This is a genomic window from Xanthobacter sp. ZOL 2024 (genome assembly GCF_052932325.1).
Window position 1 is genome coordinate 1120825 of record NZ_CM128808.1, and the last position, 57671, is coordinate 1178495.

At 69.7% G+C, this 57671-nt stretch carries 44 protein-coding genes (2 of these 44 only partly in view); 27 read left to right on the top strand and 17 right to left on the bottom strand.

The features are described 5' to 3' along the window. The 9 genes from ACU4E7_RS05455 to ACU4E7_RS05495 form a co-directional block, all read left to right on the top strand. Positions 1–104, top strand: the 3' portion of a protein-coding gene (locus ACU4E7_RS05455; RefSeq protein ID WP_238123862.1) for a flagellar basal body-associated FliL family protein. The gene continues 406 nt to the left of window position 1, outside the view; only the last 104 of its 510 coding nucleotides appear in the window; its start codon lies beyond the left edge, outside the window; the stop codon is at positions 102–104. Between the two features lie 56 nt (positions 105–160). Further along, entirely contained in the window at positions 161–949 is a 789-nt protein-coding gene (gene fliP / locus ACU4E7_RS05460) for a flagellar type III secretion system pore protein FliP (RefSeq protein WP_447021587.1), read from the top strand. Positions 950–1210: 261 nt separating this feature from the next. Beyond that, the gene (locus tag ACU4E7_RS05465; protein WP_238123861.1) at positions 1211–2254 is read left to right on the top strand and encodes a flagellin N-terminal helical domain-containing protein; all 1044 of its coding nucleotides are present in this window, start codon (positions 1211–1213) and stop codon (positions 2252–2254) included. Positions 2255–2562: 308 nt separating this feature from the next. Further along, entirely contained in the window at positions 2563–4242 is a 1680-nt protein-coding gene (gene fliF, locus ACU4E7_RS05470; RefSeq protein ID WP_447020904.1) for a flagellar basal-body MS-ring/collar protein FliF, read from the top strand. Beyond that, positions 4239–4970, top strand: a complete 732-nt coding sequence (locus ACU4E7_RS05475) for a hypothetical protein (protein ID WP_447020905.1) — start codon at positions 4239–4241, stop codon at positions 4968–4970. Before fliF ends, ACU4E7_RS05475 begins: the two co-directional genes overlap by 4 nt. Next, positions 4954–6117, top strand: a complete 1164-nt coding sequence (locus tag ACU4E7_RS05480; RefSeq protein WP_447020906.1) for a flagellar motor protein MotB — start codon at positions 4954–4956, stop codon at positions 6115–6117. Before ACU4E7_RS05475 ends, ACU4E7_RS05480 begins: the two co-directional genes overlap by 17 nt. Then, a complete protein-coding gene (locus ACU4E7_RS05485; RefSeq protein WP_447020907.1) occupies positions 6114–8168 on the top strand; it encodes a hypothetical protein in 2055 nt (684 codons plus the stop codon). The genes ACU4E7_RS05480 and ACU4E7_RS05485 overlap by 4 nt, the downstream gene beginning before the upstream one ends. Positions 8169–8908: 740 nt before the next feature. After that, the gene (locus ACU4E7_RS05490; protein WP_238123701.1) at positions 8909–9754 is read left to right on the top strand and encodes a flagellar hook-length control protein FliK; all 846 of its coding nucleotides are present in this window, start codon (positions 8909–8911) and stop codon (positions 9752–9754) included. Next, positions 9729–10313 carry a lytic transglycosylase domain-containing protein gene (locus tag ACU4E7_RS05495; RefSeq protein ID WP_443267577.1) on the top strand — a complete coding sequence of 195 codons (585 nt, stop codon included), beginning with the start codon at positions 9729–9731 and terminating at the stop codon, positions 10311–10313. The genes ACU4E7_RS05490 and ACU4E7_RS05495 overlap by 26 nt, the downstream gene beginning before the upstream one ends. Before the next feature lie 79 nt (positions 10314–10392). On the opposite strand, the gene ACU4E7_RS05500 is transcribed toward ACU4E7_RS05495, so the two are convergent. Then, positions 10393–11748, bottom strand: a complete 1356-nt coding sequence (locus tag ACU4E7_RS05500) for an MFS transporter (protein ID WP_447020908.1) — start codon at positions 11746–11748, stop codon at positions 10393–10395. Positions 11749–12319: 571 nt separating this feature from the next. On the opposite strand from ACU4E7_RS05500, the gene ACU4E7_RS05505 reads away from it, so the two are divergent. Further along, positions 12320–13738, top strand: a complete 1419-nt coding sequence (locus ACU4E7_RS05505) for a mannose-1-phosphate guanylyltransferase/mannose-6-phosphate isomerase (protein ID WP_447020909.1) — start codon at positions 12320–12322, stop codon at positions 13736–13738. Between the two features lie 107 nt (positions 13739–13845). Here the strand turns inward: ACU4E7_RS05505 and ACU4E7_RS05510 are convergent, their stop codons facing one another. Continuing rightward, a complete protein-coding gene (locus ACU4E7_RS05510; RefSeq protein WP_447020910.1) occupies positions 13846–15471 on the bottom strand; it encodes a rhodanese-like domain-containing protein in 1626 nt (541 codons plus the stop codon). Between the two features lie 13 nt (positions 15472–15484). Then, the gene (locus tag ACU4E7_RS05515) at positions 15485–16072 is read right to left on the bottom strand and encodes a hypothetical protein (RefSeq protein WP_447020911.1); all 588 of its coding nucleotides are present in this window, start codon (positions 16070–16072) and stop codon (positions 15485–15487) included. Positions 16073–16610: 538 nt separating this feature from the next. Between ACU4E7_RS05515 and ACU4E7_RS05520 the strand changes: the two genes are divergently transcribed. The 7 genes from ACU4E7_RS05520 to ACU4E7_RS05550 all read left to right on the top strand — a co-directional run bounded on the left by ACU4E7_RS05520 (position 16611) and on the right by ACU4E7_RS05550 (position 23576). Further along, positions 16611–18239, top strand: a complete 1629-nt coding sequence (locus ACU4E7_RS05520; protein WP_447020912.1) for an ABC transporter substrate-binding protein — start codon at positions 16611–16613, stop codon at positions 18237–18239. A gap of 65 nt (positions 18240–18304) precedes the next feature. Then, a complete protein-coding gene (locus ACU4E7_RS05525) occupies positions 18305–19291 on the top strand; it encodes an ABC transporter permease (RefSeq protein ID WP_447020913.1) in 987 nt (328 codons plus the stop codon). Next, positions 19291–20196, top strand: a complete 906-nt coding sequence (locus ACU4E7_RS05530) for an ABC transporter permease (RefSeq protein ID WP_447021588.1) — start codon at positions 19291–19293, stop codon at positions 20194–20196. Before ACU4E7_RS05525 ends, ACU4E7_RS05530 begins: the two co-directional genes overlap by 1 nt. Then, positions 20193–21233, top strand: coding sequence for an ABC transporter ATP-binding protein (locus tag ACU4E7_RS05535; RefSeq protein WP_238123708.1), 1041 nt, complete (start codon positions 20193–20195; stop codon positions 21231–21233). The genes ACU4E7_RS05530 and ACU4E7_RS05535 overlap by 4 nt, the downstream gene beginning before the upstream one ends. Beyond that, positions 21214–22152: an ABC transporter ATP-binding protein gene (locus ACU4E7_RS05540; protein ID WP_447020914.1), complete on the top strand. Its 939-nt coding sequence runs from the start codon at positions 21214–21216 to the stop codon at positions 22150–22152. Before ACU4E7_RS05535 ends, ACU4E7_RS05540 begins: the two co-directional genes overlap by 20 nt. Before the next feature lie 57 nt (positions 22153–22209). Further along, entirely contained in the window at positions 22210–22845 is a 636-nt protein-coding gene (locus tag ACU4E7_RS05545; RefSeq protein WP_447020915.1) for a glutathione S-transferase family protein, read from the top strand. Positions 22846–22853: 8 nt separating this feature from the next. Continuing rightward, positions 22854–23576 (top strand): maleate cis-trans isomerase family protein, encoded by a 723-nt coding sequence (locus ACU4E7_RS05550; RefSeq protein ID WP_447020916.1) that lies wholly within the window; start codon positions 22854–22856, stop codon positions 23574–23576. A gap of 8 nt (positions 23577–23584) precedes the next feature. Here the strand turns inward: ACU4E7_RS05550 and ACU4E7_RS05555 are convergent, their stop codons facing one another. Continuing rightward, positions 23585–24436, bottom strand: coding sequence for a LysR substrate-binding domain-containing protein (locus ACU4E7_RS05555; protein WP_238123712.1), 852 nt, complete (start codon positions 24434–24436; stop codon positions 23585–23587). 313 nt (positions 24437–24749) lie between these two features. Here ACU4E7_RS05555 and metC point away from each other — a divergent pair, with 313 nt between their 5' ends. The 4 genes from metC to ACU4E7_RS05575 all read left to right on the top strand — a co-directional run bounded on the left by metC (position 24750) and on the right by ACU4E7_RS05575 (position 30703). After that, positions 24750–25931, top strand: a complete 1182-nt coding sequence (gene metC / locus ACU4E7_RS05560; RefSeq protein WP_447020917.1) for a cystathionine beta-lyase — start codon at positions 24750–24752, stop codon at positions 25929–25931. A gap of 40 nt (positions 25932–25971) precedes the next feature. Continuing rightward, the gene (locus ACU4E7_RS05565) at positions 25972–26991 is read left to right on the top strand and encodes a M14 family metallopeptidase (protein WP_447020918.1); all 1020 of its coding nucleotides are present in this window, start codon (positions 25972–25974) and stop codon (positions 26989–26991) included. Between the two features lie 4 nt (positions 26992–26995). Beyond that, positions 26996–29251, top strand: coding sequence for a molybdopterin-dependent oxidoreductase (locus ACU4E7_RS05570; RefSeq protein ID WP_447020919.1), 2256 nt, complete (start codon positions 26996–26998; stop codon positions 29249–29251). A 285-nt stretch (positions 29252–29536) separates the two neighbouring features. Beyond that, positions 29537–30703: a nucleotide sugar dehydrogenase gene (locus ACU4E7_RS05575; RefSeq protein WP_238123716.1), complete on the top strand. Its 1167-nt coding sequence runs from the start codon at positions 29537–29539 to the stop codon at positions 30701–30703. 201 nt (positions 30704–30904) lie between these two features. Here ACU4E7_RS05575 and trxA read toward each other — a convergent pair whose 3' ends face one another. The 13 genes from trxA to ACU4E7_RS05640 form a co-directional block, all read right to left on the bottom strand. Then, positions 30905–31225, bottom strand: coding sequence for a thioredoxin (gene trxA / locus ACU4E7_RS05580; RefSeq protein ID WP_238123717.1), 321 nt, complete (start codon positions 31223–31225; stop codon positions 30905–30907). An 85-nt stretch (positions 31226–31310) separates the two neighbouring features. Further along, entirely contained in the window at positions 31311–34793 is a 3483-nt protein-coding gene (gene addA / locus ACU4E7_RS05585; RefSeq protein ID WP_447020920.1) for a double-strand break repair helicase AddA, read from the bottom strand. Next, a complete protein-coding gene (addB, locus tag ACU4E7_RS05590) occupies positions 34790–37840 on the bottom strand; it encodes a double-strand break repair protein AddB (RefSeq protein ID WP_447020921.1) in 3051 nt (1016 codons plus the stop codon). Before addB ends, addA begins: the two co-directional genes overlap by 4 nt. A gap of 41 nt (positions 37841–37881) precedes the next feature. Then, complete coding sequence (locus tag ACU4E7_RS05595; RefSeq protein WP_447021589.1) at positions 37882–38583, bottom strand: nucleotidyltransferase family protein; 702 nt, start codon at positions 38581–38583, stop codon at positions 37882–37884. A 17-nt stretch (positions 38584–38600) separates the two neighbouring features. Beyond that, on the bottom strand, positions 38601–40157 hold the full coding sequence (gene tsaE / locus ACU4E7_RS05600) for a tRNA (adenosine(37)-N6)-threonylcarbamoyltransferase complex ATPase subunit type 1 TsaE (RefSeq protein ID WP_447020922.1): 1557 nt from the start codon (positions 40155–40157) through the stop codon (positions 38601–38603). Further along, the gene (locus tag ACU4E7_RS05605; RefSeq protein ID WP_447020923.1) at positions 40157–42580 is read right to left on the bottom strand and encodes a PAS-domain containing protein; all 2424 of its coding nucleotides are present in this window, start codon (positions 42578–42580) and stop codon (positions 40157–40159) included. The genes tsaE and ACU4E7_RS05605 overlap by 1 nt, the downstream gene beginning before the upstream one ends. A gap of 470 nt (positions 42581–43050) precedes the next feature. After that, complete coding sequence (locus tag ACU4E7_RS05610) at positions 43051–44379, bottom strand: bifunctional folylpolyglutamate synthase/dihydrofolate synthase (RefSeq protein WP_447020924.1); 1329 nt, start codon at positions 44377–44379, stop codon at positions 43051–43053. 23 nt (positions 44380–44402) lie between these two features. Beyond that, positions 44403–45305, bottom strand: coding sequence for an acetyl-CoA carboxylase, carboxyltransferase subunit beta (accD, locus tag ACU4E7_RS05615; protein WP_238123722.1), 903 nt, complete (start codon positions 45303–45305; stop codon positions 44403–44405). A 159-nt stretch (positions 45306–45464) separates the two neighbouring features. Next, on the bottom strand, positions 45465–46292 hold the full coding sequence (trpA, locus tag ACU4E7_RS05620) for a tryptophan synthase subunit alpha (RefSeq protein ID WP_447021590.1): 828 nt from the start codon (positions 46290–46292) through the stop codon (positions 45465–45467). A gap of 46 nt (positions 46293–46338) precedes the next feature. After that, a complete protein-coding gene (locus ACU4E7_RS05625) occupies positions 46339–46653 on the bottom strand; it encodes a hypothetical protein (protein WP_447020925.1) in 315 nt (104 codons plus the stop codon). A gap of 56 nt (positions 46654–46709) precedes the next feature. Beyond that, on the bottom strand, positions 46710–47921 hold the full coding sequence (trpB, locus tag ACU4E7_RS05630; protein WP_447020926.1) for a tryptophan synthase subunit beta: 1212 nt from the start codon (positions 47919–47921) through the stop codon (positions 46710–46712). Next, positions 47918–48610 carry a phosphoribosylanthranilate isomerase gene (locus ACU4E7_RS05635; protein WP_447020927.1) on the bottom strand — a complete coding sequence of 231 codons (693 nt, stop codon included), beginning with the start codon at positions 48608–48610 and terminating at the stop codon, positions 47918–47920. The genes trpB and ACU4E7_RS05635 overlap by 4 nt, the downstream gene beginning before the upstream one ends. 55 nt (positions 48611–48665) lie before the next feature. After that, positions 48666–49664 carry a complex I NDUFA9 subunit family protein gene (locus ACU4E7_RS05640; RefSeq protein ID WP_447020928.1) on the bottom strand — a complete coding sequence of 333 codons (999 nt, stop codon included), beginning with the start codon at positions 49662–49664 and terminating at the stop codon, positions 48666–48668. Positions 49665–49968: 304 nt separating this feature from the next. On the opposite strand from ACU4E7_RS05640, the gene rpsT reads away from it, so the two are divergent. The 6 genes from rpsT to mdlC form a co-directional block, all read left to right on the top strand. Continuing rightward, positions 49969–50235: a 30S ribosomal protein S20 gene (gene rpsT, locus ACU4E7_RS05645; RefSeq protein WP_238123727.1), complete on the top strand. Its 267-nt coding sequence runs from the start codon at positions 49969–49971 to the stop codon at positions 50233–50235. 1127 nt (positions 50236–51362) lie between these two features. Next, positions 51363–52796 (top strand): chromosomal replication initiator protein DnaA, encoded by a 1434-nt coding sequence (dnaA, locus tag ACU4E7_RS05650; RefSeq protein ID WP_447020929.1) that lies wholly within the window; start codon positions 51363–51365, stop codon positions 52794–52796. A 252-nt stretch (positions 52797–53048) separates the two neighbouring features. Beyond that, positions 53049–54173 carry a DNA polymerase III subunit beta gene (gene dnaN / locus ACU4E7_RS05655; RefSeq protein WP_447020930.1) on the top strand — a complete coding sequence of 375 codons (1125 nt, stop codon included), beginning with the start codon at positions 53049–53051 and terminating at the stop codon, positions 54171–54173. A 103-nt stretch (positions 54174–54276) separates the two neighbouring features. Then, positions 54277–55413, top strand: a complete 1137-nt coding sequence (gene recF, locus ACU4E7_RS05660) for a DNA replication/repair protein RecF (protein ID WP_238123730.1) — start codon at positions 54277–54279, stop codon at positions 55411–55413. Between the two features lie 266 nt (positions 55414–55679). After that, on the top strand, positions 55680–56339 hold the full coding sequence (locus tag ACU4E7_RS05665; RefSeq protein ID WP_238123731.1) for a L,D-transpeptidase: 660 nt from the start codon (positions 55680–55682) through the stop codon (positions 56337–56339). Between the two features lie 161 nt (positions 56340–56500). Further along, positions 56501–57671 carry the 5' portion of a benzoylformate decarboxylase gene (gene mdlC, locus ACU4E7_RS05670; RefSeq protein ID WP_447020931.1) on the top strand. The gene runs 476 nt beyond the window's last position, so only the first 1171 of its 1647 coding nucleotides appear in the window; the start codon lies at positions 56501–56503; the stop codon falls past the right edge of the window.

A 57671-nucleotide genomic window follows, 5' to 3' on the forward strand; every position in this document is an offset into this window, starting at 1 on the left:
CGAGCGCGCTCCAGCACCTGCGCGAGGATCTGAATGACCGCGCCGGCGTGCGCTCCGAGGGCAAGGTGGCCGAGCTGGTGCTCGTGTCCCTGGTGGTGCAATGAGCGGCGCCCAGGCGACGCCGGTCCGCCATCCGGCCGCCCGCGCGGCGCGGCACACCATGGCGGTGCTGCTGGCTGCGGCGGCGCTGCTGGCCGCCTCGAGCGCCCCGGGGCTCGCCGAGACCGCGCCTCAGCTGCCCTCGCTGGATCAGTTGCTGCCCGAAGGCAATGGCAGCGCCGCCGGCCGCGTCATCCAGATGGTGGCCCTGCTCACCGTGCTGTCGGTGGCGCCGGGGCTGCTGATCATGGTGACGAGCTTCACCCGCTTCGTCATCGCCTTCTCGTTCCTGCGCTCGGGGCTCGGCCTGCAGTCCACCCCGGCCAATCTGGTGCTGATCTCCCTGTCGCTGTTCATGACCTTCTATGTCATGGGCCCCACCTTCGAACGCGCCTGGCAGGACGGCGTGGCGCCGCTGACCGAGAACCGCATCAGCGAACAGGAGGCGGTGGAGAAGATCGCTGACCCGTTCCGCGACTTCATGCTGAACCAGGTGCGCGCCAAGGATCTGCAATTGTTCAGCGATCTCGCCGCCCGCCAGGCCGGCGGCGGCAAGGACAAGCCCGCCCCCGCCACCCCGGCGACGCCGGCCAAGGCGGAGGAGAAGATCTCCATGCGGGTGCTCATTCCCGCCTTCATGATCTCCGAGCTGCGGCGCGGCTTCGAGATCGGCTTTCTCATCGTGCTGCCGTTCCTGGTGATCGACATGATCGTCGCCACTTTGGTGATGTCCATGGGCATGATGATGATGCCGCCGGCGGTGATTTCCCTGCCGTTCAAGGTGCTGTTCTTCATCCTCATCGATGGCTGGAATCTTCTGGTCAGCGGGCTGATCCGCTCGTTCTTTTGAAACCGCCAGAAGCCCGCAGCAAAACCCGCGCTCCGGCGCGGGTTTTTGTTTTCGCCCCCCCGGACGACAAGGACGCAAGCCCCGCGCAAGCTCGGCGCGCTAGGGTGTGTCCCATGGCAGGTTGAACGGCTCTCGCGAGCCGGTGCCGGACCCCCGAGCGGGCCGGCCGATCAAAGGCATGATGCCGCCCTGCCATGCCGGTGAAAGCCCGGCATGTCCCCCTGACACTCAGACCTTGCAACCCAAGAGGGACATTTCGTCATGACCAGCCTGATCACCAACAACTCCGCGATGGTGGCCCTGCAGACCCTGCGGACCATCAACGCCAACCTCGACACCACCAACACCCACGTCTCCACCGGCAAGCGGATCAACTCCGCGGCTGACGGTGCGGCCTACTGGTCCATCGCCACCACCCTCACCTCCGACAACGGGGCCCTGGGCGCGGTGAAGGATGCCATGAGCCTCGACAAGAACTCGGTGGATGCGGCGTCGACCGGCGTCAACGCGGTGGTTTCCTCGCTGTCCAAGATCAAGAACAACCTCACCGCCGCGCTCTCGCCCAACGTCGACCGCAACAAGCTGCAGACCGAGATCGCGTCCTACGTCAGCGAGATCAAGACAACCTCCGACAACACGGTGATGAACGGCTCCAACTGGCTCTCGGTGGACTCCAGCGCGTCTGGCTTCAACGGCACCAAGAACCTCCTGTCGTCGTTCTCGCGCACCGGCTCCACGGTGACGGTGGGCTCCACCGCCATCGATACCGGTTCGTTCACCGTCTATGATGCCTCCACCGGCAACACCGCCACCGGCTCCTCCTCCACCATCGACAAGGGGGTGACGGCGGTGGCCACGGCGGCCAACGTGACCGGCGGCGCCACTGTCGCCGTGGATACCACGGCCGGGAGCCTGAAGGGCTTCATGGACACCAAGTACGTCATCGGCGGCACCGCCACGGCCGGCACCGAGTCCATCTCCGACTTCGACGTGTCGACCCTCGGCAACACCGATGCGGACCTGGCCAAGATCCAGGCCTATGTGAAGATCGTGGATGCCACCATGCAGCAGCTGCAGCAGGGCGCCACCACGCTCGGCACCACCTCGACCCGGCTGGGGTCTCAGCAGACCTTCGCCCAGAGCCTGATCGACCTCAACACCTCCTCCATCGGCTCGCTGGTCGACGCCAACATGGAAGAGGAATCGACCAAGCTGAAGGCCCTGCAGACCCAGCAGCAGCTGGCGGTGCAGTCTCTGTCCATCGCCAACAGCTCGTCGCAGAACGTCATGAGCCTGTTCCGCTGAGCTGGGCATACGCCCTCCACCCGCGCCGGTCGCCGGCGCGGGCGTCTTTCCCCCGGGCGGCCTGCAGGGTTTCCCTGCAGCGCTCCTTGCCAGCCGGCGGCGCGCGCCGGCCCCCTGGCCACGCCTCCCCCCGGAGCGTGGCCTTTTTTCTGGCCGCGGCGGCTGCAACGCCCAGGCAAGTTTGAACGTCGAGATTGCTCCAAGGCACATGAGCGGGGCCGCAACGCCCCGTGTGCCCGATCCTCACTTCGACAGCTCCGGCGGCGCACTGCGCCACGGGGCGAGGCGCAATCGGACGAGATCAGCCGATGATCGGCAAGGACCAGCTCGAACTCCTGTGGAAGAACCTGCGCGATCTCGGCACCCGCCGGCTGATCGCGCTCGGTCTCATCGCCCTGGTGGTGGTGGGCGCCATCGCCCTTGGCGCCTATTACCTCGGCCAGCCGGAGCGCGAGCCGCTCTATTCCAACCTCACCCGCGAGGATGTGAACCGCATCGGCGGCGCCCTCAAGGATGCCGGCATCCCATTCGACGTGGCCGCCGACGGCACCAGCGTGCTGGTGGCCCATTCCGACACCGCCAAGGCCCGCATGCTGCTGGCGGTGAAGGGGCTGCCGCAGAGCGCCAACACCGGCTACGAGCTGTTCAACGACGTGCGCGCCTTCGGCCTCACCTCCTTCATGCAGGAGGTGACGCGGGTGCGGGCGCTGGAGGGCGAGCTCGCCCGCACCATCCAGACCATGAAGGGCGTCAAGGCCGCGCGGGTGCACATCGTGCTGCCCGATCGCGCCTCGTTCCGCCGCGACCAGCAGCAGGCCTCCGCCTCGGTGGTGATCCGCACCGAGAATGCCGAGGATGCCTCCACCGCCCAGGCCATCCGCCACCTGGTGGCGGCCGCGGTGCCCGGCCTCAAGCTCGACGATGTCACGGTGCTCAACACCGAAGGGGCGGTGCTCTCCGCCAGCGACGACGGCGCCAATGCCGCCACCGGCAAGAAGGCGGCGCTGCAGCAGCAGGTCAATCGGGAGACCGAGGAGAAGATCCGCCGCACCCTCACCCCCTATCTCGGCATGGGCAATTTCGAGGTCTCGGTCACCTCCCGGCTCGACACCGACAAGGTGACCAGCCAGGAAACCACGTTCGACCCCGCCTCCAAGGTGGAACGCTCGGTGCGGGTCGTGAAGGAGCTGGGCCAGACCCAGAACCGCACCAAGCAACCCTCCACCTCGGTGCAGCAGAACATTCCCGCCCAGCAGAGCAGCTCCGACAACGGCACCGATTCCAGCGAGAACAATTCGCGCCGTGAGGAACTGACCAATTTCGAGGTCTCCACCCGCACCGTGCAGACCGTGCGCGACGCCTATCTGGTGCGCGGCCTCTCCATTGCCGTGCTGGTCAACAAGGAGCGCCTCGCCGCGCCCTCAGGCCCCGGTGGCGAGGTGATCCCGGTGGAGCAGCAGATCTATGAGGTGGAGCAGCTGGTGGGCTCGGCCGCCGGCTTCGACAAGGAGCGCGGCGACAAGCTGAAGGTGGTGGCGGTGCCGTTCGCCGATGGTGGCCACGCGCTGGAGCCGGTGCCTCCGCTGCCGTGGACCGAGCTGCTGCTGCGCCAGGCCGGCACCATGATCAACGCCCTGACCATCCTGGTGGTGGCGGGCCTGCTGATCTGGTTCGGGCTGAAGCCGGCGGTGCGCGCCATTCTCGCCCGTCCGGAGCCGGAAGCCATCGAGGCCGATGTGGCGCGCCTCGAGGCCGCCATGCTGGCGGCGCCGCAGATCCCGGCGGTGGGCGGCCCGGGTGAGCCGGCCGGCGCGCCCGCCGCCGCGCCGGCGGCGGAGGGCGACGAAGACACCCTCAACCTCATCGAGGATCTCACCAGCCGCAAGAACCGCTCGCCGCAGAAGCGGCTGGAGCAGATCGTCGAGTTCGATGAAGAGCAGGCGGCAGCCATCCTGCGGCAATGGCTGCACCAGGAGGCCCGGGCATGACCATGCACACGCTGCTGCGCCATCTTCCCCATTTCGGCCCGTCCGGGGTCGCCCTGCCCGCCGACGGCGAGGCGCGTGACATCGCCGCCCCGCCCCGTCGCGAGGGACCGGCGGCGGAAGCGCCCCGCGCGCCCCTGCCCAGCTTCAGCGGCGACGACCTGCGCCAGGCGGTGGCGCGCGCCCGCCACGAGGCGCGAAACGAGGCCCGCAGCGAGGCCGAGGCCGAGGCCCGCGCCGCCCTGGCCGCCAGCGAGGCAGCGCGCAGCGCAGACGCCGAGCGGCTGCAGGCGGCCTTCGACCAGCAATTGGCGGAGGCCCGCGCCGCCTGGTGCCAGGGCGAGGCGGAGCGCCTGGCGGCGGCCGTCGCCGACGCCTTCGCCGACCTGGAAACGCGGCTCGGCAATGCGCTGGGCAAGGCGCTGACGCCATTCGTGACCGCCGCCGTGCGGGCCCGTGCCCTGGAGGAGATGAAAGGGCACATCGCCATGCTGCGCGCCGGCCACGCCGCGCCGCTGCTCACCGTCAGCGGGCCGCAGGACCTGGTGACCGCCCTCGCCCACAGCCTCGGCGACCCGGCGGGGGTGCGCTTCTGCGCCACCGGTGCGGCGGACCTGACGGTCACCTGCGACGACACCATCATCGAGACCCGGCTGGCCGCCTGGGTGGAACGGCTCGGCGGCAATGCGCGGCCCCAGAACCAGGGAGGCGCCGGTGTCGGGGAAGGATGAACACGGCGAACTGATCATCGTCAAACGCCATGACGACGAGGAGCACGACCACCATTCCAGCGCCTGGAAGGTGGCCCATGCGGACTTCATGACGGCGATGATGGCCTTCTTCCTCATCATGTGGCTCATCAACGTCACCGACAAGGACACCCGCAAGGCCATCGCCAACTACTTCAATCCGGTGGACCTCGCCTCCTCCATCACCGACGTGCGCGGCCTCAACGACCCCGAGGATACCCAGGCCAAGGGCACCTCCAGCGACGGCGAGAAGATGTCGTCGCTGAAGAACACCACCGGCCGCAAATCCGGCGCCGGCGACGATCGCCAGCAGGGCGACAAGGAGCGCGCCGCCTTCCAGGACCCCTATGCGGTGCTCAACAAGCTGGCCGGGGATGCCGACCCGCGGCCGGGCGGCACCCCCGACGCCACCGCCGGCGACCTCGGCTCGCCCGGCACCGGCAATGGCGACGTCAACCGCGATCCGTTCGACCCCACCTATTGGCAGATGTCGGCGGCGCTGCAGGCCCGGGTGGCGCGGCCAAGCCCTTCGAAGATCGCCCCGCCCGCCGCCGGGCGGCCCGACGCCGGCGGCCCCCCGGCCCCGCAGAAGGCGAGCGACAGCGCAGCCGCCGGCGCCGCCAAGATGAATGGCGCGACCGGCGCGACCCCCGCCACCGGCGATCCGGCCGCCCAGGCGCTGGCGAAGGAATTGAAGAGCGCCCTCGCCAGCAGCTTCCCCGGCGGCCGTGCGCCCCAGGTGGAGGTGCGCGCCGGCCAGGACGGGCTCATCATCGACCTCACCGACAATATCGACTTCGCCATGTTCCCGGTGGGTTCGGCGATCCCCGACGGCCGGCTGGTGCGCGCCATGGAGCAGATCGCCCGCACCCTCGCCCAGCGCCCCGGCGAGGTGACCATCCGTGGCCATACGGACGCCCGTCCGTTCCGGTCCGACACCTATGACAACTGGCGGCTGTCCAGCGCCCGCGCCCACATGGCCCTGTACATGCTGGTGCGCGGCGGGCTCGACGAGCAGCGGGTGGTGAAGATCGAGGGCGTGGCGGCCCGCGATCCCAAGAAGGCCGACGATCCCAATGCCCCGGAAAACCGGCGCATCGAGATCCTGCTGCGGGCGCCCGCCCCATGACCGGCGACACCATGACCGGCGACACCATGACCGGCGACACTATGACCGCCTTCCGCTGCCGCACTGCCGGCACGAGCGCGGCTCGCAAGCGGTCCACCGCCGGCGTCGCGCTGGTGTTGGCCGGCCTCACCCTGCCGCTCGGCGCCCACGCCCAGTCGGTCGATCCCTGGGCCGGCCTGCGCCCCGTGGCCGAGGCCGCGGAGAGCACGCCCGCGGCCTCGGCCACGACAGCCCCCGCGCCCCAGGCCCGCCCCGCGCCCCAGGCCCGCCCCGCGCCCCAGGCCCGGCCGGCGCCGCCGCGCCTGCCGGCTGCCGTGCCGCTGCCGCCACGGCGGCCCGCCATTCCGCCGCAGACCACCGCTCGGGCCACCGAACCGGCGCCCCCGGCCACAGCCCGAGACGACACCCCGACGCCGGCGCGCGCGGCCCTCGGCCCCACCGCGCCGCTGCCGCCCCCACGCCCTCCCGGCCCGTCGCGCCCCACCAGCGCGACCGCTGCGGAGCCGCCGCGCCTGGCCTCCCCACCGGCCGCCTCTCCGGCGCCCCCTGCCAACACCGCGCCAGTGGCCAGCACCAGCATCACCACGCCGGTCGTGGCGCCGGTGCCGGCAGCTGTGGCCGCCGGACCGGAAGCCCATGCCGATACGCCGACCGACACTCTGGTCGACACCCGGGCCGACACCCGGGCCGACAACCCGGCAGTCACCCAGACGGACACCCTGCCCTCGGACCCGGGTGGACCGCGGACCGAGGCTGTCGCCGAGCCGCAGGCCGCCCCGGGCACACCCCCAACCGCCACGGCCGAGGCGCCCCCATCGTCCGCGCCGGCGGCCGAGGCCCATGATCATGCACCCGCCGCTGCGCCAGAAGCGCACCCGCATCCGGCAACAGCCGTCCCTTCGGGCGCCGGGGCGGTGGCGCCGATGGAGCTGGTGCGCCGGCTGCAGCGGCTGCAGGACCGCATCGCCGGCGGCGACGTGGATGGCATCGTCACCCAGCGCACCTTGATCCGCGACATCGACCGCGCCTTCGCCAGCGCCGATGCCGGCGTGTGGCAGGACCCTGCCAATGCGCGCGCCCTGGTGATCTACGCGCTGAGCGGCGGCACCCCGGCGGTGCTGCGGGACATCGTCACCCGCGAGCCAAAGCCGGCCATCGACGAAAAGCTGCTGCTGGGCGCCCTGCTCTATGTGGAGGGGCGCGAGGAACCGGCCCTCGGCCAGCTGGGAGAGGTGGACGCCCGCAAGCTGCCCAATCCGCTCGGCGGCCAGATCGCCCTGGCGCAGGCGGCGCTGGTGGTGCGCAAGGATCCCCAGCGCGCGGCCCAGCTGCTGAATCTTTCGCGGCTGCTGCTGCCCGGCACCCTGGTGGAGGAGGCGGCGTTGCGCCGGCAGATCCTGGTGGCGGCCCAGGCCAACGACACCGAGCGCTTCACCCGCCTGTCGGACCAGTATCTGTTCCGCTTCCGGCACTCCGCTTATGCCGGAAACTTCCGGCAGCGCTTCGCCAGCGCCCTGACCCGCATGGCCTTCCTCGCCGCGCCCGATGGCCTGGAGCGGCTCGACCAGTTGCTGGCCGCCATGGAGGAGGACGGCCGGCGCGATGTCTACCTGTTGGTGGCGCGCGCCGCCCTGGTGGAGGGCAAGACCCGGCTGGCGGCGGGCAGCGCCCGACGGGCGCTGACGCTCGCCCCACCGGCCAGCCGCGACGCCGAGCGGGCGCAGCTCTATCTCGGCGCGGCCGAGGCGGTGACGGTGGATCAGTTCCAGGCCGCCACCCAGGCCCTGCGCACCGTGGATCGCGATCGCCTCGACCCGTCCGACGTGGCGCTGATGGATGCCGCCCTCTCCGCCGCCGACCTGGTGCGGCAGGCCGATCAACCTCCGGTGCCGGCCGCGCGGGCCAGCATCGCCGCGGCGCCGCGACCGGAACCCGCCGCCGGCCCCCCGCCCGGTGATGCCGGTACCGAGGCCAAACCCTCGGCGGTGGTGCTGAAGGCTCAGGACACCCTGAGCAAGATCGATACTTTGCTAAAGGATGCCCCGCGATGAAAACCCCGGATTGCCCGCACGCCCCCCCGCGTGCCGATGCCGGGGGACCGGCGCGCACCATCGACCCGCAGGCCCACGACACCGCCTTCGCCGCCCTGATGTCGGACCTCGACCGGACCCCCGCCACGGCGCCACCGCAGCAGCCCGCCCCCGTGACACCGCCCGCCGACGGGACCGCGCCCCGCAGCACGGAAACTGCCCTTGGAGAGTTGCTCTCGCGCTGGCGCAGCGCCAGCGGCGACGACGATCCCCAGTGCCCTCTCCCCCCCGCATCCGGGACACCGGGAGAGGTGAGCGGAGCCCCGGCGGGGGATGGACCGGAGGCCGCAGAGCGCGCGCCAAAAACGCAGGACGCGCGCGTGCCGACGCCGCATGGACAGGCGCCGGATGGACAGGCGGCGGCTGAACCAGAGGCACCCGTGCGGAACGCGGGCCCGAAGGACGCCATGCCTCGGCCGACACGGACGCAGCAGGCGGCAGCCCCCGCGCAGGCCTCCCCGTCGCCGGCCCCCGCGCAAATCCTTGGATCGCAGGGGGCTCCCGCGCCGTCCGCCTCCTGCGCCGGCCGCGCCCAGCGGCCGCATCGTGCGCCAGACCCTCAACCGTCCGAGGAGCCGGCATCCGCCACCGCCGTGCCCGGCGCGGCGCCGCCAGCGCTGACTGTGCCCCTGGCGGCGTCCCTGGCGGTGCCCCTGGCCGGCATGCGCCCCGCTGCGGCCCGGACAGAGCCGGCGCTCGCCGTGCCGGATCTGCCACATTCCCCCTCCGCCGAAGCTCGGCCGGGGGAGGCACCGACGGGCCACTCCGGCACCGCAGTCCGGGCCACCGTTCTCCATCGCGAGACCCATTTCGCACCGGTGACGCCGGGCCGCCCCGCCGGCGTGTCCATCCCGGAGCCGGCGACCAGCGACAGACCGGACACCTCCGACATCGCCATCGACGCCCCCGAACCGCGCCACCCGACGCCAGCCCCCCGCGCCGACGTCGAGCCGCCGTCCACCTCAACCGCCGCGTCACCCGCCCCGATGGGGGCATGGCTGGGGGCGACCCCGGCGCCCGCTCTGCCTCAGGTCAGCCTCGCTCAGGTGGGCGCGGCGATCACCCAGGAAGCGCGACGCCTGCAGGCCGGCCGGCCGGCGGATGCCAACGATGGCGCTCAGATGCGCGGACCGGTGCGGGTGCTGGAGATGGCGCTGTCGCCGGAAAGCCTCGGCCGCGTGGTGATCCGCCTGCGGCTCACCGCCGGCGGGCTCGACGTGCGCATCCGCGCCAGCCTGCCGGAAACCGCCCGGATGCTGGAGCAGGACCGGGGTCACCTCGCCCGCCTGATGGCCGACCAGGGCCTGGAGCTCAACGACCTGCAACTGGAGACCGGCCCCAGCCTCGGCCGCTTTGGCACGGCCGGCTTCGTCCCGGAGCCACCGCGCTTCGAGCCGCCTGGCTTCGAGCCACCGCGCGCGAACGACCAGAGTGCCGCCGACCAGAGCCCGGACGACAACGGACGTCGGCGTGACCCCCGCGATCCGCCGCCTCAGGACCAACCCCATCAGGATCCTGCCGATGAAGACCCTGCGCGCCGTCCTTAGCCTGCCCATGCTGGTCATGATGGCGGCGCCGCTCGCCGCCGCCCCGGCCGGCGGCCCCACGGACATCTGCGAGCGCGAGCTGGCGCGCGCAGCGAAGAAATACGACATCCCCCTGCCGATCCTCTATGCGGTCGGCCTCACGGAGAGCGGCTACAAGGGCTCGCTGCAGCCCTATACCCTCTATATCGAGGGCAAGGACTACATCTCCTCCAACCTTCCGGACGCGCTGAAACTCTTCCGCGAGGCCCATGGGCGGGGCGTCAACCTCATCGATATCGGCTGCATGCAGGTGAATTATTACTGGCACAAGGAAGAGTTCAACACGCTGGAGGAGATGTTCGACCCCCGCCTCAACGTGGAGCAGGCGGCGCGCTTCCTGCAGCAGCTGCGCAAGCGCGAGGGCAGCTGGACCATGGCGGTGGCCCGCTACAATGCCGGCCCCAAGAACACCGTCGGCCAGCACCGCTATGTGTGCCGGGTGATGAAGAATCTGGTGGCGGCCGGCGTCGGCCAATGGACCCCCACCGCCAAAGCCTTCTGCGACGCGCCGGCGGAGTAACGGCTCCCAACGAGCGAAAGGCCGGCGCGGTTCCCCGCGCCGGCCTTTCGCTCGCTTTGGACGTTTCCCTGATCTTGCGTCAGGCGGTGATGTCCACGTCGCGGGTTTCCTTGCCCAGCAACAGGGCGATGAGGGTGAGCACCGCCATGGCGGTCAGGTAGATGCCGACCCAGAACGGGCTGCCCGCGCCATAGGCCCACAGCGCCACCGCGATGAACGGAGCCACCGCCGCGCCCAGGATGGAGGAGACGTTGTAGGCGATGCCCGAGCCGGTATAGCGCACGTTGGCGGGGAACAGCTCGGGCAGCAGCGCCCCCATGGGGCCGAAGGTCATGCCCATCAGGGTGAAGCCGATGATCAGCCAGGCCATCACCCCCACATTGCCGGCGGCCAGCAGGGGCACCCAGGTGAGGCCAAAGAGGGCGATGGCGAGGGTGATCCAGATGAGGGTGCGCCGGCGCCCCCAGCGATCGGCCCAGGGACCCGAGGCGAGCGTGAAGATGCCGAAGAACACCACGCCCGCCATCATCATCAACACGAAGGTGCGGTAGTCATAGCCGAGCCCGGGCAGCGCGGCGGTGGTGGCGGCGCGGCCATAGCTCAGGGAATAGGTGGTCATCAGGTAGAACAGCACATAGGTGGCGAGCATGTAGAAAGTGCCGAGGATCAGCTCGCGCCAATAAGTCTGCACCGCCGCCACCAGCGGCAGCTTGTGGACCCGGCCGTCCTCCACGGTCTTGGAGAAGGCGGCGCTCTCCACCAGGTTCATGCGCACCCACAGGCCGACGATCACCATCACCGCCGAGAACAGGAACGGCACCCGCCAGCCCCAGGCCAGGAACGCATCGGATGGGCGCGAGGGATCGCTCGAGGGCATCAGCGCCGCGATGACGAGGAACAGGCCGTTGGCGATGATGAAGCCGATGGGCGCGCCCAGCTGCGGAAAGGTGCCGTAGATGGCGCGCTTGCCCTCGGGCGCGTTCTCGGTGGCCACCAGCGCCGCCCCGCTCCACTCGCCGCCGAGGGCGAAACCCTGGGCGAGGCGCAGGACGACCAGAAGCCCCGGCGCCAGCCAGCCCACGGTTTCATAGGTGGGCAGGAAGCCGATGAGGAAGGTGGCGATGCCCATGGTGAGCAGGGCGCCCACCAGGGTGATCTTGCGGCCGCGCTTGTCGCCCAGGTGGCCGAAGAACACCGCGCCCAGCGGCCGCGCCACCATGGCCGCGCCGAACACCGCGAACGATGCCAGCAGCGCCGTGGTCTCGTTGCCGGACGGGAAGAAGAGATGCGGGAACACCAGCACCGCCGCCGTGGCATAGACGTAGAAGTCGTAGAACTCGATGGTGGTGCCGATCAGGCTGGCGAGGATGACCCGGGCGGGGGAATTGACCGCCGGCGCCACGGCCGCGGTCTCAAAGGTGGCTGTCGAGGACATGATGTGGGTTCCAGGACTCAAAAGATCCGTGCACGGCGGGCGTCGGCCGGCGGAGCGCCATCCGATCCGAAGATACGGCAATTTTCGGTCGCTCTGGTGGGGGCAGACACGCCACATGGCGCAGGTTGATTGGCCATTCAGATAGATTATTGCGCCCGCGTTGAACAGGCCGACACAAGCGATGCGGAGCCGCTCTGCTTCCATCGCATGGCAGCCCTTCACCCCTGCGCCGGGGGCACAGCTGCCACCCCACACGCCCCTCGCGATCGCGACGACGCGACACAACCGCGCGTGGGAGCCGGCCGGCGCTCCGATGGGTGCCAGTCGCGGCGTCCCGTGACGGGCGGCGCCACTCTCTCAGGCGACCTGACGCAGCGCCGCGGAGCGGTTGACCCTGCCGGCAAAAGCGACCAAACAACAGGGATCGCGGGGTGAAACACTCCTGCCCGCGCCCGTGCGGCGAGTCCGCCCGCACCGCTGGGGCAGCGGCGATGGGACGGCGGCGATGGGACGGCGGCACCGGTGGCCGGAGGATGTGGACGCAACATGAAAAGGTCCGGGCAGAAGTCACATGGCCAGAAGTGAGATCGTGCCCATCATCATGGCCGGGGGCTCGGGAACGCGCCTGTGGCCCATGTCGCGCGAAACCATGCCGAAGCAGTTCATCGAGATCCTCGATGACGGCCTCTCCACCTTCCAGGCCACCCTGCTGCGGATCCGCGACCCGCGGTTCGGTGCGCCCATCGTCGTCACCAACCATGAGTTCCGCTTCGTCGTCGCCGAGCAGATGCAGGCCATCGGCATCGCTGGCGACATCGTGCTGGAGCCCGAGCGACGCGATTCCGCCGCCGCCGTGGCCGTCGGCGCCCTGCTCGCCCAGCGCCGCGATGCCGATGCGGTGTGCGTGAGCCTGGCCGCCGACCACGCGGTGCAGAATACCGATGCCTTTCGCGAGGATTGCGCCGCTGCCGCACGCATCGCCGCCGAGGGCCTCATCATGACCCTGGGCATCGCCCCCACCCACCCTTCCACCGCCTATGGCTATATCGCCCCCGGCGCGGCGCTGGCGGCGCCCGGCGCCTATCGTCTCCAGCGGTTCGTGGAGAAGCCCGACGCCGAGACGGCCGCCGCCTACTGCGCCCAGGGCTTCCTGTGGAACAGCGGCAACTTCGTGTTCGCCGCCGGCGCCATGATCGAGGAGCTCGCCACGCTGGCACCGGCGGTGCTGGCGGGCGCCCGCGCCGCCCTGGACGGAGCCCGCGAGGACCTCGACTTCCTGCGCCTCGATGGCGATGGTTTCAGCCAGATCCCGCGCATCTCTATCGACTATGCGGTGATGGAGCACACCACCCATGCCGGCGTGCTCACCGCCCGCTTCGACTGGTCGGACGTGGGCGCCTGGGACGCCATCCACGCCCTCAAGGCGAAGGATGACGACGGCAACGTGCTCGAAGGCAATGTGGTCACCCTCGACAGCCGCGGCTCCCTGGTGCGCAGCGAGGACATTCTCACCACCGTGATCGGCCTCGACGACGTGGTGGTGGTGACCACCCTCGACGCGGTGCTGGTGGCCAGCAAGGCGGCGGCAGGCCAGGTGAAAGGGCTGGTGGAAAGCCTGAAACAGGCGGAGCGGCGCGAGGCCCGCGAGCACCTGCGCGTGTACCGGCCCTGGGGCTGGTATCAGCGCATCGACATGGGCCCGCGCTTTCAGGTGAAGCGCATCAACGTCAAGCCCGGCGGCCTGCTCAGCCTGCAGCGCCACTTCCACCGCGCCGAGCATTGGGTGGTGGTGTCAGGCACCGCCGAGGCCAGCGTGGATGGGCAGGTGACCTTCCTGCACGAAAACGAATCCATCTACCTGCCCATCGGCTGCACCCATCGGCTGCGCAATCCGGGCAAGATCGATCTGGAGCTGATCGAGGTGCAGGTGGGCAGCTACACCGGCGAGGACGACATCGTCCGCATCGAGGACGCCTACGCCCGGGACTAAGCCCCCAGCTGACACATGCCCCTTGAAAACGCGACCGCCCGGCGCGCGATCCGCGCACCGGGCGTTTCAGCCTCAGGGCCAGGCCCCATTGTGAGATAGGGCCGCCGTCAGATGCGGTAGCTGGCCCGCTCGTCACCGTCGATCTGCGCCAGGAGATTGGTCTCCCAGGCGAGATACTGGCGGGCCGCGGCCTTGTTGCCGCTGTGGCGATCGTGCACGAAGAACAGGAAGTCGATGCACGCCTCGTCCGCCGGCAGGTCGGGGGTCGCCACCACCTCCAGCCCGGCCTCGCGCCAGGCGGCCGGCGTGCCCAGGTGAACGCGCACATCGCTGAAGCCCCGCTCCAGCAGCTCGCGGGCGGCCAGCTGCGCCAGCTCGGTGCGCTCGGCGATCAGCACCACCGGCGCCCCGCTCGACAGCGGCAGGGTGGCCAGCAGCGGGCGAAGGCTCCACACCGCTCCGGTGAGGTGGCCGGCGCGATAGGCCATGCTGCCACGGATGTCCACCAGCTGCGCACCGGGCGGCAGGGCGGCCAGGGCCTCTACCGAAACCGCTTCCAGCGGCGGCAGGGCCAGCGCCGGCGCCACGTCTCGGGCGCTGTCCGCACCGGGCGCGAGGGGCGCGGCGACGCCCTCTTCCAATACCTGGGCATCCCAGCCCATCTGCCGCATGCGGGCGGCAATCACCGGCGCGCGCACGCCCTCGCCGTCGAACAGCACCATGCGGGCGCCGCGGGTGGCGGCATATTGATCGGTCGCCTGCACCAGTTGGCCACCCGGCGCGTTGACCGCGCCCGGCAGGCTGCCGGCGGCGTACTCCTCGGGGGTGCGCACGTCGAACAGATAAGTGGTCCGGTCGTGGTCCTCGCGGAACCGCTCCAGCTCCGCCGCACAGACGAACGGCACGGCCCAGCGGTCGGCAAAGGCCCGCGCGCGGGCCCGCAGGGCCGGCAGCGCGGCCTCAGGCGGCGGCGGGGGATAGAGCCGATCGGCGCCATGGTCGAGGGTCAGGTCGTCGAGATACCAGCCCTGGGTGCCGTTCTCGAGGGCGAACACCGGATTGGCGATGCCCATGTCGATGAGGTTCTGCGCACCGATGATGGAACGGGTGCGCCCGGCGCAATTGATGACGATGGTGGTGGCGGGATCAGGCGCCAGCAGTTCCGCCCGCAGCGCCAGCTCCCCATTGGGGCAGCAGGTGGCGGTGGGAATGCTCATCTTGCGATATTCTTCCACCGGCCGGCCATCCAGCACCACCAGGTCGGCCTGCGCCTCCAGCTTGGCCGCGAGATCGCGGGCCGAGAGACGGGGCGTGTGGAAGCTCAGTTCCGCCAGCTCGCCGAAGGTCTTGCTCGGCACGTTCACACCGGCGAACAGGCCGAAGCCGGCGTCCGCCCATCCGGCGGCGCCACCGTCGAGAACGAAGACCGCGCCATAGCCCATGTCGCGCAGCCGGCGGGCGGCGCGCTCGGCCACCGCCGGCTGGCCGCCGACGGCGCCGCCCTCGTCATAGACCACCACCCGGGTCGACAGGCGCGGCACCAGACGGCGCGCATCCAGCTCCAGGCGGCTATAGGGCGCCGTCACACCGAAGAACAGGTGCGCCTCGCCGTAACGGCCATGCTCGCGCACGTCGAGCACGGCGATCTCGCCGCCATCGCGCAGCCAGCTCTTCAGTTCCTGGGCGCCGACGCGCAGTTCCGGGGCCCATGTGGCCATAGACGTGTCACTCATGATGAAGACCCCCTCAACGCCGGGTCTGAACGCCGATGGGCATGGGCCGGCAGGTCTTCGCCTCGAGGTCGAAGGTGAGCCGCTCGGTGAGCGTCTCCAGGGCGCGCCCGTACATGTGCAGATGCCGGATCGGCGTCTCGCCGCGGATCTCCACCGAGTGGATGTCGTCGGGCAGCAGGCCGATGCCAGAATCGGGGCCGACCACCACCAGATCCGACAATTCCAGCTCCGCGTGACCTTGCACCGAGCCGTCGTCGAGGCGGCGATAGACGAAGTTGTGCTCCTCGCCCTCGATCCCCGCCACGCAGGCCCAGGTGGTGTGGTTGTGGGGCGGAATGCGCCGGCCCGGCAGCATCACGTTGAGATAGAGCACCAGGGTCTTGCCCGGATCCTCATGGATCAGATAGCGGGCCTGCCGGGCCTCTTCATCCGGCAACGGAAAGCTCTCGTTGCCCCAGAGCTCGCGCTGATCGGCCAGGCCGCGGACTTCCTTCAGAATGTCGGCGACGATGGCGCGGTCGAGCGGCCCCTTCGCAACAGCAGTCCTAATGCGTTCGATGGCACCGGAAACGACCTCGGCGCGCGTCTCAGCGAGGCTCATGAGACCCCCTCCCTGATAAAGAAGTTGAAATCAAACTCTTCACGACGCTTACGCCACGCCGATTTCGGCAACAATTTAATTGTCCCCACCCGGAACATTAGGGCCCCTAATGCATTTGGCGTCCGTGGCGGCGCCGGGCGCGTTTCCGCCTGAAAAATCAGGGGCCGACGGGGGAGAGGCGACGCCACTCCCGTCAATTCATTAGATCGTCTTCATAATTGAGCACGGACTTTTAAATTGTGCCGCTGCCATGCGGGCGCTTAAGTGAGGATCGGAAGGGCTGCGTTTCAGCACTTTCGCGCGACCCGGCGGCGTGTTCATCGTCGCCCGCGACATCCGAAACCTGGGATTGCGAGAGACCAACCATAAGCAAATCCGAAAGGTCTTCGGCGCGCAGCAGTCGCAACCCGAGGCGAGACCGCGGCGGACCAAGTCGAGACCGCGACGGAACCAGCACCACGAGACCGGACGCAGCGAGCAAGAGACCTGAAGGCGACGCCGCGTCCACCAGCTTCCAGAATTGAAGGGGTCCACGACGATGACGATTGAGGTTCGAGCGCAGGCGCGCCAGCCCGGCCGCAGCCGGACACAGACGGGACTGAAGACAACCCTGGCGGCGCTGGCCCTGTGCGCCACTGCCCTGTCTACCACCGCCTTCTCCGGCACGGCCCGCGCCGAGACCGCCACCATGGTCATGGCCACCGAGCCGCCCACCCTGGTCTCCCTCACCAATGTGGCCACCACCGCCCTCGGCGTCAGCGCCAAGGTCACCGAGGGGCTGCTGGAATATGACGAGAACCTCAATCCCAAGCCCCAGCTGGCCATCGCCTGGGAGGTGAGCCCCGACGGCCTCACCTATACCTTCAAGCTGCGCGACGGCGTGCGCTGGCACGACGGCAAGCCGTTCACCGCCGAGGATGTCGCCTATTCTCTGAACCTGTTGAAGAAGGTGCACCCGCGCGGCCGCACCACCTTCGCCAACGTCACCTCCATCGACACCCCCGATCCGCAGACGGTGGTGCTGCACCTGTCGAAGCCGGCGCCTTACCTTCTGAAGGCCTTCGCCGCCGCCGAGACGCCGATCATCGCCAAGCACATCTACGAGAATACCGATCCGGCCTCGAACCCCAACGGCAATGCCCCCATCGGCACCGGCCCGTTCAAGTTCAAGGAATGGTCGCGCGGCAACTACATCGCCTATGAGCGCAACGACGATTACTGGGGCAAGCCCGATCCCAAGATCGACCAGTTGGTGGTGAAGTTCATCCCCGATGCCGCCGCCCGCTCCATCGCCTTCGAATCCGGTGGCGTGGATTTCGGCTATCGCACGCCGGTCGCCCTGTCCGACCTGGAGCGCCTCAAGAAGCTGCCGAACCTCAAGTTCGAGACCAAGGGCGCAGCCTATTCCTCCAACGTCACCCGGCTCGAGTTCAACCTCGACAACCCCTATTTCAAGGACCACAAGGTCCGCGAGGCGGTGGCCCGGGCGCTCGATCGCAAGGTGATCGTCAACACCATCCATTATGGCGCGGCGATCCCCACCTCCTCGCCCATCGCCCCGGGGCTGAAGGAATTCCACGATCCGGCCCCGAGCCCCTACACCTATGACATCAAGGCGGCCAACAAGCTGCTGGACGAAGCCGGCTATGCCCCCAAGGAGGGCAAGACGCGCTTCCATGTCACCCTTGACTACAACCCCATCACCACCGAAGGCCGCCGGCTCGCCGAATACATCCGCGCCAGCCTGTCGCGCATCGGCATCGCCGTGGACCTGCGGGCCCAGGACATCTCCGCCTTCGTCAAGCGCATCTATACCGATCGCGACTTCGACTTCACGGTGAACGGCGCCTCCAACCTGTTCGATCCCACCGTGGGCGTGCAGCGGCTCTACTGGTCGAAGAGCTTCGTGAAGGGCGTGCCCTTCTCCAACTCCACCCATTATTCCAACCCGGAAGTGGACCAGCTGCTGGAGCAGGCCGCGGTGGAGAATGATCCGGTGAAGCGCAAGGAACAGTTCCGCAAGTTCCAGGAGATCGTCGGCCGCGACATTCCCGACCTCAACTTGGTGCAGCCGGTGTTCCTGACCGTGCACAACACCAAGGTCCACGACCTGGTCACCACCGCCGATGGCGTCGAGGGCAACCTCGCGCACGTCGAGATCAAGTAACCCGGCGCCGGCACCCGTGCGATCCCCCCATCGCACGGGTGCCGCAGCCCATCGGACCCCGCCCCATGAGACTGCTCTCCCGCACCGGCAGAAGCCTCAGACGCACGCTGATCCAGGCGGTGCCCACCGTGATCGGCATCGTCATCCTCAATTTCCTGCTGCTGCAGCTGGTCCCCGGCGACGCCGCCGACGTGATCGCCGGTGAATCCGGCTCCGCGACCGTGGAAAGCATGGCGGCGCTGCGCAAGCAGTTCGGCCTCGACCAGCCCGTGCTGGTTCAGCTCCTGAGCTATCTCAATCACTTGTCGCATTTTAGCCTGGGCTTCTCGCCGCGCTACAACATGCCGGTGGGCGAGCTCATCATGGCCCGGCTGCCCTATACGCTGATGCTGATGGCCTGTGCCTTCACCCTCTCGCTGGTGGTGGGCATCGCCTGCGGCGCGCTGATGGCCGCCTTCGCCCGCCGCTGGCCGGACCGGGCCATGTCGCTGGTGGTGCTGGTGCTCTATTCGGCCCCCGGCTTCTGGGTGGGCCTGATGATGATCGTGCTGTTCTCCGTGCACCTGGGCTGGCTGCCCTCGGGCGGCGCCATCACCATCGGCGCCAACCTCGGCTTCTGGGATGCGGTGGGCGACCAGCTGGCCCATCTGGTGCTGCCGAGCTTCTCGCTCGCCTGCTTCTTCATCGCCGTCTATGCCCGCCTCACCCGCTCGGCCATGCTGGAGGTGGAGCGGCAGGACTTCGTGCGCACCGCCCAGGCCAAGGGCCTGACCCCATTCACCATCCAGATCCGCCACGTGCTGCGCAACGCGCTGATCCCGGTCACCACCGTGGCCGGGCTGCACCTCGGCAACATGCTGGGCGGCGCCATCGTGGTGGAAACCGTGTTCGGCTGGCCCGGCATGGGCCGGCTCGCCCTCGATGCCGTCATGGCCCGCGATTTCTCGGTGCTGCTCGGCGTGCTGCTCCTGTCTTCCTTCGTGGTGATCTTCGCCAACGTGCTCATCGACCTGCTGCACGCCTGGCTCGACCCCCGCATCGAGGCCGAATGATGTCCGGCGAAACCTCCTCCTCCCTGGCCTCACCCGCCGCCGTGGCGGTCCCCTTCAAGCCGCCGGTGGTGCGGCGCGGGCTGAGCGCCATCGTCATCAACCATCCCACCTTCGTGGTCGGCCTCGCCATCCTGACGGTGGTGTTCGTCCTCGCCGTCACCGCCGACATCCTCTATCCCGGCGATCCCATGGACATGGTGGGCCCGCCGCTGCTGTGGCCGTTCCAGGACATGGAATATCCGCTGGGCACCGATTCCCTCGGCCGCGACGTGGCGGCAGGGCTGGTCTATGGCGCCCGGGTGTCGCTCATCATCGGCTTCTCGGCGGCCGCCATCGGCCTTCTCATCGGCACCCTGGTGGGCGCCATCGGCGGCTTCTTCGGCGGCCTCATCGACAATGCCCTGGCCCGGCTCACCGAGCTGTTCCAGACGGTGCCCACCTTCCTCCTGGTGATCGTCATCGTCGCCATCGGCGAGCCCTCGCTGCCGGTGATGGCGCTGGCCATCGGCATCGCCTCCTGGCCCACCATCGCCCGGCTGGTGCGGGCCCAGTTCCGCAGCCTGCGCCAGCAGGATTTCGTGATGGCGGCGCGCAGCCTCGGCTATTCCAACACCCGCATCATCTTCATGGAAATCCTGCCGAACGCGCTGCCGCCGGTGGTGGTGACCGCCTCGGTGATGGTGGCCGGCGCCATCCTCACGGAAACCGGCCTCTCCTTCCTCAACATGGGCGATCCCAACCTCGTCTCCTGGGGCTCCATGATCGGCGGCGGCCGCGAGATGCTGCGCACCGCGTGGTACCTCACCGCTCTGCCCGGCATCGCCACCGCCCTCACCGTGCTCGCCCTGAACCTGATCGGCGACGGGCTCAACGAGATCTTCAACCCGAGGATGCGCCAGCGATGACCGCGCCCGCTTCATCCGCGCCCGCCCGTTCCGAGCCCCACGCCGGCAACCGCCTGCTCGATGTGCGCGACCTGTGCGTGGCCTTTCCCGGCCATCTGGCGGTGCGCGGCATCTCCTTCCACATCGACCGGGGCGAAACCCTTGCCCTGGTGGGGGAATCCGGCTGCGGCAAGTCCGCCACCTCGCTCGCGGTGATGCGCCTTTTGCCGCCGGGCGCCCGCATCGCCGGCGCGGTCACCTTCGACGGCATCGACCTGGTGCAGGCGAACGAGCGCACCCTGCGCGATCTGCGCGGCAAGCGCATGGGCCTCATCCTGCAGGAGCCCATGACCTCGCTGAATCCGGTGCTCACCATCGGCGATCAGATCGCCGAGAACCTGATGCGCCACGAGAAGCTCACCCGCGCCCAGGCCCGCGCCCGCACGGTGGAACTGCTCGACCTGGTGCGCATTCCCGATCCCGCCCGGCGCTATGACGATTATCCCCACAACATGTCCGGCGGCATGCGCCAGCGGGTGATGATCGCCATGGCGGTGGCCTGCAATCCGCAGCTGCTGATCGCCGACGAGCCCACCACCGCCCTCGATGTGACGCTGCAGTCGGAAGTGCTGGAGCTGCTCGACAGCCTGCGCCGGCAGCTGGACATGGCGCTGCTGCTCATCACCCACGATCTCGGCGTGGTGGCCCAGTGGGCCGACCGGGTGGCGGTGATGTATGCCGGCAACATCGTCGAGAAGGCCGGCGCCCACGCCTTGTTCGAGAACCCGGCCCACCCCTATTCCCGCGGCCTCATGGGTTCCACCCTGCGCCTGGAAGGGGGCGGCCACTACACCAGCCAGCGGCTCACCGAAATTCCCGGCACGGTGGCCTCGGCGCTGCACGAGCCCGGCTGCAATTTCGCCCCGCGCTGCGCCCTCGCCACCGCCGATTGCCGCATCGCGCCGCCGCCGCTGCGCCCGTTCGAGGGCCGGCAGGTGGCCTGCCCGGTGGTCACCCAGCCATCCAAGGAGGCCGACCGTGTCGCTGCTGGCCGTTGAGAATCTCGAAACCAGCTACACCTCCCATGGCCGCCGGCTGAAGGCGGTGGATGGCGTCTCCTTCACCGTGGCCAAGGGCGAGACCGTGGGCCTGGTGGGGGAATCCGGCTGTGGCAAATCTTCCCTCGGCAAGACGGTGCTGCGGCTGGTGCCGTCCTCGGGCGGGGCCATCCGCTTGGGCGACACCGACATCGCGCCGCTGGACGGGCGGGCGCTGATCCCGTTCCGCCGGCGCATGCAGATGATCTTCCAGGATCCGTTCGCCTCGCTCAATCCGCGGCAGACGGTGCGAACCCTGCTGGACACCCCGCTGAAGGTGCACGGCATCACCGACGCGGTGGAGCGCGAGAGCCGCATCAACACCATCATGGACAGGGTGGGCCTGCCCCGCACGGCGCTGGCCCGCTATCCGCACGAATTCTCCGGCGGCCAGCGCCAGCGCATCGGCATCGCCCGGGCGCTGATCCTGGCGCCGGAGCTGATCGTCTGCGACGAGCCGGTGTCGGCCCTCGACGTGTCGATCCAGGCGCAGATCCTCAACCTGCTGGTGGATCTCAAGCGCGATCTCGGCCTCTCCTACCTGTTCATCTCCCACGACATGTCGGTGGTGCGCTATTTCACCGACCGGGTGCTGGTGATGTATCTCGGGCGGATCGTGGAGAGCGGCAGCTACGACACCTTGTGGTCGAACCCGCTGCATCCCTACACCAAGGCGCTGATCGCGGCGGTGCCCTCCTATGACATCGACAAGAAGCGGACCGCCGTGGCACTGAAAGGGGAGCTGCCGAGCGCAGCGCAAATCCCCTCCGGCTGCCGGTTCCGGCTGCGCTGCCCCATCGCCCAGGACACCTGCGCCGCGCAGGAGCCGGCGCTGCGCACGCTGCCGAACGGGCAGCAGGTGGCCTGCCACTTCGCGTGAGGTTTCGGGACGCCGCTCCGGCGCCCCGCCCCACGCCATCGAGACGAGAAGAACCGCATGCTGAAGATCTGGGGCCGCAAGAATTCGGTCAATGTGGAAAAGGTGCTGTGGTGCGCCCTTGAGCTCGATCTGCCGTTCGAGCGCATCGACGCCGGCGGCACTTTCGGCGTGGTGGACACCCCCGCCTTCCGCGCCCTCAATCCACGCGGCCTCGTGCCGGTGATCGAGGATGGCGACGTGGTGCTGTGGGAATCCAACACCATCATCCGCTATCTTGCCGCCCGCTACGGCGCCGACCGGCTGATCCCCACCGATCCCGCCGCCCGCGCCCAGGTGGAGCGCTGGATGGATCTCCAGCTCGGTGCCATCGCCCCGGCCTTCTCGCCCATGTTCCTGGGCCTGGTGCGCACCGCCCCCGCCAACCGCGACATGGAGCTCATCACCCGCAGCTTCGGCACGGTGGCGGCGAACCTCACCGTGGTGGATGCCGGCCTCGTCGATGGCCGCCCCTTCCTCACCGGCCCCGCCTTCACCGTGGCCGACATCGCGCTGGGCTCCGTCGCCCATCGCTGGTTCAACCTGCCCCTGGACGGCACCGGCCTCACCCGGCCCGCCCTGCCCCACCTCGCCGCCTGGTATGAGCGGCTGAAGGCGCGGCCGGCGGCGGCCCAGTTGTTCAGCCCCCTCACCTGAAGGTCGCCATGGATCATCACGTCCGCCGCATCGGCGTGCTCGCGCCCCCCGCCAATGTGGCGGTGGAGCGCGAGTGGCCCCGCTATCTGCCCGAAGGCGTGGTGATGAACCACAATCGCCTGTCCCGGGCCTCCACCGCCGTGGCCCGCGACGACCTGCTCGCCATGAACGCCTCGGTGGAGCGGGCGGCGCGGGACCTCGCCTTTGCCCGGCCGGAGGTGATCGCCTATGCCTGCACCTCCGGCTCGTTCCTCGGCGGGCCGGGGGCGGAAGGCGCGGTGGCGGCGGACATCACCGCCCTCACCGGCATTCCCGCCCTCACCACCTCCCAGGCGGTGATCGCCGCCCTCCACGCCCTCAAGGCCCGGCGGGTGTTCATGATCACCCCCTATCCGGATGCGGTGAACGAAGACGAGGTGGGCTTTCTCGTGCACCACGGTTTCGAGGTGGTGGGCGTGGATAGCTTCCGCTGCGCCCAATCGGCGGACATCCGCGCCCTCACCTCCGGCCAGGTGGCGGATCTCGCCCGCGCCCGAAGCGCCGACATCGCCGGCGCCGACGCCCTGTTCCTGAGCTGCACCAACCTTCTCACCATGTGCGAGATCGAGGGGTTGGAACGGGAACTGGGAGTTCCGGTCATCTCCTCCAACCAGACCACCTTGTGGGCGGCCCTGCGCACCATCGGCATTGCCGCGCCGGAGGCGCCGGGCCGGCTGTTCCGCCTACCCTGAGCGCGCGCTCAGAAGGCCATGCCGCGGAAGGTCTCGAACACCCGCTTCACGGCGTCCGAAACCCCTTCGTCGCGCATGTAGAGGTGGAAGGTCACATCCGGCAGGCGCGGCAGGCCATCGGCCTCCCCCAGCACCCGCAGGTCCGGGGTGAGCATCTCGATATTGCGGGCGGTGACGCCAAGCCCCGCCCGCACGGCGGCGCGGATGGCGCCGAGGTTGAGGCTGAGATAGGCGATGCGCCAGGGCAGATGGGCCCGCTCCAGCCCCTCGATGGCCAGCGCCCGGAACAGGCTCGGCTCGTTGGAGACGATCAGCGGCAGCGGCTTGCGCCGCTCATAGGGATAGTCCGCCGCGCACAGCCACACGGTGGGCGAGGTGCGCAGCATGATGCGCGGCCGCTCCGAATCCAACCGGGTGGTGATGGCGAGATCGAGCTCGCCCTTGCGCAACTCCTCCATCAGGAACGGGCTGCGGCCGGTGCGGATCTCCAGCAGCACGTTGGGATGGGCCTTGGCGATGCGCGAGAGCATCATGGGCAGAATGTTGTCCGCCATGTCGTGGTTGGCGCCGAGCCGCACCACATCCGCCTGCCCCGGCCCCGCCGCCAGGGCGATGTTGGCCTCGTCATTGAGCGCGATGATGCGGCGGGCGTAGTCGAGCAGCTTGATGCCGTCCTCAGTGAGCCGCTTGGTGCGGCCCTGCTTCACCATCAGCGACTTGCCCACCTGCCCCTCCAGCCGCTGCATCTGCTGGCTCACCGCCGATTGGGTGCGGTGGATGCGCATGGCGGCGGCGGCGAAGGATTCCGCATCGGCAATGGCGACGAAGGTGCGCAGCAGATCGAGGTCGAGGTTCCGCATGGGGTTCCGTAGGGACGATGACGCGGGGGCGCGGCGAGCGGCTTTAAATTAGACAGTCTTATGAATGGCGTCACGACTTTTAAATTGTGGCACGTCCCCCGCGCGCGTAACCATGGCCGCGATCAACTGCGCCATGCGGTGTAATGCTGCGCGTTGCACGGATGGATCCCGACCGCGCCACGGCTGCGGCCGCGCCCTGCCCGTTCGGCTCGCACGCCCCAACCCATTAGCGCGATATGATCATTCACGCAGCGTCCGACGACGGCGCGTGGGTGGTCCTGCTGAACCGCCTGCGGGCGGAGGAGATGCGGCGGTGAAGAAAGACACCCTTCTCGTGCACGGCGGACGGGCCGCCACCGGCCCGGTCAATCCGGCCGTGTCGCGGGCCTCGACCATCCTGTTCGAGGATCTCGCCAGCTACGACGCTTTGCGCGCCGACCGCTTCGCCGGGCTGCGCTATGGCATCCACGGCACGGAGACCCTGTTCGCCCTGGAAAAGGCGCTCACTGCGCTGGAAGGCTGCCACCGCGCCATCGTCGTGCCGTCGGGCCTTGCCGCCATCACCGCCGCGCTCACCGCCGTGGTGAAGGCCGGCGACCACCTGTTGATGGTGGATACGGTCTATGGCCCCACCCGCGCCTTCTGTGACGGCCTGCTCGCCCGCAGCGGCGTGACCACCACCTATTATGACCCGCTCGTCGGCGCCGCCATCGCCGATCTCATCCAGCCCAACACCCGCGCCATCTTCTGCGAGAGCCCCGGCTCCCTCACCTTCGAGGTGCAGGACATCCCGGCCATCGTCGCCGCCGCCCACGCCCGCGACATTCCCGTGCTGCTCGACAACACCTGGGCGAGCCCGCTGTTCTTCGATGCCCTCGCCCATGGGGTCGACATCTCCATCCAGGCGGCGACCAAATATCTGTCCGGCCATTCGGACGTGATGATGGGCACCATCGCCACCACCGAGAAATGGTGGCGGCCGGTGCGCAACGTGGTGGCCGATCTCGGCTTCTCCACCAGCCCGGACGATTGCTATCTGGTGCTGCGCGGCCTGCGCACCCTGAGCGTGCGGCTGCGCCACCAGCAGCAGAGCGCGCTCACGGTCGCCGACTGGCTGGCCGGCCAGCCCGGCGTGCTCAAGGTGCTGCACCCCGCCCGCCCGGACGATCCCGGCCATGCCCTGTGGGCGCGCGATTTCACCGGCGCCTCCGGCCTGTTCGGGGTGGAGCTGGACGTGCGCAGCCCGGAGGCGCTGGCCGCCTTCGTGGACAGCCTCGAACTGTTCGGCATCGGCGCCAGCTGGGGCGGCTACGAAAGCCTCGTCATCCCCGCCCGCTTCACCCGCGTCGCCCGGCCGTTCCCGGTCACCGGAACGCTGGTGCGCCTGCACATCGGCCTGGAGGATCCCGAGGATCTCATCGCCGATCTCGCCCAGGCCCTGGCCGCCGCCGCCGCGGTGGAAAGAACGGCCGTTTCCGCGCCAGCCGCCGGCTGACCCCTTCCATCACATCCCAAGCTCGGTCCAAGGTAGGTCCATGTCCGATACCGCGACCCCGTTCGGCGAGATCCTCGCCGCCGTCACCCCCGGCACCCTCGCCACCGGCGCGCTCTATGTGGGGCGCCTCGCCTCCGGCGCCCCGGTGGAGATCCCCTATGTGATCGCCAAGGGCGCCAAGCCGGGCCCGTGCCTGTGGCTGAACGGCCAGGTCCATGGCGACGAGATCAACGGCATCGTCGCCGCCCTCGATTTCGCCCGCGGCCTCGACCGCGCCGGCCTGTCCGGCAGCGTGGTGGTGTCCTCCACCGCCAATCCTCTGGCCTTCGACGGCCGGCGCAAGAAGGCGCCGCAGGACGATATCGACCTCGACCAGTCGTTCCCCGGCTCCGCCGTGGGCTTGAGCTCCGAGCGCATGGCCAAGGTGTTCTTCGAGGCGAGCGCGGTGGCCGACGTGGTGGTGAACCTCCACACCATGGGCACCACCTTCGATGCCGACCCCTATGCGGTCTACAAGGTGCATCCCAACGGCCGCGCCAGCGAGGCGGAGCTGCTGCGGCTGGTGGCCCCGTTCGCCCCGGCGGTGGCCTGCCGCATGAGTGTCGCCGGCGGCACCGGCGAACTGCCCGGCAACCTCGCCGGGGCGCTCGATTACCAGTGCCTCGACCGCGGCCAGATCGCCTTCATGATCGAGCTAGGCGGCGGCGGTCGGCTCGTAACCGAGCATGTGGCCCAGGGCATCACCGGCTTCACCGGGCTCGCCCAGCGGCTCGGCCTGATCGCCGGTGCGGTGGACGCCCCCGCCAGCCTGCGCCAGGTCACCAAGCGCCGGCACGTCACCTGCGCCGAGGGCGGCATCTTCCGCGCCATGGCCAAGCCGCAGACCATCGTGCCCGCCGGCGCCCCCATCGGCGAGGTGATGGACCTCCACGGCGAGGTGAGCGAGCGCGTGACGCTACCATTCGATGCGCTGATGATCGGCGTGCGCCGCGATCCGGTGGTGCATTTCGGCGATCGAGTGGCGTTCGTCGCCGAGGCCTGGTCCATGGTTGAGGTCTAAGCCCATGGCTGTGGAGCGCTTCCCCCATCTCGCCCATTGGGGCGCCTTCACCGCCGTGGTGGAAGACGGCGTCCTGGTGGGGTGCGAGCCCTTCCCGGGCGATCCCAACCCCTCGCTTATGCTGGGCTCCATCGTCCCCTCGGTTTATTCCGAGCAGCGCATTCGCCGCCCCATGGTGCGCGAGGGCTGGCTGAAGCACCGGCACCGCTCCGACGGCGCCGGGCGCGGCCGGGAAAAGATGGTAGAGGTGGAGTGGGAGGAAGCCCTCGACCTCGTCGCCGGCGAGATCCGCCGGGTGGAGGCGGAGCACGGCCGCGAGGGCCTGTTCGCCGGCTCCTATGGCTGGTCGTCCGCCGGCCGCTTCCACCATGCCCGCTCGCTGATCCGCCGGTTCTATTTCTCCGGCGGCGGCGCCGTGGACCAGGTGGGCAATTACAGCTGGGGCACGGCGCAATTCCTGCTGCCCTATGTGATCGGCACCTATCAGCCGCTCACCGGCCGGGTCACCGCCTGGCCGTCCATTCTCGCCCACACCGAGATCTTCCTCGCCTTCGGCGGCCTCGCCCTCAAGAATGGCCAGGTGTCCTCCGGCGGCGCCGCCCAACACACCCAGGAAGCCTGGCTACGGCGACTGGCGGAACGTGGCATTCCGGTGGTGAACATCTCCCCCACCCGCGACGACTGCCCCGCCTTCCTCAATGCCGAATGGCTGCCCATCCGCCCCAATACGGATGCGGCGCTGATGCTGGCGCTGGCCTTTGAGATCCTGCGCCTCGACGGCGCCGACGAGGCCTTCCTCGCCAGCCACACGGTGGGGGCGGAGGCGCTCAAGGCCTATGTGCGCGGCGAGAGCGACGGCGTCGCCAAATCGCCCGAATGGGCGGAGGCCATCTGCGGCCTGCCGGCGGCGGCCATCTCCGGCCTCGCCCAGCGCCTGGTGGGCCGGCGCAGCTACATCACCTGCTCGTTCGCCGTGCAGCGGGCCCAGCATGGCGAGCAGCCCTATTGGATGGCCATCGCCCTGGCCGCGCTGCTGGGGCAGATCGGCCTGCCGGGCGGCGGCTTCGGCTTCGGCCATGGTTCCATGAACGGGGTGGGCAATCCGCGCCCGGCGACGCCCGGACCGGAGATGGCGGTGGGCCGCAATCCGCTCGGCGCCGCCATTCCCTGCGCCCGCCTCACCGACATGCTGCTCCACCCCGGCAGCGCCTATGATTTCGATGGCCGGCAGCAGACCTATCCGGATGTGCGCTTCATCCATTGGGCCGGCGGCAATCCCTTCCACCACCACCAGCAGCTCAACCGGCTGCTGGAAGCCTGGCGGCGGCCGCAGACCATCGTCGTCAACGAGATCTGGTGGACCCCCACCGCCCGCCTCGCCGACATCGTGCTGCCGGTGACCACCACCCTGGAACGCAACGACATCGGCGGCTCCTCCCGCGACCGCTATGTGGTGGCCATGCACCAGGCGGTGGCGCCCCAGCATGCCGCCCGCGCCGATTTCGACATTTTCCGCGACCTCGCCGAGCGGCTCGGCCATGCCGAAGCCTTTACGGAAGGCAAGGACGAAGCCGGCTGGCTGCGCGACATCTATGCCCGCTGCGCCGCCGGCAATGCCAAGGGCGGCATCGAGTTTCCCGATTTTGAGACGTTCTGGGAGCAGGGCTTCGTGGAACTGCCGGAGCCGGCGGAAGACTTCGTGCTGTTCGCCGATTTCCGCGCCGACCCGGGAACCCACCCTTTGAAGACGCCGAGCGGGCGGGTGGAATTGTTCAGCCAGACCATCGCCGCCATGCGCCTGCCCGATTGCCCGCCCCACCCGGCTTGGTTGCCGCCGGCGGAATGGCTCGGCGCCGAGAGCGCGGAGCGCTTTCCCCTCCATCTCATCAGCGTTCAGCCGGCGGACCGCCTGCACAGCCAGCTGGATTTCGCCCCGTTGCCCCAGTCCAACAAGGTCGCGGGCCACGAGGCACTCACCCTCCATCCGCGCGATGCCGCCGCCCGCGGCGTCAAGGCTGGGGATGTGGTGAAGGTGTTCAACGCCCGCGGCGCCCTGCTCGCCGGCCTGCGCGTCGACCCCGCGGTGCGCCAGGGGGTGGCGCTGATGGCCACCGGAGCGTGGTTCGACCCGGACCTTTCCGGCAACGGGCCGGAACGGGCCGGCACCGCCAATGTGCTCACCCGCGACATCGGCACCTCCCACCTCACCCAGGGCCCCAACGCCATGAGCTGCCTGGTGGAGGTGGGCGCGGTCGACTGAGGCCGCGCCACCCGCCGCCGGACCGGCACGACACAATCTGCGACAACGCCGGCGCCACCGGGGCTTTCGCGCGGGCCGCTCTCGGCTCTTCGCCCCCAATCCCCCTGCCTGTCTCTGCCGCCAGTGCCCTCAGCCGCGGCACACCGCATCCGAGGTTCGCCTCCCGTGTGGGTACACCTGCGCGGCGGGTTTCTGCTAAGAAGCCGTGCGGGGATTTCGGCGGCGCACAAAATTCGTGTGCGTCCCCATGCGGACATCGAGCGAAGACATCGGGAGTGCAGCAGCATGAAGGTTGCGATTGCCGGACTGGGGTACGTCGGCCTTTCCAACGCGGTCCTTTTGGCCCAGCAACATACCGTTGTCGCCCTGGATGTGGACCGCTCGCGGGTCGAGATGATCAACGCGCGCAAGTCCCCCATCGTCGATGCGGATGTGGAACACTACCTGGCCGAGAAGCCGCTCGACCTCACCGCCACCCTGAGCGCCGAGGAGGCCTTCGCCGGGGCGGATTTCATCATCGTCGCCACCCCCACCAATTACGACACCCAGACCAACCGCTTCGACACCCATTCGGTGGAGCAGGTGGTGGACGTGGCCGGCGTCATCAATCCGGAAGCCACCATCATCATCAAGTCGACCATTCCGGTGGGCTTCGTGCACCGGCTCCGCACCAAGGTGGGGCGCGACAACATCCTGTTCTCGCCGGAATTCCTGCGCGAGGGCAAGGCCCTGCACGACAACCTCCACCCCTCGCGCATCATCGTCGGCGAGCACACCCGCGAAGCCAAGACCTTCGCGAAAATGCTGCAGGACTGCGCCATCCGGAAGGATGTGCCGGTGCTGTTCACCGGCTCCAGCGAGGCGGAAGCCATCAAGCTGTTCGCCAATACCTATCTGGCCATGCGCGTGGCCTTCTTCAACGAGCTCGACAGCTACGCCATGGCCTATGGCCTCGACACCCGCGAGATCATCGGCGGCGTGAGCCTCGATCCGCGCATCGGTGGCCACTACAACAACCCCTCGTTCGGTTATGGCGGCTACTGCCTGCCCAAGGATACCAAGCAGCTGCTGGCCAATTATTCGGAAGTGCCGCAGAACCTGATCCGCGCCATCGTCGACGCCAACAGCACCCGCAAGGAATTCATCACCGAGCGCATCCTGGCCCGGGCGCCGCGCCACGTGGGCATCTTCCGCCTCACCATGAAGGCCGGTTCCGACAATTTCCGCGACAGCTCCATCCAGGGCATCATGAAGCGGATCAAGGCCAAGGGCATCCCCGTCACCGTCTACGAGCCGCAGCTGAAGGACGACAGCTTCTTCAACTCGCCGGTGGAGCGCGACCTGGAGCACTTCAAGACCAGCGTCGACCTCATCATCGCCAACCGGCAGACCGACGAGCTCGCCGACGTGGCGCACAAGGTGTTCACCCGCGACCTGTTCGGCTCCGACTGAGCCCGCCAGCCCTGGAGGCGCGCCACCAGGGCTCCTTCAGGGCGCTGGCGCCGATGTCGATCAACGGCGAGAACAGATCTTCGAGAAGGCGCCGCCGGCCGGTCGTGCTCTCCGCCCGGGCGGCATGCCGGGCCACCTTCGGAAACGAAAAGGGGACGGCCGAAGCCGTCCCCTGAACGCGGATTGAGATGGAGCGCCGGCTCAGATGGCGGCGTTGATCCACTGCACCAGCTTGGCCTTGGGGGCCGCGCCCACCTGGCGAGAGGCGATCTTGCCATCCTTGAACAGCAGCAGGGTGGGAATGGACATGATGCCGTACTTGGACGCCGTCTGCGGATTCTCGTCCACGTTCAGCTTCACGATGCGCACCTTGCCGTCCATCTCGCCGGAGACCTCGTCGAGGATCGGCGCCACCATGCGGCAGGGGCCGCACCATTCCGCCCAGAAATCGACGATCACCGGCGCGGAGGAGTTGATCACGTCCTCTTCGAAATTCTGGTCGGACACCTTCTCGACGGCCATGGCATACCTCGTGGGGGCAGATTGGAAGAACCACTGAATCTTGTCCCGGAACGTAGGGAGCCCCTCCCCGTCCCGTCAAGCCACGTCACGCCGTGGTGAGCACCGAAAGCCGATCGAGGGCGGCGGCGAGCTGTTGCGGCTCCAGGGTAAACACCCGTGGCGCCGCCGTGTAGACCAGCCGGGTTTCCACAGGCCGGCCGCCGCCGGCCCGCGCCAGCACCGCGCCATAAAGGGCCAGCTGGGCCACATGGCTCGGCGCCACGCCCGCAAGGGTTTCCGGCGGGATACGGTCGGTCTTGAAGTCGGCGATGAGGATCCGCTCCGCGCTCACCACCAGCCGGTCGATGCGCCCGTTCACCGCCGCCCGGCCGCCGCCGGCAAGGGCCAGCTCGGCCACCAGCGGCACCTCGGCCCGGCTTTTCGGGCCGAACAGATCCGCAAGCGGCGCATGACCGAGCACCCCCAGCACCTCGGTGAGAATCAGCTCGGCATCCGCCGCCGCGAGGCCATGGCCGGCATATTGAAGCAGCCGCCGCCCCGCCCGCTCCCGCTCCGCCGGGGCGATCTCCGGCAGGCCGGCGAGCAGGCGATGCACCAGGTCACCCCGCACCAGTGGCGACAGCCCCTCCTCCACACCCGCCGATCCGGCCGCGGCCGGTGCTGCGGCAGACGGCTTGAGCGAGCGCAGGGGAGCCTCATGGGCCGGCACCGATGGAAAATGCAGCAGGGCCGGCGCGACGACCGTGGGGGTGGCCGCCGCGCCGGCCGCCGGAGCGAAGGCGCCGCCGCCCCAGCGCAACACCTCGCCCTCGAAACCGAGGGCGGGCACTCGCACTGCATCGGGCTCCAGCGCCTCGCGCACCAGTTCGTACCAGCAGCCCTCCGGACGGGCATGGTCCTTGTCCTTGGCCGGCAGCGCCGTCTCGGCACCGCAGACGATGAGGGCATCCTCGGCACGTGTCAGCGCCACATAGAGCAGCCGGCGGTATTCGTCGAGGGCACGGGCCGCCGCAGCCGCCCGCACCTCGGCCACCGCCGGCGGATCCTCCGCCTTGCGCGGGGCGAGCACCGGCACCTCCTGGCCACTGCCGGCCGGCAGCCGCAGGAAGCCCCCGGCGGTGCGCGGGCGCGGCAGGTCGATGGTGTCGGCGAGGATCACCACGGGCGCCTCCAGGCCCTTGGCGCCGTGCACGGTCATCACCCGCACCTCGTCGCGGCCGCTCTCCATGTCGCGCTTGGTTTCCGCCCCGCCCCGGCGCAGGAAGGCGAGGAAGCCGGCGAGGCTCGCCGGCTCGGTGCCCTCATAGGTGCGCGCCAGGGTCATGAATTCGTCGAGCACGTCCGCCGCCTCCGGGCCGAGGCGGGCCAGCATGGCCTTGCGGCCGCCGTCGCGCCCAAGGATGCGCGCATAGATGTCGAATGGCCGCAGCGCCAGCGCCTCCGCCCGCCAGTCGGCCAGGCGGCGCGCCGCCGCAACAAGGCGCGGCGCGTCCGCCGCCGCCAGGGCGTCCGCGAGGCGACCCTTGCGGCCGGGGCACAGGGTCATCAGATCGTCGTCGGTGCAGCCGAACAGGGGGCTTTTCAGCACCGAAGCGAGGGCGAGGTCGTCGTCGGGGGAGAGCAGCGCGTCGCCCAGCGCCATCAGGTCGAGGGCAGCAATGTGCTCGGCCACCACCAGCCGGTCGGCGCCAGCCACCGCGACGCGCGGATCCTTCAGCTCCTTCAGGGCGCGGATGACCGCCTCGAACACCCGCCCGCGCCGGCGCACCAGCACCAGCACGTCGCCCGCCCGCATGGGCCGGCCGCCCCGGGCCGGCATGGCGAGGCCGGCGTGGATGCCCGCCTGCACGAACCGAGCGATGCGCTCGGCCAGCGCCGTCACCGGATCATCGGCCGGCACTGCGTCGAGGGGACGGCGCCAGTCGTCCACTTCGGGGACCGGGGTCGGCACGGTGGTGGGCCACACCTCCACCAAAGCCGGCGCATCAGCGCGGATGGCGGCGTGTACCGGCGCCGTGGCGTCGAGGGTGAGGCCGGCATGGGCGCTCGCCCCGGCGAAGATGCGGTCCACCGCCTCCAGCACCCCGGGAGCGGAGCGGAAGGAATGGGGCAGCTTCACCTCATGGAAGGCGGCGGTGCCGGCCTTCAGCGCGAATTCGTCCCGCATGCCGCCGAAGGCGCGCGGATCGGCGCCCTGGAAGGAGAAGATGGACTGTTTCTCGTCCCCCACCACGAAAATGGTTCGCTGCACCCCGGGCCGGGCGCCCTCGCCGGAGAAGAAATCCGAGGTGAGGCCGTGCACCACCTGCCATTGGGCGGGGCTGGTGTCCTGCGCCTCGTCCACCAGCACATGGTCGATGCCCTGGTCGAGCTTGTAATGGACGAAGGAGGCCGGCACCTGGTTGAGCAGGCCGGAGGCCCGGGCCACCAGGTCGTCGAAATCCAGCAGGCCGCGCTGGGCCTTCTCCGCCTCGTAGCGGCGGCAGGCCTCGGCGCCCAGCACCAGGGCCGCCTCGGTGCGCTCCAGGATGCGGGCGCCGCGCAGCGCCCCTTCCAGCTCGGAGAGCCGCGCCCGCTCGGCCTTCATGCGCTCCAGGAGGTCGGGATAGTGTTCGCCGACGAACTTGGTGGCAAGGCTCCGGTCGGCGCGGGGCTCGCGGCTGGCGGTGAGGAAGACGCTGAGATACTCTGCCCGCGCCTCGGCGGGATCGCCGGCCTCATAGGCGGCGATGAGGGCGGCGCCGCGCTCCTGGTCGGTCTTCTTGTCGGAGGTCATGAGGGCGGCACCCGCCGCCTCCCATTCGCTCCACGGCAGGTGCGGGCTCTCCAGCACCTGCGCTTCGAGCTCGGCCACCCCGGCGCTGGAGACGAGGCCCAGAGCGCGCGCCAGCGCCGTCCGCCGCTCGTGCTCCCCCAGGGCCGCGATCTGCGCCCGCTCGGCGATGGCGGCGTCCAGCAGCGCGGTGATGGAGCTGTCGGAAAGCTCGGCCATCAGCGTCATCAGAGCCTGGCCGAGGGGCTGCTCGGGCCGCCCGGTGGCCTCGACGATGAGATCCTGGCGGATGCGGGCCATCAGCTCGGCGCGGCCCACCTCGTCCAGCTCCCGGAAGCCGGCGGCCACCCCGGCCTCGAACGGGAAGCGATGCAGAAGCCCGCCGCAGAAGGCATGGATGGTCTGGATCTTCAGCCCACCCGGGGTTTCCAGCGCCGCCGCGAACAGCCGCCGCGCCCGGGCCCGCAGGGGCGCGCTCACACCCGCGCCGGTGGCGGCGGCAAGCTCGGCGTCGAGAGCGGCATCGTCGAGCCCCACCCAGCGGCCAAGAATGCCCAGCACCCGGTTGGACATGTTGGCGGCCGCCGCCTTGGTATAAGTGAGGCAGAGGATGCGGGCCGGCGCCACCCCGTTCAGCAGCAGGCGGATGACGCGGCGCGCCAGCACATGGGTCTTGCCCGAACCGGCATTGGCCGAGACCCAGGCGGAATGGGCGGGATCGGAGGCCAGCGACTGGCGCCGGGTGGCCTCCGCCTTGGGGCCACTGGCGGCGGGAGCAGGGGTGGCGCTGCTCATGCCTCGTCCTCCCCGCCCAGGGCCCATTCGCGCACCCGGGCCAGATGGTCATAATCGCCGAAGCCGCCCTGCCACTGGGGCGCCGCCAGGGAGCGATAGCCCTGCGCCTCGTCCTCGAATGCCGCCAGAAGCGACATGAGGCCGGACAAGGCGGTCTCGGCCACGTCGGCCACGGTGCGATCCTTGTAGGTGATGGGCTTTTCCTCACCACCGGTGGCGCCGCCCTTCAGTTCCACATAGGTCAGTTCGGACACCGGCAGCGCCGGCACATTCTTGAAGGCGCCACGGGTGGCCATGGCCGCCTCCAAGGCGAGCTGGGGGGAGAGTGACGCCACCTGCCGGGCCGTGGGGGCGGAGCCGGTCTTGTAATCGAGCACCGCCAAGGTGTTGTCGCGCTTCACCTCGATCCGGTCGGCGCGGCCGGCGAGGCGGAAATTGCGTTCCCCCAGAGCGAGGTCGAGCTGGCCTGGGGTTTCGGCCACCAGCGCCGCGCAATTCACCCGGCGGCGCCGCTCGAACTCCACCACGAAGGCCGCCACCCGCTCGAACCGCGCCCACCACACCGCATGCTCGGCCGGGAAGGCGGCGAGCGGCACGAAGGCCGCCCGGCCATGGGCGAGGAGCGCTTGAAGCGCATCGGGCGGCAGCGCATCCGGAAAAGCCTGGCTGAAGCTGCCCAGCGCCGCATGCAGCGCCGAGCCGCGCTCGGCGGCGCCGGGGGCGGCATCCAAAGGATCAAGCGGCACCAGCCCCAGCACGTGGCGAGCGAAGATGGAATAGGGATCGCGCAGAAAGGTCTCGATCTCGGTCACCGTCAGCCGACGCGGCCGCAGCGCCAGGGGCGGGGCCGGCGCCGGCCGGGTGGCCCGGGGCACCGGCGGGCCGGCGTCGAGCGCCAAGGCCGAGGCGGTCCACACCGTGCCGCGCGCCCGCGCGGCGGCGCTCAGCTCCGGCCCCAGCACCGTCTCCAGCCGCTTCAGGAAGCGCGAGGGCACGCTCTGGGTGCCGCCCACCTTGCCGGCATAGGAGAGCACCACCTCGGGCGCGCCGAACGCCTGCACGAAATCGTGGGATGAGAGGCCGATGCGCCGTTCCGGCAGATCGAGGCCGAGATCAAGCCGCATGGGCCGGCTGAGCCAGGGGTCGGTTTCCCCCTGCTGCGGCCACACCCCTTCCACCAGGCCCCCCAGCACCACCCGATCCACATGGACGAGGCGGGCCTCCAGCGGCCCGAGGATGCGCAGCCGGGCGTGGCTGTCGCCGGCGGGCCGCACCATGGCATCGCCGATGAGGGAAGAGACCGCATCGGCATAATCCGACACTGCCAGAGCCGGCCCATCGGCCGCCGCCTCCCCCACCGCCTGGAACGCCCGCGCCAGGGCCGCCCGGCCGGGGTCCTCATCATTGACATCGAGGGCGCCAGCCACGGCCTCGAACGCCGCCCGGTGGGCGGCCACCAAATCCGGCAGCGGCTGCGGGCCGCGCTTCTCGCCCAGCGCCATCAGCGGCGCCAGGGCGGGATCGAGCCGATCCACCAGCAGGCGCGCCCGCTCCAGAGCCCCATCGGTCAGCCGCCGGCGCGGATCGGCGCCGCGGAAGCTGTCGGGATCGCAGGCATCGAGCGCCGCGCGCAGCCCCGCCACCCCGGCCCGTGGCCGGGGGCCGCGCAGGGCTGCCAACTCCAGCGCCGCCAGCGCCTCCGCCTTCAGATCCGGATCGAGCCCGAAGCCGGCCAAAGGATGGGAGAGCAGAGCGAACAGAGGCACCGGCGCGCAGCCTTCCGCCGCCACCTGAACCATGAGCCGGGCCAGCCGGCCCACCGGCGCCTCGCCCAAGGGCGTGCCGGCGGAATCGTCGAGATTGACGCCGAAGCGGGCCATTTCCGAGACCACCCGGCGGGCGAGATCGCGATCGGGGGTGACGAGGGCGGCGGTCTCCCCCGGCCGCTCCAGCGCCTCGCGCAGCAGCAGCGCCACCGCCAGGGCCTCCTGGCGCGGGTCGTCGGCCTCGACGATGGTCAGGTGCGCGGTCGCTTCCGCCCGCGCCGCCTCCGGCAGGCGCTCCGGCAGGCGCGCCCACAGGTCGGAGGTTTCCGCCTGCCGCATGGCCTCGCTCAGCAGCAGCACACGGGGGCCACCGGGCGCCAGGGGCACCACGTCGACGCGGGTCAATTCCAAGGTCTTCAGAAGCTTGGCAAGACCGTATTGGGGGTGGTCCGGCGCGCTCTGGACAGGATCCAGCAGCAGCGCGAAGGCCTCGTCCTCCAGATCGAGATCGAGCCCGGGCAGCACCACGGCGCCCTGCGGCAGGCGGGAAATGGCCTTCAGCAGCCGCGCCGTGGCCGGCATGGAGCCGGTGGAGCCGGCGGCGATGACGGGGCCAGCCGCCGCGCCCAGGCCAGTGAGGCGGCGCGCCTCCGCATCCACCAGCGCATCGCGCCGCACGGCAGGCTCCACCTTTTCCACGGCGCCGAGATAGGCCTCGAAGCCGATGCGGGCGATGCGCACGAAATCGAGGCTGATCTCGAAATAGGGGTCCAGCTCACGCGGAGTGAGCCCATCGAGCCGCGACAAAGGCACGCCGGCGGTGGAAAGATCATCGAACAGGCGGGCCAGTTCGTCGGCCAGGGCCAAAGTGGCGGCGGGCCCGGCGGCCACCGCCGCGCGTCCCTCGCCGGCCTTCAGGGTCTCCCGCCAGCGGGACACCAGCGTCGCCAGCACCAGCCGCCGATGCACCGGGGCGATGGCATGGGGCGCGGCCAGCGCCGGCGCATCCTCGGAAAAGGCCAGGGCATCCTCGTCCACGTCGCCCAGGGGCACGATGCGGGGCAATAGCAGCGCATCGGTCCGCGCCTCCCGCAGCAGCGCATCGGTGAACAGCCGGCAGGCGCGGCGGGTGGGCAGGAACACGGTGGCCGACGCCAGCGCCAGAGGATCGCCAGCGCCCGGACGCGGCGCATAGCCCTCGATCAGCCGCCCATCCAGCAAGGCACGCGCCAGGGTTGCAAGAAAAGGCGCAGTGAAGGGGATGGAGAGCACGCGCGGCACGGAAATCTTCCCTCGGATTCGCCCTGGCGGGGCGGCCGATCCTACTCGCTGGAGAGCTGAATGGCTTCCTCGGCGAGGGCGATGGCCTCCGGCGTGCCCACATGCATCCAGATGCCATCGAGCCGCAGGCCGAACAGGCGCTCGGCCGCGCCCGCCCGATCGAACACCCGGTTGAGCGAGAACGGCCCCTCCGGTGTTCCGGCGAACAGCTCGGGTTTCAGAATGCAGGCGCCGGCATAGACGAAGGGCGCCACCAAGCGCTCGCCCCGGCGGCTGAGCCGGCCGGAGGCGTCCATCTGGAAATCCCCCTGCCCGTCATAACCGATGGAATTGGCCGCAGGCGCCAGCAGCAGCAGCGCATCCATCTCGGCCGGATCGAACGCCTCCACCAGCCGTTCCAGATTGGGCCGCGCCCCCTCGATCCAGATGGTGTCGGAATTGATGGCGAGGAACGGATCCGGCCCCAGCAGCGGCAGCGCCTTGCGCACCCCGCCGCCGGTCTCCAGCAGCACCCCGCGTTCATCGGAAATGGTGATGTCGGGCGGCCCCTTGCGGTTGGCCAGATGCGCCTCCAGCAGGTCCGCCAGATGGTGCACGTTCACCACCGCCGCGTCGATGCCCGCCTGGGCCAGAGCGTCCAGCACATGGTCCACCAGGGGCCGGCCGTAGACCGGAACGAGGGGCTTGGGGATGCGATCGGTCAAGGGCCGCATGCGGGTGCCGAGGCCGGCGGCGAGCACCATGGCCTTATGGATACGCGTCACGAATTCAGATCCTTCGATGGCAGAACGGCCTCATACCAGGTGCGGAGCGAGCCCAGCTCCTGGTGGCCCAGGCAGCGGGCCAGATAACGCCGTACGCGCGGGATGTGACGCAGATATTGCGGCTTGCGGTCGCGCTGTTCCAGCCGCGTGAAGATGCCGAGGATCTTGGTGGCCCGCTGGGCCCCCATGAGGGCGTAGGAGCGGGCGAAGGAGCGCACGTCGAAGGTGGGGTCCGCCTCGCGCCGGGCCTTCACATACTGGCCCACCAGCTGCAGCTCCAGCGCCTCCGGCACATCCACCCGCGCATCCTGGGTCAGCGAGACCACGTCATAGGCGGCCGGGCCGAGCACCGCATCCTGGAAATCGATGAGCCCCACCCGCTTCAGCCCCTCGCGGCCGGGCAGCCAGATGAGGTTGGGGGAATGATAGTCGCGCAGCACCCAGGTCGGCGGCTCCGCCAGCACCGCGCTGAGGGCGCTGCGCCAGAACAAATGGAACTCCTCGCGCACCACCCCGTCGACCTTGATGCCCCGGGCCGGCAGGTACCAGTCCAGCATCAGGTCCACCTCCGCCAGGAAGGCGGCGATGTCATAGGGCGGCAGCGGCCGCTCCACCCGCGGCGCCACATGCAGGATCTGCGGCAGGTTGCGGGTATGCAGCGCCGCCAGCACGCCGATGGCGGCCTCGTAGCGCTCCCGGATGGGGGCCGGCGGATCGGCACGCACCACCATGTCCTGGCCGAGGTCCTCCAGCACCAGCAGGCCGGCATCGATGTCGGCGGCATAGATCTGCGGCGCCGAGAAGCCCTGGCCCAGCAAGGCCCGGTCCATGGCCACGAACGGCTTCACATCCTCCGCCAGATGCACCAGCCGGCTATAGGGCACGCCGGCGCCGCGCAGCGGTGGGCCATCGGGCCGCGCCGGCGCGTTCATCAGGATGGCCGAGCGGTTGGGCAGGTCCAGGCGGGTGTAGGAGCGGCTGGAGGCATCCCCCTGCAGGAACACCCGCTCCGCCGCGCCGAAGCCGGCGGATTCGATCAGCCCCTCCGCCACATAGAGGCGGTTGAGCCGCTCCACCAGGGCGCCGTGGCCGGTCAGTTCCACAAGCCGCGCCTCCGGGCCGAGATCGGGCGCCAGCGACAGCAGGATGTCGACCCGGTTCTCGGCGATGCGGTCGCCGGCCCGGTCGGCCCATTCCACCAGCAGGAGGGCATCATCGCCCACCTCGTCCCAACCGATCTCGTCCAGCTCCTCGTCCTCGACGATGCGGTAGAGATCGGCGTGAACCACCCGGCCGCGGCTGAAATCATAGCTGATGACAATGGGAAAAGTGGGGCTCGGCACCTCGATGTCCGGGCTGCCGGCCATGGCCCGCACCACCGCGCGGGCCAGCTCCGTCTTGCCGGCCCCCAGCTCGCCGGACAAGGTGATGACGTCGTTGGCGCCGAACCAGGAGGCCAGCACCACCCCCAGCCGCTCGGTGGCCGCAAGGTTGGGCAGCACCGCCTGAAACGCGCCGGGATGGCCGGCCACACGCTGGATGAAGGCACTCATCAGGCGGCCTCTCGGTGGGAGCTGTCGGGAAGCGGAAAGACACAGGCGGCCACCGTGCCCCGCGCACCAGGCACGCGGGTGGCGGCGGACACCACGCTGACGGAGCCGCCGTGCAGCGCCATGAACGAGCGCACGATGGCGAGGCCGAGGCCGACGCCGCGGTGCTGCGGACGCGCGTTGCGGCTCTCGAACCGCTCGAACAGGGTCTCGGCCACCTCTTCGGGCACCCCCGGCCCCTCGTCGCGCACACTCAGCAGCACCTCCTGCGGCCGGCGCTCGGCGGCCAGGGTCACGGTGCCCCCCTCCGGCGAAGCGGCAATGGCATTGGCAAGGAGGTTGAACAGGATCTGCCGCACCCGCTTGGGATCGGCAATAAACGCCCCGGCATCGGCGGGAACCGCCATGGCAAGCCGCACCCCGGCTTCCTCTAATTGGTCATGGGCAGCTTCGGCGACGCTCTCCAGCATCTCCTTCACATCCACTTCCGCCAGATCCAGCTCCATGGCGCCGGCGTCGATGCTGGCGAGGTCCAGGATGTCGTCGATGAGCGACCGCAACTGGTCCGAGGACTGGCGCATATGGTCGAGATAGTCGCGCTGGCGGCTGTTGAGCGGCCCCGCCATGCCCTCTCGCAGCATGTCCGCATAACCCATCAAGGTATTGAGCGGCGTACGCAAATGGTAGGAGACATGACCGACAAAGGCGTTCTTCAGCTTGTCCGCCTGCTCCAGGGCCTCGGCCCGCTCGATCAGGGCGCGCTCCACCTTCACGCTGTCGGTCACATCGCGGAAGGTCACCAGTGTGCCGCCATCGGGCAGCGGCTGGGCGGTGCCGTCCAGCACCCGGCCGTCGGCCCGCTCCAGACGCAGGGTCTCGCTCTCGCGATGCTCCATGGCGGTGACCACCGAGCGGATGCGCGAGAAAGCAGAGCTCTCCCCATGGCGGGAGCGGCACAGGGCCGCCACCGTGTCGATATGCGGCTTGTCCCCCAGGGTCTGGGCATCGAGCGCCCAAAGCGACAGGAAGGCTTCGTTGTAAAGGTGCAGCCGCCCCTCGCTGCCGAACACCGCCACCGCCTCCGCCAGCGCGTCCAGTGTCTCGCCCTGGATACGGATCAGGGTGTTGTAGCGGCTCTCCAGCGCCATGTGCTCGGAGAGGTCGTCGAACAGATAGGTGATGCCGCCTTCTGCATTGGGGGTGATCACCACCCGCAGCATCTCGCCACCGGGCAGATGCCACCAGTCGTTCACCGGCTCCAGCGCCCGATAGGCCTCGCGCAGCTGTGCCCGCCAGGCGCGGAAGTCCGCCTGCTCCGGCACCTTGCGGCGGGTGCGCAGGTTCTCCAGGATCTGCCCGTCGGAGGGGTGCTGATCCAGAAACGCCGGCGAGAAATCGAACAGCCGCTCATAGGCGGCGTTGTAGAACACCAGGTGCTCGTCAGGCCCGAAGATGGCCACCGCCGTGGTCAGCTGATCGAGGGTATTGCGGTGCGCCGCCACCGCCCGCGCGGTCTCCGCCTTCGCCGCGTCGAGCGCGCTCACGTCCACCGCCAGGCCGGCGATGCCGAACGGACCGGCCACTTCCACCACATCAAGCTGGCGCCGCTGGCCGGCCGCCACCGCGCGCACCCGGCCCTGGAAGGCGCCCGAGCCGCGCTCCGCATTGGCCGCCGCGGTGCGCGCCTTGCTGTCGAGCAGGTCGAGCCCCTCAGCCCGGGCCTCTTCCGGCGAGCTGGCGCCCACCGCCGCCACAAAGGCCGGGTTCACATAGGCCAAAGTGCCATCCGGCGCCTTCAGCCAGGCGGGCGCCGGGGCCGCGTCCAGCATCGCCTTGAGACCGGCCGCCAGATCCTGCGCCGAAGCGCCGTCCTCCGCCGCGCGCGTGTCCGGAGCCTCGGGATGGATGAGCAGTACGCCGGCGCCGTTGAGGGTGCGCCCCGTGAGGCGGAACAGGCGACCATCCTCGGCGCGGACCGTGTGATCAAGGCCCCCATCCTGGGTCCTCAGACGCGTCAGCGCCGCTTCGACCTCGCCGGCAGCGGCCACGCCGAGCCACGCGACGCGCCGCGCCTCGGGCACGCCGAAGGTCTCCGCCTCGGCGCCCGGGCGCATCCAGACCAGCGCGCATTCGGCGCCTGAGCCCAGCAGGTACCGCAAGCTGTGGGCTTCCGCCCGCGCCCGCGCGCTCACGTGTGCCGCGGCATCGGCCCGGGCATCCGCCTCTGCGGCCGCCTGCCGGGCCGCGCGCACCGCCCGGTGACTGCCGAAAGCAACCGCGCCGCCGCCGGCCAGGGCCAGCAGCGCGAGCCAGGGCGCCAAATTGCCGAAAGAAAGCGCGGCCTGCGGGAGACCCGGCGCGGACGCGCCGACGGTCGCCCAGGCCGCTCCGGCACTGGCGCCCAATGCGGTGGAGGCCAGCAGCATGCGGGACAAGCCTCCGGTCAGCCGGCGCAGCGCACCGGCGCCAACGACCGACGGCAGTGCGACATCCAAAAGGCGCGCGCGCTCTCCGCTCCGGACGTTCTCCGCACCCTGCCCCATCGCCATGCGCCCCATCGCCACGCGCCTCACCGCCATGTCGCGCCCCTGGCCTTTCCCCATGTCCGAAACGCTCCGCTCCCCCGGGCCGGCGCGCGACCGCGCCACAGCCCCCGTCGTGGTCCTTGGAAACCCGTTCCGCCAACGGCTCGCGCGAGAGGCCGCAGGCGCCGCAGCCGCGGCGCCCCGCTCACGCGATGCCACCAGCACGCACGCCGGACGAACCCGTGCTCTCGAATCAATCACGACTTTATCAAGCAGACCTTACCGAAGGCGGGCGGGCCATTGAAGGGCCGCCCGGCCCCGCCAATCCACGGCGGGTTCGGCTCAGCGGTCCGGCCGGGGCGACCCGCGCCTCAGGCCACCGGGGTGCCGTTGGCTTCCAGCACCGCGCCCGCCAGATAGAGCGAACCGCAGATGAGGATGCGGGCCGGCGGCACCATGGGCGTGCTGCCCAGACTGTCGAGGGCCGCGGCGACGCTGCCGGCGGTGCGCGCCGTGATGCCGAGGCGGGTGGCGGCATCCGCCACCTCCTGCGGGGTCAGGGCGGCCGGATTGTCCGGCACCGGAACGGCGATGGCCTCGCGGACCAGCCCGGCGAAGGGCGAGAGGAAGCCCGCCACATCCTTGGTGCCGAGCATGCCGATGATCATCACCAGCGGCCGTGAATAGCGCTCCTCCAGGCCACACAGGGCATGGGCGAGGGCGGCGCCGCCGGCGGCATTGTGCCCGCCGTCGAGCCACACTTCCGCACCGTTGGGCGCCCGCGAAACCAGGGTGCCGCTGGCAAGCCGCTGCAGGCGTGCGGGCCATTCGGCACCGAGAATGCCGGTCTCCTGGGCGGCCGCAGGAAGCTTCAGGCTGCGCAGAGCGGCCACCGCGAGGCCGGCATTGTCGATCTGGTGCGGCCCCACCAGGCGCGACAGCGGCAGGTCCACCAGCCCATCCTCGTCGGAATAGACCAGCCGGCCGGCCTCCTCATGCACATGCCAATGTTCGTTGCGGGCGAACACCGGGGCCCGCACCCGCGCCGCCGCCCGCTCGATGACGGCAAGGGCTTCCGGCACCTGCTCACCCACCACCACCGGAGCGTGGGGCTTGATGATACCCGCCTTCTCGCCGGCGATGGCGGCCACGGTGGCGCCGAGGAAATCCACATGGTCAATGGAGACCGGCGTGATGACGCTGGTGCGCGGCGAAGGCACCACATTGGTGGCATCGAGCCGGCCGCCGAGGCCCACCTCCAGCAGCAGCACGTCCGCCGGATGCTCGGAGAACAGCAGGAACGCGGCCGCCGTGGTGATCTCGAAGAAGGTGATGGGGGCGCCGTCATTGGCCGCTTCTGCCCGATCGAGGGCATCGGCCAGCAGCGCGTCGCTCACCAGTTCGCCACGCCCGGGGGCGCCGAGACGGATGCGCTCGTTGAAGCGCACCAGATGGGGCGAGGTATAGACATGAACCGAGCGCCCCGAGGCCTCCAGCATGGCGCGCATGAAGGCGATGGTGGAGCCCTTGCCGTTGGTGCCGGCCACATGGATCACCGGCGGCAGCCGCCGCTCCGGGTGATCCAAGGCCGCCATCAGGCGCTCCATGCGGGCGAGCGACAGGTCGATCCGCTTGGGATGCAGCGCCGAGAGGCGCGCCAGGATCTGCCCCGGTTGGGTTTTCGGCAGTGGAAGGGCCATGTGCGTCGAGACCTTGAGGTGCCTCAGGCCACGTCGGCCGTCGCCGGCCCCGGCAGCCGGCCCTTGGGCGGCAGCGCCGGCGCCTTCATCATCAGACGACACAGGCGGCCCAGCGTCTCGCGCATCTGGTGACGGTGCACCACCATGTCGATCATGCCATGGGCAAAGAGATATTCCGCCCGCTGGAAACCGTCGGGCAGCTTCTCGCGGATGGTCTGCTCGATCACCCGCGGGCCGGCGAAGCCGATGAGGGCGCCCGGCTCGGAGATCTGCACGTCGCCCAGCATGGCATAGGACGCGGTGACGCCGCCGGTGGTGGGGTTGGTGAGCACCACGATGTAAGGCTTCCTGGCCTCGCGCAGCTCCTGGATGGCGGCCGTGGTGCGCGGCATCTGCATGAGGGACAAGATGCCCTCCTGCATGCGCGCGCCGCCGGAGGCCGCGAACATGATGAAGGGCGTGCCCTTCTCGGCCGCGGTTTCCAGGCCTTTCACCACCGCCTCACCGGCGGCCATGCCCAGGGATCCGCCCATGAAGCCGAAATCCTGCACCGCGATGGTCACCGGCAGCTCTTCCAGGAGCCCGGTCGCGACCTTCACCGCGTCCTGGTAACCGGTCTTGGAGCGGGCGTCCTTCAGCCGGTCCGTGTAGCGGCGCTCGTCGCGAAATTTCAGCGGGTCAATGGCGACTTCGGGCAGCGGCACCTCTTCATAAGCGCCATTGTCGAAGGTGGCCTTGAGCCGCTTCACCGCGTCCATGCGCATGTGATAGCCGGAGCTCGGAATGACGTAGAGGTTCGCCTCGAGGTCCTTGTGGAACACCATCTGCCCGGTCTCCGGGCATTTCACCCAGAGGTTCTCAGGCACCTCGCGCCGCGCCAGGAAGTCGCGGATCTTCGGGCGGACGACGTTGGAAATCCAATTCACAGGACGGTTCTCCGAAGGCGGACGCGCTGAACACAAGCCTTGGCGCACCCTAAGGCGCAGCTTCGCAGCGCAACATTATCCCATCTAATGGCGAGCCCGTCGCGGCGAAAATGCGGCGGAGCCTCGCTTTCCAGCACGGTGCGGGCGCCGGCGGGCAGCTCAGCGGCGCACCGAGCGCACCGCCGCCGCCAATCCCTCCACCAGGGCTTCCACCGCCGGCACCGTATTGGCGGTGGCGGCGCCGCTCTCATCCAGGGTGCGCCGCACCGCTTCCACCAGGGCCGAGCCCACCACCACGCCATCGGCGCCGGCGGCGATGGCCTTGGCCTGTTCCGGGGTCTTCACACCGAAGCCCACCGCCACCGGCAGGGGCGTGTGAGCCTTGATGCGCGTCACCGCCTTGCCCACCACGTCCGCGTCGGGCGTGGCCGAGCCGGTGATGCCGGTGATGGAGACATAATAGACGAAGCCCGCCGTGTTCCGCAGCACCACCGGCAGGCGATGCTCGTCCGTGGTCGGGGTGGCGAGGCGGATGAAGTCGATGCCCGCCTTCAGGGCCGGCAGGCACAGCTCCTCGTCTTCCTCCGGCGGCAGATCGACGATGATGAGGCCATCGACGCCGGCCGCCAGGGCATCGGCCAGGAACCGGTCCACGCCATAGACATAGATGGGGTTGTAATAGCCCATCAGCACGATCGGCGTGGCATCGTCCTCGACCCGGAACATCTTCACCATGGCCAGGGTCTTGGCCAGGGTCTGGCCGCCCTTCAGGGCGCGGAGCCCGGCGGCCTGGATGGCCGGACCGTCGGCCATGGGATCGGTGAAGGGGATGCCCAGTTCGATGATGTCGGCGCCGGCGCCCGGCAGGGTCTTCAGGATGCCGAGGGAGGTTTCGGCGTCGGGGTCGCCGGCGGTGATGAAGGTGACGAGGGCGGGACGGCCCTCGGCCTTGAGCGCGGCGAAACGGGCGGCGATGCGGGTGGTCATCGGATCGGACATGCCATGGTTGGCCTCCCGGTGGGGAGGCGCGCGCTCACTGCGCGCGGGTGATCTCGCAGGCGGCGGCGGTGGCCGAGGTGGCGCCCATGAGGCGCACCTGATCGTTGCCGGTGGTGCCGCCCACCGTGGAGAACAGCGTGGTGGAGGAGGTGCCCAGGGTCTGGCCGCCGCCGGTGAAGCTGCAGCTGACGATGATCTGGCCGAAGGTGGTCGCCGTGCCGTTGGCCACCGCCACCGAGACGAAGGCGCCGGCCGCATCGGTCTCCACCTTGCCGGCGGTGAGCTTCAGCCCCGCCGGAATGCCATCGGCGGCCGCAGCCCCGGTGGCGAGCAGCGGCAGGAGCGCCATGGCCCCGGCGCACCGGCGGGCCCGGACAGTCACGGCGTGAGACACAGCATGCGAGATCATAGGCTCGTCCCCAGAATCTCGGCCACCTGCGGCACGTCCTTGTCGCCGCGGCCCGAGAGGTTGACCACCATCACCTGATCCTTGGGCCGCTGGGGCGCCAGCTCGATGGCCTTGGCCACCGCATGGGCGCTCTCCAGGGCGGGAATGATGCCTTCGAGCTTGGTGAGCAGCTGGAACGCATCCAGCGCTTCCTGGTCGGTGCAGGGGATATATTTCACCCGGCCCACATCATTGAGCCAGGAATGCTCCGGGCCGATGCCGGGATAGTCGAGCCCGGCGGAGATGGAGTGGGCTTCCTTGATCTGCCCGTCGCCATCCATGAGGAGGTAGGTGCGGTTGCCGTGCAGCACGCCCGGCTGGCCGCCGATGATGGCGGCGGCATGCTCGCCGGTCTCGATGCCGCGCCCGGCCGCCTCGACGCCGAAGATCTCGACGCTCGGCTCGTCCAGGAACTCGTGGAACAGGCCCATGGCGTTGGAGCCGCCGCCCACCGCCGCCACCAGCGTATCCGGCAGCCGGCCCTCCATCTCCATCATCTGGGCGCGGGTCTCGCGGCCGATGATGGACTGGAAGTCCCGCACCATGCCCGGATAGGGGTGCGGACCGGCCACGGTGCCGATGCAATAGAAGGTGTCGGAGACGTTGGTGACCCAATCGCGCAACGCCTCGTTCATGGCGTCCTTGAGGGTCTTGGAGCCGGACTGCACCGGCACCACCTCGGCCCCCAGGAGCTTCATGCGGAACACGTTGGGCGCCTGACGCTCCACGTCCACCGCGCCCATGTAGACCACGCACGGCAGGCCGAAGCGGGCGCACAGGGTGGCGGTGGCGACACCGTGCTGGCCGGCGCCGGTCTCGGCGATGATGCGGGTCTTGCCCATGCGCCGCGCCAGCAGGATCTGGCCCAGCACGTTGTTCACCTTGTGGGAGCCGGTGTGGTTCAGCTCCTCGCGCTTCAGATAGATCTTGGCGCCACCCAGATGCTCCGTCAGCCGCTCGGCGAAATAGAGCGGCGAGGGCCGGCCCACATAATGGGCGAGGTAGCTGTCCATCTCCGCCTGATAGGCGGGATCGGCCTTCGCCGCCGTGTAGGCCGCCTCCAATTCCAGGATGAGCGGCATCAGCGTCTCGGCGACGAACCGCCCGCCATGAATGCCGAAATGACCCCGATCATCAGGGCCGGTGCGATAGGAATTGAGCACGTTCACGAAGCCTGGGCTTTCGATGTGAGGAATGAGGAAGGGGCAAGGCCCGCGCGGGCCCGCCGGGCCGCGGTGACGAAAGCGTGGATCTTCTCCGGCGATTTCACGCCGGGCGCCGTTTCCACCCCCGAGGAGACATCCACCCCACCGATGCCGGTCGCCGCGATGGCCTCAGCCACATTGCCGGCATCAAGCCCCCCGGAAAGCATGAGCGGGCGCGCCACGTCAATGCCGCGGACCAGCTCCCAGTCGAACACCTGGCCGTTGCCGCCGGGCAGCAGCGCATCGGGGGCGGGCTTGGCGTCGAACAGGATGCGGTCGGCGACCGCGGCATAGTCCGGCAGGGCGGCGAGATCGGCGCGCACCGCCACCGGCAGCGCCTTCATCACCGGGCGACCGAAGCGGGCGCGGATCTCGGCCACCCGCTCCGGGGTCTCGCGCCCATGCAATTGCAACAGATCCGGATCGAGGGCGGCGATCACCTCCGCCAGCTCCGCGTCGCCGGCATTCACCACCAGCGCCACCTTGAGGGCACGGCCGCGCACCTGCTCCGCCAGCGCCGGCGCCCCCTCCAAGGGCAGATGGCGCGGGCTTTTCGGAAAGTGCACGAAGCCCACCAGATCGGCGCCCGCCGCCAGCGCCGCGTCGAGCGCGGCGGGCGTGGTCAGGCCGCAGATCTTGACCTCGAATGCCATCACATCCTTCCCTGCGACCATCTACGGCCGCGACCGCCTCAACCGGGCGCGCCGATCACACCTCGACGCGGGTGAACTGCCCAGCCTTGCGGAAGCGCCAAAGATAGCTCGGCAGCACCACTTCCAGCGCGGTGGGCGTCAGATCCAGGCCGGCGAGGGTCCGCCCCTCGGTCTTGGCCGCATCCGACACCACATTGTCCGCCTTCAGCATCTCCACCTGGTCGCGGGTGAGCGGCGCACCGGGAATCCACTGGGTCAGGCTCGCCATGAGGCCCGCCAGACCGAAGGGAATGGACACCAGCGGCTTGCGCGCGCAGATCTCGCGCAGCATCAGCTCCATGAGCTCGCGGAAGCTGCGCACCTCGGGGCCGCCCAGCTCATAGACGGTCCCGGCCTTGGCCGCACCGTCCACCGCCTTGCGGATGGCGAGGGCCACGTCGCCGACGAACACCGGCTGGAACTTGGTGACGCCGCCACCGATCAGCGGCAGCGCCGGCGCGAACCGCGCCATGCCGGCGAACCGATTGAAAAAAGTATCCTCCGGGCCGAACACCACGGAGGGACGGAAGATCACCGCATCGGGCACCGCCGTGCGCACTGCCGCCTCGCCTTCCGCCTTGCTGCGGCCATAGCCGGAGGGCGAAGAGGCATCCGCCCCCAGGGCCGAAACGTGCACCAGGGGCACAGCCATCTTGGCGCAGGCTTCAGCGATGGCCTTGGCGCCGGCCACGTGCACGGCGTCATAGGTCTGCTTGCCGCCGGAGGCCAGCACGCCCACCAGATTGACCACCGCATGGGCGCCATCCACCGCCCGGGCCACCGAGTCGGGGAAGCGGACATTGGCCTGGATCACCTGGATCTGGCCGACGAAGCCGAGCGGCTGCAGGAAGCCGGCGAGCTCCGGACGCCGCACCGCCACGCGCACGCGGTAGCCACGGCGCGCCAGCGCGCGCACCACATGCCGGCCGAGGAAACCCGATCCCCCGAACACCGTCACGAGGCTGTCGCCAACTGGACGATCGGTCATCGCCATGTCGCTCGTCATGTCGCTCATGCCAGACCCCCGCTCCTACCTGATCTCACACCGGTTCCCATGCGGGCGCCGACGCCCGCATATATATAGAGTGCCGGCACGACATACGCGATCGGGCCCAATCTCGTCCAGACACCAATCACGCGCCGCCGCCCGCGCCGGGGTCGAGAGGGTGCCGACGACATCTTGACGACCCGCCGCAGGCCCACTATACACCCGGCACTTCGCAGGTGGCGCGAGCCACCCGCATGTTCAGCCATTCCAACGCAGGACGGGTTGGCCGCAAGGCTTCGATCCGCATTGCGCAAACCAGCAAGGACGGCCGATGGCCAATACGCCTTCCGCCAAAAAGGCGGCGCGCAAGATCGAGCGCCGCACTGAAGTCAACCGGTCGCGTCGCTCTCGCGTGCGCACCTATCTGCGCAAGCTTGAGGACGCGCTGGCCACCGGTGATGCCACCGCCGCCACCGCCGCTTTCAAGGCCGCGGAGCCGGAGTTGATGCGCGCCGTCACCAAGGGCGTGCTGCACAAGAACACCGCGTCCCGCAAGGTGTCGCGTCTGGCGGCGCGGGTGCGCAAGCTCAGCGCCTGACGCCCACGCCCCGATGGGGCGGGACACAGGTCCGATCAAGGCCCGGCATTGCCGGGCCTTTTTCTTTCTGAGCCGAGGATCACACCCCCAACGCCGGCAGCGCCCAAGGTGATGCCGAAGAATCGGGCAGCACCGAAAGCGAGTCCGAAGCCGGCGTCACAGTCAAGCACAGCCCCTTCCACCACTGCCGAACCGGGGCTTTGAGCCGGTCCGCAATCGCGCAGAAAAACGATATGCCGCTAAGCGACTTAGCGGCCAAAGCCCGAGCCCCGCGCAGGCGCCCCATCGTCTGCCGTAGCACCTTACCGCATAGCGGGCAGCGCCGCGGTCCACACGCAGCGCAGGAAGGACCTGGATTCTCATTGTGCCGACAGAGGTTTGCCGACTGAGCGACGCAACGGTCACAGGCGCCAACATCCACTGCTTTTGCCCGTTATCCCGCAGGACCGGGGAAAGGCGTTGCACCCCCGGGAGGGGCTGTGTATGGTCACTTTCACCCCGGGAGCGACACCGGGATTTCACCAAAAGATTGAAGGTTCACGACTCTTCGTGGAAGGAGTGGGGTGTATTTTGGCCCGGCGTAGACAAGACATCCCAAGAAGTCTGGCCACCCTCCACGCGTGTAACCTTCAAATTGGTGGAGCTATGCTGAGGGCGGGCATCAGTTCCACTCTCAGGTGATTTGAAAGCAACAAGAAATCTGGTTCATTCAATGGCTCGCCGGGCACTCTTCGCCGGCGACGGATGGGGCGGCTATGACTTCACGCACACATGGCGCATCGGATGCAGCAGCTTTCGCTTCCTCTTTGGCCTTCTTGTGCTTCGTTTGGCCCGCCGTCCTTCACCGCCTCCCCGCCGGCACGTCCGGCAGCAGCCAGGTCCCGCTCATGAGCGCGTGACGCAGCCTTAGAGCGACCAGGCACGGACGGCCGACATCATCTTTCCATAAGAATTCGCAGAACACCCACGCAGCCCACCGGGGCGCGCAGGCGTTTTGCGCCACAACGGGGACGCGCGTCAGGCGCGGCAGGATTTCTATGCTCAAACCGCATGCCACCGACGATCAGCAATCGGGCAGACCCTCCTTTCCTGCGGGCCTTGCCAACAGCGTTGGGACCGATACCGAAATGACCCCCTGGGAGCGCGTTCGCCAGCGCCTGCACGACGAGATCGGTGAGGAAAAGTTCTCGAGCTGGTTCGCGCGCATGGAACTCGACGCCCTGACCAAGGATGCGGTGCGCCTGTCGGTGCCCACCCGCTTCCTCAAGTCCTGGATCCAGGAAAACTACCTGCCGCGCATCTGCGAGCTGTTCGCCGAAGAGAGCGGTGCCCGGCGCCGGGTGGATGTGGCGGTGCGCAGCGCGGTGGCGCGGCCCATGCCGCTGAAGGCCACCGGCCGCCGCGAGGTGGTGAGCGAGCGCAGCCCGGAGGCGCGCCCCGCTGCGCCGGCCGTCGTCGCCGCCCCCGCCGTCGCCGCAGCCAATGTGAATGTGAACAGCCTGGCGTCCGACATGTCGTCGGGCTCGCCGCTCGATCCGCGCCTCACCTTCGAGACCTTCGTGGTGGGCAAGTCCAACTCCCTCGCCCATGCGGCGGCACGGCAGGTGGCGGAGGCGGCCAGCGGCGCCAATCCGGTGTTCAACCCGCTCTATCTCCATGCGGCCGTCGGCCTCGGCAAGACCCACCTGCTGCAGGCGGTGGTGTGGGCCGCGGGACAGCGGGGCCGCCGCGCCATGTATCTGACGGCGGAGCGCTTCATGTACGGCTTCGTCGCCGCCCTGAAGACCCATTCCGCCATCGCCTTCAAGGATGCCCTGCGCACCATCGACACCCTGGTGATCGACGATCTGCAGTTCCTGAAGGGGAACAATCTGCAGCAGGAATTCTGCCACACCCTCAACGCGCTGCTGGATGGCGGGCGGCAGGTGGTGCTGGCGGCCGACTGCATGCCGGCGGAGCTGGAGCATCTCGACGAGCGCGTGCGCTCGCGGCTGGCCGGCGGCCTGGTGGTGGAGCTGGGCCAGCTCGAGGAAGACCTGCGGCTCGAGATTCTCAAGGCCCGCTATCAGACCCTCGCCGAGCAGCATCGCGGCTTCGCGGTGCCGCAGCCGGTGCTGGAATTCCTGGCCCGTTCGGTGGGCCAGAGCGGGCGCGACCTGGACGGCGCGCTCAACAAGCTGCTGGCCTTCAACCAGCTCACCGGCGAGCCGGTGACCCTGGAGATGGCCGAGAATGCGGTGAAGGACCTCATCCGCCCCTGCGACCCCAAGCGGGTGCGGGTGGATGACATCCTGCGCATCGTCGCCAAGCACTACAATGTCTCGCGCGCCGACCTCCTGTCCCAGCGCCGCACCGCCAATGTGGTGAAGCCGCGCCAGGTGGCCATGTATCTGGCCAAGACCCTGACCCTGCGCTCGCTGCCGGAGATCGGCCGGCGCTTCGGCGGCCGCGACCACACCACGGTGCTGCATGCCGTGCGCAAGATCGACCGCCTGATGACCGGCGATCGCGCCCTCGCCGACGAGATCGAGGTGTTGAAGCGCGCGGTTCAGGAGGCCTGAGCCGCGGCGGCAGCGGCGCGGCGGCAGCAAATTCGTCCCCTGCCCTTGCTTTGCAGCGGCGCCGACGGCAATGTCGGCAACCCGGCGTCCGCTCCGCGGATGCCCGCCACCCTGGAGCACGTTCCGATCCTCCGTCCGCGGCTGGATCGGGCCAACGTTCTCTATCCTTGAATGTGGAGGCGACCCCGTCGCCCGGATGCACGCCATCCGGCGGGGCTCGGCTCTAGAGCGAAGAGTCAACGGGCCAGGGCCATGAAGGTCACCGTCGAGCGCGCCGAGCTTCTCAAGTCGCTCAGCCACGTCCATCGCGTCGTCGAGCGGCGCAACACCATCCCCATTCTCGCCAACGTGCTCATCCGCACCGGCAATTCGGGCCTGGAGCTGAAGGCGACCGACCTCGACCTCGAAGTGGTGGAGACGGTCGCGGCGGACGTGGGCCAGCCCGGCGCCACCACCGTGCCGGCGCAGGTGCTCTACGAGATCGTGCGCAAATTGCCCGAGGGTTCCCAGGTTCAGCTGGAAGCCGGCGGCGATCGCGGCACCCTCACGGTGCGCGCCGGCCGCGCCCGCTTCACCCTGCAGACCCTGCCCGAGGCCGATTTCCCGGACCTCACCGCCGGCGAGTTCCCCCACACCTTCAAGGTGAAGGGCGCGGAATTCCGGCGCCTGGTGGACAAGACCCAGTTCGCCATCTCCACCGAGGAGACGCGCTACTATCTCAACGGCATCTATCTGCACGTGACCGATCCGGCCGCCACCGGCAAGCCCATGCTGCGGGCCGTGGCCACCGACGGCCACCGCCTGGCCCAGGCCGAGCTGGACGCGCCGGAGGGGGCTCTCGGCCTGCCGGGCATCATCATCCCGCGCAAGACCGTCGCCGAGATCCAGAAGCTCCTGGAAGACAAGGAGGCGGAAGTCACCGTCTCCGTGTCCCCCACCAAGATCCGGCTGCAGGTGGGCGCCATCGTGCTCACCTCCAAGCTCATCGACGGCACCTTCCCCGACTACGGGCGCGTCATTCCCCAGGGCAATGACAAGATCCTGAACGTGGACAAGGACGAGTTCGCCGCCGCGGTGGATCGCGTGTCCACCGTCTCCAGCGAGCGCGGCCGGGCGGTGAAGCTCTCCCTCGCCGACGGCAAGCTCACCTTGTCGGTGACCAATCCCGATTCCGGCAGCGCCACCGAGGAGCTGGAAGTCGAGTATGGGGCCGAGCCCCTCGATATCGGCTTCAACTCCCGCTACCTGCTGGACATCACCGCCCAGCTCGAGGGCGACACCGCCGAGCTGAAGCTGGCGGATCCCGGCTCGCCCACTCTGGTGCGTGATTCCACCCGCACCGACGCGCTCTATGTGCTGATGCCCATGCGGGTCTGAACCCGCCGGGCGGGCCCTGCGGCGCGCGGTCCGGTTTCGGCCCTGACGGCGCCGCGCGCGCCGTCGCCTGCGCCGTGAGCCGCGCCGCTGCCTTGTGGGACCCATGCTGCACGCCCAGATCCGCACCCTCCAGCTCACCTGCTTCCGTTCCTATGTGGCGGCGCAGCTGAGCGTCGCGGCGCGGGTGGTCGTCCTCACCGGCCCCAACGGCGCCGGCAAGACCAACGTCCTGGAAGCCCTTTCCTTCCTTTCCCCCGGCCGCGGCCTGCGCCGCGCGCAGCTGGGCGAAGTGGGCCACCTTGCGCCCGGCGCCGCAACCGGTGCGGCTTGGGCCGTGGCGGCCAGGGTGGAGGGCGCCCTCGGTGAGGTGCGCCTGGGCACCGGCCTGGAGGAGGCGGACGCCCCCAACCGCCGCTGCCGCATCGACGGCGAGCCGGTGCCTTCGGCCACCGCCTTCCTCGACCATTTGAAGGTGGTGTGGCTGACGCCGGAAATGGACGGCCTGTTCACCGGCCCGCCAGCCGAGCGGCGGCGCTATCTGGATCGGCTGGTGCTGGCGGTGGACAGCACCCACGGCAGCCGCGTCAACGCGCTGGAACGCACCTTACGGGCCCGCAACCGGCTGCTGGAGGAGAATGCCAGCGCCCGCTATCTGGATGCGGTGGAACACGAGCTGGCCGAGCTGGCGGTGGCGGTGGCCGCGGCCCGGCTGGAGACGGTGGGCCGGTTGACTGCCGAGATCGCCACCCAGCGCACCGAGGACTCCCCCTTTCCGTTCGCCGAGATCGCCCTCGACGGCACGGTCGAGCGGCTTCTCGCCGAGGCGCCGGCCCTGGAGGTGGAAGACCGTTATCGGCTGCTGCTGCGCGAGAACCGCGGCCGCGACCGCGCCGCCGGCCGCACCCTCGACGGCCCCCATCTGTGCGACCTCAAGGTGAGCCACGGCGCCAAGCAGCTGCCGGCAGCCCGCTGCTCCACCGGCGAGCAGAAGTCGCTGCTCATCGGCCTCACCCTCTCCCATGCGCGGCTGGTGGCGGCCATGCAAGGCATCTCCCCGGTGCTGCTGCTCGACGATGTGGTTGCCTATCTGGACGCGGCCCGCCGGCGCGGCCTGTTCGAGGCCCTCACCCGGCTCGGCGCGCAGGTGTGGATGACCGGCGCCGACCCGTCGGCCTTCGGGGATCTGGACGGCGGCGCGCGATTCGCCGTGTCCGCCGGCGCCATCGCCCAGGTCGCTTGAAAAGCGCGAATGGTGCCGCCACGGAGACGAATTTGCGGCCTGTTGCGCATCATTCGCGGCGCAGGTGTTGCAGCCGCGCCACCCGAACACGCCCGGGCCGTGCTACATCCCGTCTCGCGCTTGCGAGAAGCCTTTGTGTTTTTCGTTCGCCGTTAACCTTAATGCCACCTCACCGCGATTAGATACGCCGAAAGCAGGCCCCCGCCTGCCTGGAACCGTGCGTCGATGCGCGTTGGCAACCCGTTTCGTTTCGTGTTGGGCAGACCATGGCCAGTGATCCCATAAAGCCGGAAGTTCTGACGCGCCGCCTGTTCGTGCTGGGCGCGCCCCTGTTGCTTGCCGCGTGCGTCACCAATTCGCCGCAGCCGCTCAGCCCCATGGTGAGCATGTATGGCCCGGTGAACGGCGAACCCCACCCGGTGGATGCGGTCGACCTCAGCGAGGTGGATCCCCAATACCTGCGCCAGGAGGTGGATTATCCCAGCTCGCTGCCGCGGGTGCCGGCCGGCACCATCGTCGTCGATATCCGCGACAAATATCTCTACCTGGTGCAGAAGAACGGCCGCGCCCTGCGCTATGGCGTGGGCGTCGGCAAGCAGGGCTATTCGTTCAAGGGCTGGGCCACCATCAAGCGCAAGGAAGAGTGGCCGCACTGGACCCCCACCGCCAACATGATCAAGATGCAGCCGCAGCGCTACGGGCCCTATGCCGCCGGCCTGCCGGGGGGCGAGGACAACCCGCTGGGACCGCGCGCGCTCTATCTCTATGACGGCGATCGCGACACCATGTTCCGCATCCACGGCACCACCGAGCCCTGGAGCATCGGCCAGCAGGTGTCATCCGGCTGCATCCGCCTGCTGAATCAGGACATCATCGACCTTTACGGCCGCGTGCCCTCCGGCACCCGGGTCTATGTGGTCGGCTGAACGACGCCACATCCCACCGTTTGCAGCACCCCGTCGCACCCGTTGCGGCGGGGTGCTCCTGTTTGGGAGCTAGCGGGCGGCGCGCATTTCGGGGACCCTACCGGCCGCGCTCCAGCCGCTGCGTCGCGTAGCGGTCGCGCATGCACGCAGAGGGCGGCCTTATGGCGACATCCACCGTACGCTCCGTCACCCAGGATCTCCTGCGCCAGCTGGAGCTCACGACGTTCTTCGGCAATCCGGGATCCACGGAAGAGACCTTCCTGAAGGACTTCCCCGCCGACTTCACCTATCACCTGGCGCTGCAGGAAGCCTCGGCCATCGCCATCGCCGACGGCTACGCCCAGGCCACCGGCAAGCCGGCCATCGTCAATGTCCACACCGCCGCCGGCCTCGGCAACGCCATGGGCAATCTGATCACCGCCTTCCTCAACAAGACCCCGCTCATCGTCACCGCCGGCCAGCAGACTCGCGAGATGCTGCTGATGGAGCCGTGGCTCACCAATGTGGACGCCACCCAGCTGCCGCGCCCCTGGGTGAAATGGGCCTATGAGCCGACCCGGCCCGAGGACGTGCCCGCCGCCTTCATGCGGGCCTACGCCACCGCCGTGCAGGCGCCGGCCGGCCCGGTGTTCCTCTCCCTGCCCCTCGATGATTGGGACAAGCCCCTGGAGGGCGCCGCCGTGGTGCGCAGCCTGAGCCGGCGCGTCGCGCCCGATCCGGCACGACTGAAGGACTTCGCCGATCTGCTCTCCGCCGCGCAGGCGCCCGCCCTCATCTATGGCGCCGCCATCGATCGGGGCCAGGGCTGGGAAGCGGCCGTGGCGCTGGCCGAGAAGCTGGGCGCCACCGTGTTCGCCGCCCCCGCCTCGGAACGCTGCCCCTTCCCGGAGACCCACCCGCTCTATGCCGGCGGCCTGCCGTTCGCCATCGGTCCGTTGTCGGAGCGGCTGAAGGGCCACGACGTCGCGCTTGTCATCGGCGCTCCGGTGTTCCGCTATTATCCCTATGTGGCCGGCGCCTATCTCCCCGAAGGGCTGCGCCTGCTGCACATTTCCGATGATCCGGCGGAAACCGCCCGCGCCCCGGTGGGCGACAGCCTGGTGGGCGATGCGGTGCTCGCCACCGCGGCGCTGGCCGAGCTGGTGCGCGCGCCGGCGTCCGCGGCCAAGGTGAGCCGGGTGGCCCCTGCCCCCCATCGTATGGCCCCCCATCCGGCGGTCCACCCCGCAGAGCCGCCCGGCGGCAAGGCGGGCGTTCCCACCGCGGCCGACGTGTTCGCGGCGCTGGCCGAGGTGCGGCCCGACCATTGCGTGCTGATGGAGGAATCCCCCT

Bases quoted from the DNA above. Each gene is read 5' to 3' on its own strand.
- fliP (WP_447021587.1), top strand. From the start codon at position 161: ATGGCGGTGCTGCTGGCTGCGGCGGCGCTGCTGGCCGCCTCGAGCGCC.
- ACU4E7_RS05465 (WP_238123861.1), top strand. From the start codon at position 1,211: ATGACCAGCCTGATCACCAACAACTCCGCGATGGTGGCCCTGCAGACC.
- fliF (WP_447020904.1), top strand. From the start codon at position 2,563: ATGATCGGCAAGGACCAGCTCGAACTCCTGTGGAAGAACCTGCGCGAT.
- ACU4E7_RS05475 (WP_447020905.1), top strand. From the start codon at position 4,239: ATGACCATGCACACGCTGCTGCGCCATCTTCCCCATTTCGGCCCGTCC.
- ACU4E7_RS05485 (WP_447020907.1), top strand. From the start codon at position 6,114: ATGACCGGCGACACCATGACCGGCGACACCATGACCGGCGACACTATG.
- ACU4E7_RS05495 (WP_443267577.1), top strand. From the start codon at position 9,729: ATGAAGACCCTGCGCGCCGTCCTTAGCCTGCCCATGCTGGTCATGATG.
- ACU4E7_RS05500 (WP_447020908.1), bottom strand. From the start codon at position 11,748: ATGTCCTCGACAGCCACCTTTGAGACCGCGGCCGTGGCGCCGGCGGTC.
- ACU4E7_RS05505 (WP_447020909.1), top strand. From the start codon at position 12,320: ATGGCCAGAAGTGAGATCGTGCCCATCATCATGGCCGGGGGCTCGGGA.
- ACU4E7_RS05510 (WP_447020910.1), bottom strand. From the start codon at position 15,471: ATGAGTGACACGTCTATGGCCACATGGGCCCCGGAACTGCGCGTCGGC.
- ACU4E7_RS05515 (WP_447020911.1), bottom strand. From the start codon at position 16,072: ATGAGCCTCGCTGAGACGCGCGCCGAGGTCGTTTCCGGTGCCATCGAA.
- ACU4E7_RS05520 (WP_447020912.1), top strand. From the start codon at position 16,611: ATGACGATTGAGGTTCGAGCGCAGGCGCGCCAGCCCGGCCGCAGCCGG.
- ACU4E7_RS05525 (WP_447020913.1), top strand. From the start codon at position 18,305: ATGAGACTGCTCTCCCGCACCGGCAGAAGCCTCAGACGCACGCTGATC.
- ACU4E7_RS05530 (WP_447021588.1), top strand. From the start codon at position 19,291: ATGTCCGGCGAAACCTCCTCCTCCCTGGCCTCACCCGCCGCCGTGGCG.
- ACU4E7_RS05535 (WP_238123708.1), top strand. From the start codon at position 20,193: ATGACCGCGCCCGCTTCATCCGCGCCCGCCCGTTCCGAGCCCCACGCC.
- ACU4E7_RS05545 (WP_447020915.1), top strand. From the start codon at position 22,210: ATGCTGAAGATCTGGGGCCGCAAGAATTCGGTCAATGTGGAAAAGGTG.
- ACU4E7_RS05550 (WP_447020916.1), top strand. From the start codon at position 22,854: ATGGATCATCACGTCCGCCGCATCGGCGTGCTCGCGCCCCCCGCCAAT.
- ACU4E7_RS05555 (WP_238123712.1), bottom strand. From the start codon at position 24,436: ATGCGGAACCTCGACCTCGATCTGCTGCGCACCTTCGTCGCCATTGCC.
- ACU4E7_RS05565 (WP_447020918.1), top strand. From the start codon at position 25,972: ATGTCCGATACCGCGACCCCGTTCGGCGAGATCCTCGCCGCCGTCACC.
- ACU4E7_RS05570 (WP_447020919.1), top strand. From the start codon at position 26,996: ATGGCTGTGGAGCGCTTCCCCCATCTCGCCCATTGGGGCGCCTTCACC.
- ACU4E7_RS05575 (WP_238123716.1), top strand. From the start codon at position 29,537: ATGAAGGTTGCGATTGCCGGACTGGGGTACGTCGGCCTTTCCAACGCG.
- trxA (WP_238123717.1), bottom strand. From the start codon at position 31,225: ATGGCCGTCGAGAAGGTGTCCGACCAGAATTTCGAAGAGGACGTGATC.
- addA (WP_447020920.1), bottom strand. From the start codon at position 34,793: ATGAGCAGCGCCACCCCTGCTCCCGCCGCCAGTGGCCCCAAGGCGGAG.
- ACU4E7_RS05595 (WP_447021589.1), bottom strand. From the start codon at position 38,583: ATGGTGCTCGCCGCCGGCCTCGGCACCCGCATGCGGCCCTTGACCGAT.
- tsaE (WP_447020922.1), bottom strand. From the start codon at position 40,157: ATGAGTGCCTTCATCCAGCGTGTGGCCGGCCATCCCGGCGCGTTTCAG.
- ACU4E7_RS05605 (WP_447020923.1), bottom strand. From the start codon at position 42,580: ATGCTGCTGGCCTCCACCGCATTGGGCGCCAGTGCCGGAGCGGCCTGG.
- ACU4E7_RS05610 (WP_447020924.1), bottom strand. From the start codon at position 44,379: ATGGCCCTTCCACTGCCGAAAACCCAACCGGGGCAGATCCTGGCGCGC.
- trpA (WP_447021590.1), bottom strand. From the start codon at position 46,292: ATGACCACCCGCATCGCCGCCCGTTTCGCCGCGCTCAAGGCCGAGGGC.
- ACU4E7_RS05625 (WP_447020925.1), bottom strand. From the start codon at position 46,653: ATGGCGCTCCTGCCGCTGCTCGCCACCGGGGCTGCGGCCGCCGATGGC.
- ACU4E7_RS05635 (WP_447020927.1), bottom strand. From the start codon at position 48,610: ATGGCATTCGAGGTCAAGATCTGCGGCCTGACCACGCCCGCCGCGCTC.
- ACU4E7_RS05640 (WP_447020928.1), bottom strand. From the start codon at position 49,664: ATGAGCGACATGACGAGCGACATGGCGATGACCGATCGTCCAGTTGGC.
- rpsT (WP_238123727.1), top strand. From the start codon at position 49,969: ATGGCCAATACGCCTTCCGCCAAAAAGGCGGCGCGCAAGATCGAGCGC.
- dnaA (WP_447020929.1), top strand. From the start codon at position 51,363: ATGACCCCCTGGGAGCGCGTTCGCCAGCGCCTGCACGACGAGATCGGT.
- dnaN (WP_447020930.1), top strand. From the start codon at position 53,049: ATGAAGGTCACCGTCGAGCGCGCCGAGCTTCTCAAGTCGCTCAGCCAC.
- recF (WP_238123730.1), top strand. From the start codon at position 54,277: ATGCTGCACGCCCAGATCCGCACCCTCCAGCTCACCTGCTTCCGTTCC.
- ACU4E7_RS05665 (WP_238123731.1), top strand. From the start codon at position 55,680: ATGGCCAGTGATCCCATAAAGCCGGAAGTTCTGACGCGCCGCCTGTTC.